We start from the raw sequence: 54,006 nt of genomic DNA, 5'->3' as shown, positions 1-54,006 counted from the left end.
GTCCCGGATCGTGAAATCGGGTCGTCGGCTGAACTCAAGTCCGACAGGCTGCTAGGCGATCTGGCCGGTGGCAGCTTCCAGAGCGTCGCCTATGGCGTAAACAGCGACGGCTCGGTGGTCGTAGGGAGGGGCACCAGCGCCAGCGGCCAAGAGGCTTTCCGCTGGACTCAGGCGGGTGGCATGCAGCGTATCGCCGATTGGCTGGCGGCCGCCGGCGTAACTGTCGCGCCGGGTTACACCATGACTGTTGCAAAGGGTGTATCGGCTGATGGAGCTGTCGTGGTCGGTGAAAGCTCCGGCCCCAGCGGCTCAGAGGCCTTCATCGCCCGTATCTCGGCCATAGGCAGTGGCGCGATCACTATATCGGATGTGCAAGCCAGCCTCGGCGCTGCCGCCACCGGTGGCGGCATGGCGCTCTCGGCCGTCGGCACGGCGCTCAACGGCGCCCACAGCCGGCCGCTGGCACGGCGCGTGGCGGCAGGGAAGAAGGCCTTCTGGGTGGCCGGCGACTGGGGCACGGATGACCACGGCTCGCGTTCCGGCGACCTGGGCCTGGCGGAAGTCGGGCTGGGCCAGAACTTCGGTCCTCTGCAACTCAGCCTGTCGCTCGGTCAGACCTGGGCCAAGCAGGATCTGACCCTGAACGGCCGCGCCAAATCGGACGGCACTTATGTCATGGCCGAGGCGCTGGTGCCCTTGCGCATGGATACCGCCAACTCCGGCCTGATCGCCACCATCGGCGCCTATGTTCATCGCGGCGATGCCGACCTGCGGCGCGGCTACCTGAATGCCGGTGTGCAGGACTTCTCCAGCGGCAAGCCCGGCGCCGACACCTGGGGCCTGCGCGCCCGGCTAGATTGGGAGAACGCCGCGACCCTGGCCGGTGCCGGCCTCACGCCCTACGTCGATCTCGGTTACAACGAAGCCAAGATCGCCGCCTACACCGAAACCGGCGGTGGCTTCCCGGCACAGTTCAACGCGCGCAAGGAGACGGCCACCGAACTGCGCCTCGGATTGAACGCCAGCAAGCCCATCCTTAACAATGCGCGCCTGGTCGGCACGCTGGAAGCAGCGCATCGCTTCGAGGGCAGCGGCGCCCGCACTGTCGGCCAGGTGGTCGGCCTGTTCGGCTTCGACCTCGCCGGCCCGGCGATCAAGCAGGATTGGCTGCGCGCCGGTGTCGGTATCGAAGGCAAATTGGGTGACGGCACGGGGGCGCTGATGCTCAACCTGACGACCCAGGGCGAAGCGCCCAATGCCTGGCTGGCGGCGTCGTGGCAGACCGCGTTCTGAATGCGGCCAGTTTCCAGCGCACGACAGGGGCTGGTGCATTCTTTATCCCATATCCGAATTCTCGATGCCCTATTGTTCGCCGGGCTGATGGTACTCGGGCAATGGCTTTCGATTCACGGCAAGGCGGTTTCGTCGTATTTGTTCAACGGACATGACTCGCTGACGCGACCTGGCCCCAACCCTATAGCCATAAACGCAGTAGTACTGCTGGCGGCAGGCCTGTTTGCGGCCATTCGCTATGTGGACTGGAGCGGACGACGAAAGGTACTGACCGCAGTTTTCATGTGCGTCATGTCACCCATCGCAGTGATTGGCAACGATACGCCATCCAGCCTGGTGTTCTTTCTGCACCTGCTCTTCCTTGCCCTCGTGACTGGCGTTGTCTGGGCGGAAACCTTGATGGACGGGGTGCATGAGGCGCGATATTGGGAGTTGCTGTTCGAGTACGCCGTGAAGGCTGCACAACTGCTGATTGGGGTGTTTACTGCGCTGGCGGCCGTGCTTCAGGTCATCTCGAACATCAATAAAGAAGCCTCGATGGGCTTCATCACGACGCTCGCCTATCCGACCATGGTAATCGGGCTGGCACTGTTTTTCTTCTTCTACTGGGTGATGGAACCAACCTGGCAGCGGATAGGAGAGCACTACCGCAAAAGCTCCCGGCGAAACGGAGCACGCATGCGACCATTAAAGCCGCGGAAACGATAGCCCCGGCGGCTTTTCATTCCCTGTTCCCGAGCCTACAATGGCAAAGTCTGCCATCTCCGCTGGAGCCTCTTATGTCCCTCAATGTTTCCTTACCACCGGAGCTAGAAAGCCGGGTGCGCCGTCATGTCGAATCCGGCCTCTATGGTTCCGCCAGTGAAGTGATTCGCGAAGCCTTGCGCCTGTTCGAGGCATATCAGAACGTGCAAGCGGCGAATCTGGCAGCGCTCAAAGCGGATATCGACCAGGGGGTCGCCGACATCTCAGCCGGACGAATCAAGGAGCTTGATGTCGAGTCGATCAAGCAGCGCGGCCGTGCGACGCTCGCCGCGCGTGAATCGGCGGCTTGATGGCTACCCTGCGCTATACCGATAGCGCCGAGAACGATCTCCTTGAAGCCTGGCTGTTCATCGCCGAAGACAATCCGCAAGCCGCCGACCGGGTGGTCGACACCATCGATCGGGAAGCGCGACATCTGCTTGCTCATCCACTCATGGGGCGCCAGCGTCCGGAACTTGCGGAAGGGCTGCGTAGCTGGCCTACCACGACGCCTTACCTGCTGTTCTATTTCGCCGATACCAAGGGAATCTTGATCGCGCGGGTTTTGCACCACGCGCGGGATATCGCCGCGATGGAAGAATGGCCGCACGATTGACCTTGCCCTGCCGTAAAGCGAAGAGTTGGTGCTGGCGAGACGGCGAGTATTGGTCTTGCTGATCAGGAAATGTCAATGAACCCCGCCGACCACTTCTCGGGCCACGCCGCGGATTACGCCAAGGCGCGACCCTCCTATCCGCCGGAACTGTTCGCCTGGCTCGCGCAGCGATGCGCCGGCCGCGATCTGGCCTGGGATTGCGGCACCGGCAACGGCCAGGCGGCGCAGGCGCTGGCCGGGCATTTCCAACGCGTCCATGCCACCGATCTTTCCGCCACGCAGGTGGCGCAGGCCGAGCCCCACCCGCGCATCGACTATCGCGTCGCAGCGGCCGAAACCAGCGGCCTGAACGACCGCTGCTGCGATCTGGCGACGGTTGCCCAGGCCCTGCACTGGTTCTGCAACGAGACTTTCTATGCCGAAGTGAGGCGCGTGCTCAAGCCGGGCGGACTGTTCGCTGCCTGGACCTACACGCTGCTGCGGGGCGAGCCGGCACTCAACGCCATCGTCGAGGATTTCTACCGCAACACGGTCGGCCCCTGGTGGCCACCGGAGAGACGCTGGGTGGATTTGGCCTACCGCGAGATGCCCTTTCCCTTTGCCGACATCGCCACGCCAAAACTCGAAATCCGCCTGGAATGGACCCGCGACGACCTGCTCGCCTACTTGCGCACCTGGTCGGCGACCCAGCGCTACATCAAGGAACTCGGCAGCGATCCCTGCATCGAACTCGGTGAGCGCCTGCGCGATATCTGGCCGCAAAGCGACAGCCGAAAGTCCATAATCTGGCCCATCGCGCTTCGCTGCGGGAGACTCGAATGAATACTGAACTGGCAACACTGGGCGGCGGCTGCTTCTGGTGCCTCGAAGCCGCTTTCGTGCAACTTGCCGGAGTCGAGTCGGTGGTCTCGGGCTATGCCGGCGGCGGCATGCCCGATCCGGACTACCGCAGCGTATGCGACGGCGACACCGGCCACGCCGAAGTCGTCGAAGTACGCTTCAATCCTGAGGTCATCGACTACGGCACTTTGCTAAAGGCCTTCTTCGCGATTCACGATCCGACCACGCCGAACCGACAGGGCAACGATGTCGGCAGCCAGTACCGCTCGGTGATCTTCACCCACGGCGACCAACAGGAAAAAGTCGCCAGGGAATTGATCGCGGAACTCGCGGCCGCGAAGATCTGGCCCGCGCCCATAGTCACCGCCGTGTCGCCAGCGCCAACTTTCTGGCCGGCCGAGGATTATCACCAGAACTACTACGCCAACAATCCGCAGCAGGGATATTGCCAGGCAGTCGTCGCACCCAAAGCGGCCAAGCTGCGCAAAGTGTTTGCCGGCCGGCTCAAGACCTGATAGGAAGCCTGGCTATTCGGCGTCCGGCTGCAGCGCTGGCACCGATTGCGCAAACGCCGGCAGCGTCAAGCAGTGTTCGTGAATCCGCATCACCGTCGGCACATGATCGAGTTTCGCCTTGAAGCGCTGCGCATTGAATATCTGCGGCACCAGGCAGATGTCGGCCAGGGTCGGGGTATCGCCATGGCAGCAGGCGCTGGTGCGCGTATCGCCCGCAAGCAGGGCCTCGACCGTGGCCAGCCCGGTTTCCACCCAGTGGCAGTACCAGGCGTCGCGCTGCGCTTCGGTGACGCCCAACGTCTTGCGCAGATACGCCAGCACGCGCAGATTGTTGAGCGGATGGATCTCGCAGGCGATCGCCAGCGCCAGCGCCCGCACTCGCGCCCGCCCGACCGCATCGGGCGGCAGCAGCGCGGGCTGCGGCCTGGTCTCATCGAGGTATTCGATGATGGCCAGCGACTGGGTGAGGACCGTGCCATCGTCTTCTTCGAGCACCGGCACCAACGCAGCAGGGTTGATCGCCTTGAACGCCGCCGCAAACTGCTGCCCCCCGCCCTGCAGCAGATGGACCGACACATACTCGTAATCAAGCTGCTTCAGGGCCAGCGCGATGCGCACGCGAAAGCTGGCGGAGCTGCGAAAGTAGTTATGGAGCTTCATGGCCATCCTGCAAAAAATACAATTTAAGGGGTTTGCACTCGCCTGCTCAGGCGAAGCAAGTGTCCGTCGCTGAGCCTAGAATGACAGCACTATAACGCCGCGCAATTCGATGCCCAAGTCCCAGGCCACCACCATCGTCCCTTGTCTCACGCAAACCGGCCGGGTCTGTGCCGTCCTGTCGGTGCTGTTCCTGCTGCCGGCAGCAGTCGCGGCGGTACCCGAGCCGAGCCTGCGCCGCAGCGAACAGATCGACCTGCGCCGTCTGGGCAAGGTGTCGGAGGACGAGCGTTCGGTGCTGCGTATCGAGTGGCGCGTCGGGCTGACCGGCGTCGACGAAGCGAACAGCGTGCAGGAAATGCTCGACAATTTGCGGCGCATCGAGCAAACCATGGTCGCGGTCAGTCTCCTGGTGCGCAACATGCCGACCCACAAGCCGGTCGCGGCGCCTGTCGCGGCAGAGCCCGCGCCAGCGGATAACGGCGGCACGCGTCTGATGGTGGCCAATCTCGCGGCGGCAGGCCTGGTCGCCCTCTGGTGGTTCCGTCGGCGCAAGTCCGCCGCACCGACGGCGAAGGCAGCCGGTGCACGGAAGGACAGCCCCCCCGGCAAGGCTTCACCCGATGCAGCCTCACCGACCGAGGTGCAAGCATCCCCCTTCGCACAGGCAATGCAGGGCCTGAAGACTGCGCCGCGGATCGAGCCCCGCGTGCCGAGCGAAGACGTGCATGCCGCAGCCGTCGAGACTGCCGCCGCGCCGTCGCCGGCCGCAAACACAGCGGCCGCTCCATTGCCGACGGCCACGCCCGTCGAAGTCGACTTTTCGCTGGAACACGCCGATCCCGAATCCGTGACAAGGGCGGCTGCCAGACAGCCTGCTGCATCCGCCAGCGCTCCTGTCCGCGCCGCCTCCGGCCCGCCGGAAACCGGTCTCGAACCCACGCTGCAACTGGCCGAGATCATGTTGTCCATGGGGCTCGAACAGGGTGCCGCGCAAGCCCTGGTCGAATACACCGAAGCCAACCCGCGCCATGCCCTCTACCACTGGCTGAAACTGCTCGGCATCTACCGCAAGCGGGGGCTCAACCGGGAGTTCGCGGAAACTGCCGAGCAACTGCGCAAGAACTTCAACATTCAGGCGGAATTCTCGGCCGGCACCGACACCGGCGAAGCACCGACGCTGGAGAAGTATTCCCGCGTGGCGGAGCATGTGCAGAAAATCTGGGCGCAGCCGCAGGAGTGCATCGATTATCTGCGGCACCTGCTGGAAGACAATCGCGACGGTGCGCGCGCGGGCTTCCAGCAATCGGTGGCGGAGGAAATCATGCTGCTGATCGAAATCCTCAAGGAAGAAACTTCCGACCCCGCTCAGGCAGCCGCGACGTAGCGCTCGACGATCTGGTCGATGGCGCCGAAGATGCTGGCGCCGTCGTCGCCCAGCATCTCGATCCTGACATGGTCGCCAAAATGCATGAAGGGTGTCTTGGGTTTTCCGGTTTCTATGGTCTCGTACATCCTGAGCTCGGCGATACAGCAATAGCCGACACCGCCATTTTCCACCGAGGAACCGAACAGGCCGCCCTGCTTGTTCGACACCGTTCCTGAACCGATCACCGAACCGGCTTCGAGTTCGCGCGTCTTCGCCAGGTGCGCGATCAGTTGGGCAAAATCGAAAGTCATGTCCATGCCGGCGTTCGGTTTGCCGAAAGGCTCGCCGTTCAAGGCGACAGTCAGCGGCAAATGCAGCTTGTTGTCCTTCCATGCCGTCCCCAGTTCATCGGGCGTGACGGCCACCGGCGAAAATGCCGAGGCGGGTTTCGACTGCAGGAAGCCAAAGCCCTTGGCCAGTTCGGCGGGAATCAGATTGCGCAGGCTGACATCATTCACCAGCATCAGCAGGCGAATCTGCTGCGCGCACTGGCGGGGCGAGGCGCCCAGCGGCACGTCGCCGGTCACCACCGCCACCTCGGCCTCGAAGTCGATGCCCCAGGCCTCGTCGCAGGCCAGCACCGGATCGCAGGGACCGACGAAGCTGTCGGAGCCGCCCTGGTACATCAGCGGATCGACCAGTAATTCCGGCGGCAGCTCGGCGCCGCGGGCCTTGCGCACCAGTTCGACATGATTGATGTAGGCCGACCCGTCGGCCCACTGGTAGGCGCGCGGCAGCGGGCTGTGGCACTGCGCCGGGTCGAAGGACATGGCATGGCGGGCGCTTTGTTGCGTGGCGCCGGCGTTGAGCATGTCGGACACCTGCTGCAGCCGCGGCAGCACCTGGTGCCAGTTGTCCAGCGCCTGCTGCAGGGTGCCCGCGATGCCGCCCACGGTCTGGCAATGCGCGAGATCGCGACTGACCACCACCAGCGTGCCGTCGCGACCGCCCTGTTTCAAGGTGGCCAGTTTCACGGTTTGCTTCCCGCCGGCGCATGGCTGCCGTCGTGCATCCAGCGCGCGTGCCGGGGCGCCTTGCGCGTCCGCGCCCATTCATTGAGCATGTCCCACTTGACGTCGTCGAGGCGCTGCATCATTTCCGGCGTTGCGGTATTGAAGGCGAGCTCCAGGCGATGGCCGCTCGGATCGAAGAAATAGATCGACCTGAAAATCGTGTGATCGGTGGGCCCGACGACCTCGATGCCGTCCGCTTCGAGGCGGGCCTTGGCGGCCAGCATTTCCTCCATGCTGCCGACTTCCAGTGCCAGGTGCTGGGTCCAGCTCGGCGTGTTCGGATCGCGCCCCATCTCCGGCTGGGCCGGCAGTTCGAAGAAAGCCAGGATGTTGCCGGCGCCGGCGTCGAGGAAGATGTGCATGTAGGGATCGGGCGCCTTGGTCGACGGCACTTCGTCTTCGGCGATCGCCAGGATGAAACCCATCTTCAGGTACTTGCCATACCACTCGACGGTTTCCTTGGCGTCCTTGCAGCGATAGGCGACGTGATGCACTTTGCGGACCAGACTGGCGGACATGTTCAGACTCCTTCGCGGGCAATGTTCAGGGCTTCGCGCAGCGTGCCGATGTCGCCGACATGGTTGGCGAGCAGCAGGATCAGCCTTGCGTTGAGCAGTTCGGATTGCTCGTCGGACAGGTCGCGGTGCGTGTTGATGAGCATTTCGTAGAAATCGTCGGCGGGCGTATAGGCGTTGAAGTAGCGCTTGCCGGCTTCGGAAAAGTTCGGATTCAGATTGAGTGCCATGGCACCTCCCGCAGAGCCGTCTCAAGGGAGGTGCGCGCCCCCGCGGGGGGCAGCGAGGTGAATTTTCGAGCGTGGGGGTTCATATTGCTTTCTCCTCTCAGGCGTTGCAGGTCGCTTTTGCGACGGCTGATTTAACCTTCGCCACATCGAACGTGCGCCAGCGCGCGGCGACATGCTGGTCGGGGCGCAGCAGGTACAACGTACCCGGCTGCGCGTCGTAGCGTCGGGCGGCGACGCCGTGCGCATCGACCAGATGCGGAATATTGCCGCCGACGCTGCCCGGCCTCGCCGAGATCACCCGTGGCTGTACTGCAATGCCGCCGCCGGAAAGGCTGGACAAAGCCTCTATCGTCGCCGCGTCAAGCTGCTGCGGATCGTCGACAAAGTAAAGCGCGGTGAAGCGGTGGCCGACCTTGTTGTGCAGCCAGCCATCCTCTCCGTTTTCCACAACCGGCGCATCGTCCATCGGCGCTCCGGGCACCATGCGGCCGGCAAATGTGTCGCCCGCGCAGTCCGGCGTATTGAGGCTGGATGCAGTAAGAAAAGCCGGCACCGAAAGCCGCCCGGAATTGACCAGAGCGCGGCCGAAAGCGTGATCCTTCGCCAGGCCCAGCACGGCATTGCGGAAAGTCCGGCTGACCTTGCTCTTGGGCGTGATGAAATCCGTCGAGCGGGTCGAGTTCAGCAGGTTCTCGTCGGCGGCGTAGATGCGTTCCTCGGAATAGCTGTCGAGCAGCGCCGCGGGCGCGAGGCCAGAGATGACCAGCTTCAGCTTCCAGCCCAGATTGTCGGCGTCCTGCAGGCCGGAGTTGGCGCCGCGGGCGCCGAAGGGCGAGACCTGATGCGCGGCATCGCCGATGAAGATCACATTGCCGTGGTTGAAGCGCCCCATGCGGCGGCACTGAAAGGTGTAGACGCTGACCCATTCCAGTTCGAATTCGCGCTCGGGTTTGTCAACTGCGCCATCCAGTGCGCCGAGCAGGGCCTTGATCCGCGGCAGCACGTTCTCCGGTTTCTTAGCCTCTTCCGGATCGGCGTCCCAGCCCAGCTGAAAGTCGATGCGATAGACGCTGTCGGTCTGCCGGTGCAGCAACACCGACTGCCCCGGATGGAAAGGCGGATCGAACCAGAACCAGCGTTCGGAGGGGAATTCGGCCTTCATCACGACGTCGGCGATGAGGAAGCGGTCCATGAAGATCTTGCCTTCGACTTCGAGACCGAGCATGCGACGTATCGGACTGCGCGCACCGTCGGCGGCGATCAGCCAGTCGGTTTCGACGGTGTAGAAGCCGTCCTCGGTTTCCACCTTGAGCGTGACGGTCTGGCCGGCCTGCGCCACCGAGACCACCTTGTTCTTCCAGCGCAGCTCGATGTCCGGCCGCGCCGCGGCGCTCGCCGCCAGGTACTCTTCGAGGTAGTACTGCTGCAGGTTCACCATGCCTGGGCGATGGTGATCCGGCTCGGGAACCAGATTGAAGTTGTACACCTCCTCCTCGCGAAAGAAGGTGCGCCCGACGTTCCAAGACACGCCCTTGGCGCAGACCGCATCGCCGACGCCGTAGCGGTCGAGGATTTCCAGCGCCCGCTTGGCGTAGCAGACGCCGCGCGAACCGATCGAGACGGTGTCGTCTTCGTCCAGCAGCAATACCGGCAGACCTTGCTGTTGCAGGTCGAGTGCGGCGGCCAGGCCGACCGGACCGGCGCCGACCACCACCAGCGGCACTTTCAGCGTCTTGCCGCTGGCGATTTCAGGCGGCCGGCGGTACTCGAACTTCGGGTAGTTGTAGGTCTTCAGCATGGCGCCATTCCATTCCGCCTTGCGGCCTCAGACCGCCTGCAGCGCATGCCACATTTCCTGATCGCGCTCGGCCGTCCAGATACGCGGATCCCTGATGCCAGACGCCTCGTCGTGGGCCCGCGTCACATCGAAGGGCAGGCAATGCTCGTAGATGAACACGCTGGCGAATTTCGGGTCCATGTTCTTGCGCGTATGCGCCATGCATGCCGCCAGATCCATACCTTGGGCCACGGCTTCCTGTGCGCTGCGATACAGCGTGGACACGAAGTCGCGCGTGTAGGCCAAGCCTTGCTGGACGCGCTGCGGATTCATCAGCGCCGGGCCGCGACCGGGAATCATCTTTTCCGGGTGCAGGGCGGCCAGCGCGTCGAGCGTCGCCGGCCAGTCGGCGAGGTAGGCGTCGCCCGTGTAGCAGGCGGCATCGGCCTCGACCAGATCGCCGGAGAACAGGATCTTCTGCTGCGGCAGCCAGACCACCGTGTCGCCCTTGGTGTGGCCGCGACCCATATGCATGATCTGCACTTCGAGATCGCCCATCCACAGGGTCATCGCCTTGTCGAACACCACGGTCGGCCAGGTCAGGCCGGGCACGCTCTCGACCGCGTTGAACAGGCGCGGGAAGCGCCCGATCTCGGAATCCATGTCCTGCTGGCCGCGCTCGACGATCAATTCGCGCGTCTGCCGCGAGGCGATGATGTCCTGCAAGCCTTCGCGCTTGTAGCCCGAGGCGCCCAGCACGCGCACGGCGTGGTAATGGGTCAGCGTGACGTACTTGATCGGCTTGTCGGTGATCTGGCGTACATGGCGGATCACGTCTTGGGCCATGACCGGCGTTGCCGTGGCGTCGATGATCATCACCGCATCGTCGCCGACGATCACGCCGGTGTTGGGATCGCCCTCGGCGGTATAGGCCCAGGCATTGTCCGAGAGTTGCTCGAAACTGACTTTCTTCTGTTCGAGGTCAGCGTGCGAGGCAAATTTTTTGTCGCTCATGGGGGTTCCTTGGCTATGATCAGAGATTTACTTGTTCGTAACTCAGTTCCTCTTATCGTAATCATCAATACTTTAACTGTCAAGCTTTACCGCTGCTGCCGCACTCCCGGAACTCAGCGGGTCGGCTGTGCATTCGCCGGTGCCCCAACTGGGCTGCGCAGGATGGCCGAGGCCTGGCGATAGGCTTGCAGCGCCTCCTTGCGGCGACCGGCGCTTTCCAGCTCGCGGGCGCGGCGCAACCAGTCGTCGGCGCCCGCTCCGGATGCAGGCGCCGTATCGCCAGCACCAACTCCCGGACTGGCGCCGCCCGGGGCTTTCGCCGATTCACCGGGAATCGCCGGCGTGGCGTAGTTCAGCGCCGCCGACTGGGAACCGGGTTTGTCACGGCGAGCGGTGATGACCATCCCGCTCGCGGCGCGGGCCGATGCGGCAACGGGTTTTCTTGCCGCATCGGCCCGGCGAATTACGGCGAGCGCCGCGCGGTAGAGTCGCAGCGCCTCGTCGCGCCGCCCGGCGGCCTCCATGCCGCGGGCCTGTGCCATCAGCGAGTCGGCGCGATCCGGCACGGCCTGCGAACGCACGGCGGTCCCCCAGGATGCGGTCGGCCGCGCTGCAACGGCGGGAAAACCCTCGGCACCGGCGATTTCGCGGGCTATGGTCAGGTTGTTGTGGCGCATCGCCCAGCGCAGCGCATCGTCGCCCCACTCGTTGACGATGTCGCGGCGGGCGCCGACAGCCAGCAAACGCTTCGCGATCGCCTCTTGTCCTTCGCGCGCCGCCATCATCAGCGGCGTCGAACCGTTGGTGGACAGCGCATTGATGTCGGCACCCTGCTCCAGCAGATAGCTCACCACCTCCGCATGGCCGGCGAACACGGCGTAATGCAGGGCCACCCACTCCTTGCCCTGGCGATTCACGCTGGCGCCATGCTCGACCAGCCAGCGCACGGCTGGCAGATGCCCTTTCCAGGCTGCGTGCTGCAGCGCCTGCTCGCCGACGGTATTGACCTTGTTGATGTCGGCGCCGCGCGAGACGAACAGTTCCATCATCGGGACATTGCCTTCCCAGGCCGCGATCATCAGCCCGCTGCCGATCACCCGGCCCTCGAAATCCGGCGCCAGGCCTGCATCCAGCCATTCGCGCGCAGCGGACAGGTCGCCGCTTTCGATGGCAATGGTGAATCGCGCCGCGTCGGGCAGGGTCGCGGCACGCAAGGGCGCGATGGTGATCAGCAGGATCAGCAGGAAGGAAAGAATTTTCATGGCGAGCAGTATAGAGAATGGGAATGACCGGCAAACCCCTAGAATCGTTCCAATGCCGCTCCATGTCGCCCTGCTGCTGAGCCTCGCGCTGCACGCCGCCGTGATCGTCGCACCGATCTGGCTGGCGGTCAGGCCACCCTTGCCGCAGGCCAGCATCGAAGCGCGCCTGATCCCTGCGCCGCCACCGGCCGCCGCGGCGGAAACGGTCAGCACCGAAGCCGCCGACAGCGCCGCAAATCCGCAGCCGCCGCTGGCGCCCCGCACGTTGCAGGGCAGTTCATTGCGCCGCGCGCAAACGGCGCTGTCCGCGCATCTGTTCTATCCGCCCGAAGCCATCGCGCAGGGCCTCGAAGGCGAAGTCATCCTGCTGCTGGTCCTTGCCGACGGCGGCAAGTTGATCTCGGCAACGGTGGCGCGCAGTTCCGGCCACGGCCTGCTCGATCAGGCGGCACTCGACGCCGCACGCCGCATCGGCGCCCTGCCGGGCAACCCGCGGCAAACCCTGTTTCCGGTCAGATTCCGCCTGCAGTGATCATCCGTAGCGGGGCTTCATCATCCGTAGCGGGGCTTCATCATCCGTAGCGGCGAGGTCAGCGTCTTTTGCTGGCCCGCCCGCTACGCATCCACAGCGAAGCGGGCAGGGTCTTGTCCTGCCCCTTCTTGCTGTGCAGGGGTCTCATCAGGGGCTTCATCATCCGTAGCGGCGAGGTCAGCGTCTTTCGCTGGCCCGCCTGCTACGCAGGGGCTTCATCAGACCGGGTTGTCGATATCGACAAACTCACAATCGATGCCGAATTTTTCCGCCAGATGCGCACCCAGCGCCATCACGCCGTAGCGCTCGGTCGCATGGTGGCCGGCGGCGATATAGGCCATGCCGGTTTCGCGCGCCAGATGGACGGTCTGCTCGGAGATCTCGCCCGAGATGAAGACGTCGGCGGCGGCGGCCAGCGCCGCCTCGAAGTAGCCCTGGGCGCCTCCGCTGCACCAGGCAATGCGTGCCACCTTGCGCCCCGGATCGCCGATCAGCAGCGGTGCGCGACCCAGCGCCCGCTCGATCTGCCGCGCCAGCTCGCCGGCAAGAGTTGGCGCTGGCGGCACGCCGATAAAGCCGATGTCCTGCTCGCCGAAGCGGCCGCTGACGGTCCAGCCCAGGCGCGCTGCCAATTGCGCGTTGTTGCCCAGCGTGGCGTGGGCATCGAGCGGCAAATGGAAGGCGAACAGGTTGATGTCGTGCGCCAGCAGCCGCGCCATGCGCTGCCGGCGGAAGCCGGTGACGCGGCCATCCTCGGCTTTCCAGAACCAGCCGTGATGCACCAGCAGCGTATCGGCGCCGCGCTCGATGGCCGCCTCGATCAGCGCCTGGCTGGCGGTAACGCCGCAGACGACTCGCTGCACGCGCTCGCAGCCTTCCACTTGCAGGCCGTTTGGGCAATAATCGCGAAAGCTCGCGGCATCCATCAGACCATCCAGATAGGCGCGAAGATCCTCACGCAACACCGCATCACCCGGCATCATTTACCTCCACAAAATTAAATTATGCGCCGCCTCTGGCTGATTTTTGCCCAAACCATCACAGTTTGCGTAGCTATCCTGTTTGTCGTGAAGACGCTCAAGCCGGAGTGGCTCGCCCAATGGCCCGGCGAGGGCACGCGCGTCGCCGCAGTGGCGACGGTGCTCGAAGCGCCTGCCGGCAGCTCGGCGCTGCGCCAGGGTTCCTATGCCGATGCGGCGAAGAAGGCGCTTCCGGCGGTGGTGCATATTTTTACCAGCCAGGAAGTCAAGGGCGCGCGCCATCCCTTCATCAACGATCCGATCTTCCGGCATTTCTTCGGCGACCGCTTCGGCGAAGAGTCGCAGCGCCGTTCCGGGCTGGGCAGCGGCGTGGTGGTCTCGCCCGAAGGCTACATCCTGACCAATTTCCATGTGGTCGACGGCGCCGACGAAATCGAGGTCGCGCACAACGACGGGCGCAAGTACAAGGCGCGCGTGGTCGGCTCCGACCCCGAATCCGATCTCGCCGTGCTGCGCATTCCCGCCGATCACCAGTTGCCGGTGATCGCCTTCGGCAGCAGCGACACGCTGCGCGTCGGCGATGTGGTGCTGGCCATCGGCAATCCCTTCGGTGTTGGGCAGACCGTCACTTCGGGCATAGTCTCCGCACTCGGTCGCTCGCACCTGGGCATCAACACTTTCGAGAACTTCATCCAGACCGACGCCGCGATCAATCCCGGCAATTCGGGCGGCGCCCTGGTCGATTCCAACGGCCACCTGATCGGCATCAACACGGCGATCTATTCGCAAAGCGGCGGCTCGATGGGCATCGGCTTCGCCATTCCGGTCTCGCTGGCAAGAAGCGTGATGGAACAGATCATCAAGACCGGCGGCGTGACGCGCGGCTGGGTCGGCATCGAAGTGCAGGAGCTGACGCCGGAACTCGCCGAATCCTTCAAGTTGTCGGGCACCGACGGCACGCTGATCGCCGGCGTAATGCGCGGCAGTCCGGCCGACAAGGCCGGCATCAAGCCCGGCGATGTGCTGACGCAGGTCAACGGCAAGCTGGTGAAGGACGCTCAGGTGATGCTGGAACTGATTGCCGCGCTGGTGCCGGGCACCAGCGCACGCTTCGACCTGAAGCGCGAAGGCCGCGACGTCAAGGTCGAAGTCGCCATCGGCAAGCGGCCGAAGCCGCCGAAGGAAGAATAGCCGCAAGCCGTTCGCGGCGCCCGCGGTTTAAAAGCGGCTACCTGAGCGCGGCGTTGAGCGCCTCCAGGGCCTTGCTGCCGGGACAAAGGTAGGCATCGCCGAGCTGGTTGAGCGGCTTCTCCACGGTATTCAGGTGGCGATGCAATTCCTCGGCGCTGCTGTCGACGTAGAGCAGGCCGGTGACGATCTCGCCCAGGGCGTGGCGTTCCTGCAGATGGTTCATCGCCCCGACCCGATCCGAGGGATCGTAATCCGTGTCCAGCTTGCGCAGGTGCAGTATCGAGCCGTCATGCTGCACGATCCGGCGCAATTCGCCGGGAGCGTAGGAGGTATTGATCTGGTCGCGCGGCAGGATCACGTCGAGGCGATTCACGGCATCGTTGTGTTCGCGCACGTAATCGTAGCTCTTGGTCGAGCCGGCATGGTTGTTGAACGTCACGCAGGGGCTGACGACGTCGATGAAAGCCGGACCGCGGTGGCGCAACGCGCCCTTGATCAGCGGTATCAGCTGTTCCTTGTCGCCCGAGAAACTGCGCGCGACATAGCTGGCGCCGAGCTGCAGTGCCAGCGCGACCAGGTCGATCGGCGTGTCGTTGTTCACCACGCCGCGCTTGCTCTTCGAACCCTTGTCTGCCGTGGCCGAAAACTGCCCCTTGGTCAGGCCGTAGACGCCGTTGTTTTCGACGATGTAAGTCATGTTCACGCCGCGGCGCATGGCGTGGGCGAACTGGCCGATGCCGATCGAGGCCGAATCGCCGTCGCCGGAGACGCCCATGTAGATCAGGTCGCGGTTGGCCAGCGCGGCGCCGGTCAGCACCGACGGCATACGGCCGTGGGTGGTGTTGAAGCCGTGCGAGGCGCCGAGGAAATAATCCGGCGTCTTCGACGAGCAGCCGATGCCGGACAGTTTGGCTACCTTGTGCGGCTCGATGTCGAGGTCGAAGCAGGCCTGCACCACTGCGGCGCTGATCGAATCGTGGCCGCAACCGGCGCATAGCGTCGAGATGGCGCCTTCATAATCGCGGCGGGTGTAGCCGAGCGTGTTGCGCGGCGCATCGGCGCGCAGCAGTTTGGGTTTGGCGAGATAGGTCATGAGGCCACCTGTTTGCGAATGGGGGTCACCTTGTGTTCGGACAGCGCGTCGGCGATCCTGCCGGAAATGAAGCGGGCGGTGATCGGCGTACCGTCGTAGTGCAGCACGCGGATCAGGCGTTTCGGATCGATCTCGCCTTCATTGATCAGCAGCATGCGCAACTGGCCGCTTTCGTTCTGCTCGACGACGAAGACGTGGTCATGTTCATCGATGAACTCGATCACCTCGTCGGCAAACGGGAAGCCGCGCACGCGCATGATATCGACGTGAACGCCCTGCGCTTCGAGCAAGGCAAATGCCTCGGCCATGGCCGGACTGGTCGAGCCGTAGTAGATCGCGCCGAAGCGGCTGGGTTGCGACGCGCGCTGCACCACCGGCGCCGGCACCAGTTTCTTGGCCGTCTCGAGCTTGTGCCGCAAGCGCTCCATGTTATAGACGTAGTCGGTCCCCGCCTCGCTGTACTTGGCGTAGGCATTGCGCGTGGTGCCGCGGCTGAAGAAGGCGCCCTTGGTCGGGTGCGTGCCGGGAATCGTGCGCCAGGGAATGCCGTCGCCATCGACATCGAGATAGCGGCCGAAGGTCTTGCCGGCATCCAGCTGCTCGGCGCTCATCACCTTGCCGCGATCGTAGCGGCGCTGGTCGTCCCACTCGAAAGGCCGCGACAGGCGATCGTTCATGCCGATGTCGAGGTCGAGCATGACGAACACCGGGGTTTGCAAACGTTCCGCGAGATCGAAGGCCTGGGCGCCGAGCGTGAAACACTCGTAGGGATCCTCGGGAAACAGCAGCACGTGCTTGGTGTCGCCGTGGGATGCGTAGGCGCAGGAAATCAGGTCGGATTGCTGGGTGCGGGTCGGCATGCCGGTGGAAGGCCCGCCACGCTGCACGTCGAAAACCACCACCGGTACCTCGGCGAAATAGGCCAGCCCGAAGAACTCCTGCATCAGGGAGATGCCGGGGCCCGAGGTCGCCGTAAACGCGCGCGAACCGTTCCAGGCCGCGCCGATCACCATGCCGATCGAGGCCAGCTCGTCCTCGGCCTGGACGATCGCGTAACGGGCCATGCCGTTGTCGGGATCGGTACGGTACTTGCGGCAGTAGTTGCCGAAGGACTCGATCACCGAGGTGGATGGCGTGATCGGGTACCAGGCGGCCACCGTGGCACCGCCATAGACGGCGCCCAGGCCGCAGGCGTCGTTGCCATTGATGAATATCTGGTCGCCGACGCCATTCGACCGCTCGACGCGCAGACCGATGGGGCAGGAAAGATTCGCCTGGGCATGGTCGTAGCCCAGCTTGAGAGCGTTGACGTTGGCGCCGATCAGCTTGTCCTTGCCGCGGTATTGATCGGCAATCAGCTTCTCGACCACGGCGAAGTCCATGCCCAGCAGCGCCGTGAGGGCGCCGACGTACATGATGTTCTTGAACAGCTGGCGCTGGCGCGGATCGCTGTACTCGCGGTTGCAGATCTCGGTCAGCGGGATGCCCAGCACCGTGATGTCCTCGCGAAAGCGCGAACGCGGCAGCGATTTCGTCGAGTCGTAAAACAGATAGCCGCCGGCCTCGATCTCGGCGATGTCGCGGTCCCAGGTCTGCGGATTCATCGCCACCATCAGGTCACAACCGCCGCGGCGGCCGAGCCAGCCGGCGCCCGAGACGCGCATTTCGTACCAGGTGGGCATGCCCTGGATGTTCGACGGAAAAATATTGCGCGGCGCCACCGGCACGCCCATGCGCATGATGGCGCGCGCGAACAGTTCGTTGGCCGAGGCCGAACCGGAACCGTTGACGTTGGCGAACTTTATGACGAAATCGTTGGAGCTCTGGATTGGCTTCGTGGCAGTCATGTCTTTCTCACCTCGGTTCCCGCTTCAGCACATTGCAGGAAGAATTTCTGCATGTCCCAGGCGCCGGTCGGACAGCGCTCGGCGCACATGCCGCAATGCAGGCAAATGTTCTCGTCCTTGACCATCACCCGCCCCGTCTTCAGTGCATCCGAGACATACAGCGCCTGATCCGTGTTCTTCGCCGGCGCCTTGAGGCGTCCGCGCAAGTCGTCCTCTTCGCCGTCGCGGGTGAAGGTGATGCATTCGGTCGGGCAGATATCGACGCAGGCATCGCATTCGATGCAGGTCTTGACCGTGAATACCGTCTCGATGTCGCAGTTGAGGCAGCGCTCGGCTTCGGCGCAGGCCATGAATGGATCGAAACCCAGTTCGAGTTCGAGCTTGATGTCCTTGAGGGTCTTTTCCAGCGCCTTGACCGGCACCTTCTTGCGCTCTTCCTCGGATACCTGGTTGTCGTAGCTCCACTCGTGGATGCCCATCTTCTGGCTGACCAGATTGACCATGGGCGGCGGGCGCTCCTGCAGCTTCTTGCCGCGACAGAACAGATCGATGGAAATCGCCGCCGCGTGGCCCTGTGCCGCGGCGGTGATGATGTTCTTCGGGCCCAGCGCCGCATCGCCGCCGAAAAACACCTTCGGCAGCGACGACTGCAGCGTCTCCGGATCCAGCACCGGCATGCCCCACTTGTCGAATTCGAGGCCGATGCCCTTCTCGATCCAGGGGAAGGCATTTTCCTGGCCGATGGCGACCAGAACCTCGTCGCACTCCATCAACTCGTCCGGCTCGCCGGTGGGAATCAGGCTGCGCCTGCCCTTGGCGTCGTACTCGGCGCGGACCTTTTCGAACAGCACGCCCTTCAGTTTGCCGTTGTCATGGACAAATTCCTTGGGCACCAGCATGTTGAGTATCGGAATGCCCTCGTGCATCGCCTCTTCCTTCTCCCAGGGCGAGGCTTTCATTTCCTCGAAACCGCTGCGCACCACCACCTTGACGTCCTCGCCGCCCAGGCGCCGCGCCGAACGGCAACAGTCCATCGCGGTGTTGCCGCCGCCGAGCACGATCACGCGCTTCGAGATGCTCGTGGTGTGGCCGAAGGCCACATTGGCCAGCCAGTCGATGCCGATCTGGATATGCGCCGCCGCTTCCTTGCGCCCGGGAATGTCGGCGTCGCGCCCGCGCGGTGCGCCGGTGCCGACGAAGACGGCGTCCCAACCCTCGGCAAGCACCTCGCGCAGGCTGTTGACCCAGTGGTTGTAGTGCGTTTCGACACCAAGATCGATGATGTAACTACATTCCTCGTCGATCACGCTGTCGGGCAGGCGGAATTTCGGAATCTGGCTGCGCATCATGCCGCCGGGTGCTGCGCCGCTGTCGAATACCGTAACCTGGTAACCGATCGCTACCAGGTCGCGCGCCACGGTCAGCGAGGCGGGCCCGGCGCCGATGCAGGCGATACGCTTGCCGTTCTTCTTTTCCGGCGCCCGCGGCAGGCGGTCCTGGATGTCGTCCTTGAGGTCGGCGCAGACGCGCTTCAGGCGGCAGATGGCAACCGGTTCCTTGTCCACCCGGCCGCGGCGGCAGGCCGGCTCACAAGGCCTGTCGCAGACCCTTCCAAGAATCCCGGGAAAGACATTCGAGCGCCAGTTGATCATGTAGGCATCCGAGTAATGCCCTGCAGCAATCAGGCGAATGTACTCGGGAACGGGGGTGTGGGCCGGACAGGCCCACTGACAATCCACGACCTTGTGAAAGTAGTCGGGGGCGCCGATGTTCGTCGGTTTCACGTGCGCGCGGTCTCCAGTTACTGTGTGCTGCGTCAAGCATTAGCGAAACGCTGATGCTCATTCGTGCACTTTATCATCGTCTGCCACCTTGAAAAACCGACGCGACTCCTTGCCGGAAAAATATATGCGCGGGCAGGTTTTCTCTAAAGCAAAAAATCGGCTAGGCTTTATACTTTATGCCTTGTCTAAGGGTGACTCGTTATGGCTTTGCGCGCGATCATTTTTGACGTTGACGGAACTCTTGCCAACACCGAGCGCGATGGCCATCGCCCAGCGTTCAATGCGGCCTTCGCCGAAGTCGGTCTGCCCTGGCACTGGGACGAAGCCTTCTACGGCACCCTGCTGGATGTGGCCGGAGGCCGCGAACGGATTCGTCACTATGCGGAAAAGTATGATCCGGCAACGCGGGCACGGCCCGATTTCGACGAGCTGCTGCAACGCATCCATGACATCAAGACGCGAAATTACCAGCGGCTGCTGGCCGCCGGAGCGATTCCCCTGCGTGCCGATATCGGGCAACTGATCTGCGACGCGCGTACCGAAGGCGTGCGGCTGGCGATCGCTTCAAGTTCCAAATTGGAAAACGTGGTGGGTCTGCTGCGGGCGAATCTTGGCCCGAATGCCGATACCTGGTTCGATGCGATCGCGTCCGGCAGCGTGGCGGCAGCCAAGAAGCCGTCGCCGGACATCTATCTGTGGACCCTGAAGCAACTCAACCTCCCGCCGCGCGACTGCCTCGCCGTCGAGGATTCCTCCCATGGACTGGCGGCCTCGCTGGCGGCGGGAATCCCAACCGTCATCACGGTCAGCGACTACACCATCCATGAGAACTTCGAGGGTGCGCGCATGGTCCTACCGGAGGCAGATATGGTTACGCTGGACAAGCTGAGACTCTGGCACGCAACCGCAAGCACCTCCTGAACTCCGCCGGGTGTCATCCTTGCTGTATCAACGCAGAGAGGCGGAGAAATATTCTCACCTAGGCAATATAATTTAGCCGTATGGAACTCCGGGAAATACCTGTCGACCAACTCGTTTTTGGGGCGTACATCTCCAAACTGGATCGACCTTGGACTGAAACTCCCTTCGTATTTCAGGGCTTTGTCCTGAAAAGCGACAAGCAACTCGATGTCCTGAAGAAGTACTGCAAGCACGTCTACATCGACCCGGAAAAGGAGGAGCGGCGGGAGCTTGGCCGCGTCACCGCCGAGGACTTGGCGAAAGTCCGCGGCACTACCGTTTATAAGGAAGTGGCGAGCGTCGAGGCCGAATTGCCCAAGGCGCAAAATGCCTACGCGAACACGACCGTGGTCGTACGGGAACTTGCTCGCGCGGTCGAAATCGGCAATGCGATCGACAGTTCGCGGTCGCATGAGGCGGCTGCACAGATCACCGAAAGCGTCGTGCGCAATCCCGATGCGATGGCACTGCTGATCAAGCTGCAGGAGAAAGGCGGCGAAGCCCTGAGCCGCGCCGTAGGGATTTCGGTCATGATGACCATTTTCGGGCGCTTCCTCCAACTGCCGCCGGACCGAATACAAATGCTCGGCATGCTGGGTTTGCTGCAGGACGTCGGCAAGCTGAAGCTGCCTGCCCAACTTGCCGCGCGCGGCCCCATGAATGCGGAAGAAGTCGAACTGTACAAGACGCATGTGAACCATTCCGTGCGTACGCTCAGCGACACGCCCGGCCTTCCCCCGGAACTGCCGGGACTTGCTTCCCTGCACCACGAATGCTTCGACGGCAGCGGCTATCCGCGCGGACTGCGCGGGGATGCGATTGCCCTGTCGGGCTTGATCGCGGGCATCGTGGATAGCTTCGATACGCTCACGGCGCCGCGACCCTTCGGGGAAAACCTGTCTCCGGCAAACGCGCTGAGCCTCATCTACAAGGAGCGCGGCAAGCGCTTCCACCCGGCGCTGGTCGAACAATTCATCCAGTGCATCGGGGTTTTCCCGGTCGGCAGCGTGGTCGAACTGAACAGCGGCGAAGTCGCCATCGTGATTGCCCAGAACATGGTGCGTCGCATGCAACCGCGCCTGATGGTGGTCAGGGACGCCAAGGGCGACCCGTTGGTGCCCTACAAGATGCTCGACCTGATGAAGGATCCCAAGGTCCGGCCCGGCGAGCCCTACCGGATTCAGCGTTCGCTGGAGTACGGCACCGTCAAGATCGATCCGCGAGAGCTGTTCCTGTGAGCGAGGAAGGCTCCGCAGAGCCCCCAGCGGCGGATAACCACTCGGTTGCCGGGGCAAGCGGGGTTCTGGAGGCGTTGCGCGGGATAGTCGAGAAAAGACAGTCCGACGGCGGGAATCTGGCGGTGCTGGTCATCGACTGCGGCGTGATAAGCCGCATCGATGCCGTGTGGGGTTACCAGATCGGCGATGCCGTGCGCAACCGTGTCGCCGCCTCCCTGCGTATCGACGTGCTGCGACCGGACGATCTGGTTGGCGCATTGGGCCGGGACGATTTTGCCTGCGTCCTGTCGACCGTCGAGGGACCTGCCGTGGCGCTACTGGCGGCGAAGAAACTGCTGCGCGCGCTGGATATGCCGTTCTGGATCGGTGAGGAGGAAATCTACGCCAGCCCGGCGATCGGGATCGCCATGTATCCGGAGCACGGAGACCAGGCGGAAACCCTGTTGCAGAGGGCCAAGAGCGCCTGCACCCGCGCCCGGGAACTGCCGGGCCGCGTCGCCGACCACGCCGACGACTGCGACAACTCGGCGGCAGCGAAGCTCCTTTATGAGAATCGCCTGCGCACGGCTGTTTCGGAAGACGCGCTCGAACTGGTATTTCAGCCCCAGTACGATCTGCGCCGGGGTCAGGTCATGGGTGCCGAAGGCCTGCTGCGCTGGCGCGATCCCACGCTGGGCATGATCGATGCGGAGCAGGCGTTCGCCGCGGCAGACGCGGCGGACAAGGTCGCCGATCTGGTCTCCTCGATCCTGAATCGTGCGCTGCGCAATGTGTCCGAATTCCGCTACAGCGCAGGACTGGACTTGCGCATCGGCGTCAAGCTGCCGGCCCGTGCGCTGCGCCATACGGAACTGCTGGACGTGGTGCAGCGTGCGCTGGGCACCTGGAGCAGGCGGCCGGGTACGCTGATTCTGGGAATCGGGGAGACTTCGATACTGGGCGAAGAAGCGATTACGCGGGAGACGCTCGGTCGCCTGAAGGAACTCGGCGTAAAGCTGTCGATCGACGATCCGGGCATGACCATATCATCGCTGTTCGGACTCTCCAGCATGCCGTTTCAGGAAATCAGGATCGACGTTTCGGCGGCACGCGACCTGGCCGGCGCACCGAAGTCCGAGCACATCCTGCAGTCGATGATCGCCATGGCTCACCTCCTGCGGCTGGACGTGGTGGCCGTCGGCGTCGCCGACGAAGCGGCGGCGGCCCGACTCAAGGAACTCGGCTGCGACTACATGCAGGCCGATTTCAAGGGACCCGCGCTCGAACCGCAGCAATTCGTCGAGCGTTTCGGATTCAACGAAGGCTGAGAGGCTGTGAAGAAATCGTAGCGAGCAGGCCGGAGTGCAAGGCGCGATTGAGCGAACGACGAGACATATCAACTGGATAGGCGAGGAGTGAGCGAATGAGCAACGCAGCAATCCGGTCGCGCAGTAGATTTATTCACGGCCGCTGAGATCGGTCGGTCCCCAGCGCACCACGGTCGCGCCCCAGACGTAGCCGATCCCCGCCGCGATGGCCACCATCAGGTCGCCATCTTTCAGGCGCCCCTGCTGCAGTCCCTCATGCAGCGAAACCATGAAGTCCACCTGCCCGGCATGGCCGTAGTCTTCCAGATACACCGACTGCCCGGGCGCGAGACCAAGCGCTGTCAGCATGTCGCCGTGCATCGAGCGCTTGAAGTGCAGCACGTTGAGGAAATCTATGTCGGCACGCGTCGCCCCGCTCTTTTCCAGTGCCCGGTCGATGCAGGCCAGCCAGTTGGGCATGGAAACTTCGTTGAGGCCAGTCTTCATGTGTTCGACGTCGAACACGCCGAGGCTGCGGTTGCCGCGTGCACGCAGTTGGTTCAGCGTCTCCTCCGGCAGGGACTCGATCGGCTGCACGATGCCGCCGTAGCGCACGCCGGTGTCGCGCGAGAACGAACCGTCGGTGATGATGTGGCTGCCGAGCACGATGTTGCGGCCCAGGCCGCGCCGCAGAATCAGCGCACCGCCCGCCGCCGCCAGGTCGTACATGAAGGACACATCGGGATCGGTGTAGTCGATCAGATCGCCATTGCGATAGCCGCCGACGATCAGCACGGTGGCGATATCCGGATCGGCGATCATCATGTCCTTGGCGATCTTGATCGCCGCCAGCGTGGTGTTGCAGCGCTGCTGCAGATCGATGCCCCAGGCGCGGCGCGCACCGATACGCTCCTGGATGTGGATCGCCGAGGTGGTCAGCGGATACTCCTTCCATTCCTCGCCCATGCACAGGACCAGATCGATTTCCATGGGATCGAGGTCGCAGCGCGCGAGCGCGTCCAGCGCGGCGCGGGCGCCCATCTCCTGGGTGCCGTCCTCGCTGCCGGGAACGGTCTTGCGCACGATGCCCAGCTTGTCGCGCACCGCCGCCGCCGACCAGCGGCCCTGCGTCGCCGCGGCGATGTCGGCGGCGCTCATGTGCTGCGCCGGTAGATACAGACCATAGCCGAGAATGCCGACGTCGTTCATGCGAATCCCTGCCCCGACCTGCTTTCCAACTTGTTTTCCAGCTTGTTTTCCAAATTTTTCACCAGCACCAAGGCCTCGCCGTCGCAGACCACGCGGCCATCCGCGGCGCTGACCCGGGTCGCCAGATTGACCAGTTCCTTATCCGCACGCAGCCGCGTGATGCAGACCGTCGCGGTCAGCGCCTCGCCCGGATATGCGGCCGACGGGTAGCGTAGTTGCTGCTTCATCCAGCCCGTGCCGCGTCCCGGCAGGCGCGTGCCGAGCAGATCGGAGAACATGCCGGCCAGCAGCGGCCAGGGCACGATGCGGGACTTGAAGCCGCGCATCTGCGCTTCGACGTCGTCGCGAAAAATCGGGTTGCGGTCGCCGCTCAGATCGCCGTATTCGTCGAGATCGGCGGCACTGAAGCTGCGGGTGCTGCTGGCGCTTATGCCGGGACGCAGGCCATGGAGTTCGGCATCGCCCAGCTCTACCGGGTGCGGTGCAGGAGCCATCGTGGGCAAGGTGGCTCCCGGCGCGACGACCCGGCAACGACCCGTGGCGGTCGCAAGCGCCGCATCGCCAGCGCCAACTTTCGTGACCTCGGTAAGGATATCGAGCAAGCCACCCCTTTCCACATCGACCTGCAGATCGATGCGAAGCCGGTCACCGACATAGGTCGGATTGGGAAACATCAGTGTCTGCTCCATCTGCACCACGCCCGGGCCGACCTGTTCGGTCAGCGCCTTGCAGATGCAACTGTAGAGCAGCATGCCATGGGCGACGGTCGCGCCGAAATGGCTTTTCGCAGCGAACGCCGGATCGCAGTGGATCGGATTGTCGTCGCCGGTGAGCCTGGCGAAGCGGTCAAAATCGGCCTGCAGCAGGACGCGCTGACAACTGCTCGCAGTCGTCATTGCGCAACATCGCCAAACTGCCGGCGCAGCGTCGGCTTGTCCAGCTTGCCGGCGGCGTTGCGCGCCACGGCAGGGACGAACACCACATGCTTGGGCGCCTTGAAGCCGGCCAGCCTGGCCTTGCAGTGCGCGATCACCTGTTCGGCCGTCACCTGCGCGCCCGGCTTCAGGGCGACGATGGCCTTGCCCACCTCGCCCCACTTGCCGTCATGGACGCCGATCACCGCCGCTTCGGCGACGCCTTCCATCTGGAAGATGACGTTTTCCACCTCGGCCGGATAGACGTTCTCACCGCCCGAGATGTACATGTCCTTGGAGCGATCGACGATGTAGTAGTCGCCCTCCTCGTCGAAGTAGGCGATGTCCCCGGTGCATAGCCAGCCGTCCGCATAGGCCTTGGCCGTCGCCTCCGGATTGCGCCAGTAACCGGGCGTGAGGCCGGGGCCGCGCAGCAGCAGTTCGCCGCGCTGGTTGGCGCCCAGCGGCTCGCGCGTGGCCGAATCCACCACCCGGCCCTCGACGTACATCACCGGCTTGCCCACCGTGCCGACCTTCCTGCGCGCCGTAGCCTCGTCGGTAAGGAACACGGTCGGCCCGGTTTCGGTCATGCCGAAGCCGAAGCAGATGGTGACGCCCTTGGCCAGGTACTGCTCGAGCAGGGTGCGCGGAATCGGCGCGCCGCCGCAGGCCCAGTTGCGCACCCGTGAAAAGTTGGCGCTGGCGAAGCGGCGATGCTGGCTCAGGAACAGGTAGATCGCCGGTACGCCGAACATGATCGTGGCTTCGTTCTCCAGCAGTTCCATGGTCTGGTCCACGTCGAACTGGCGCATGATCAGCGTGGTGCCGCCGACCATGATCATCGGGTTCATGTAGAGATTGAGGCCGCCGGTATGGAAGTAGGGCAGCACCGAGAGCAGCTTGTCCTCGCGCTGCAGGCCGACCGCGAGCATGCCGTTGACCGCGTTGGTGAAGGCCATGCCCCAGGTCTGCAGCACGCCCTTGGGCTTGCCGGTGGTGCCGGCCGTGTACAGCAGGTACCAGACGTCCTCGTGTTTGCGCCAGGGCATCTCGATGCTGGCGCCCGACATCGCGGCCAGCGCGGCCTCATAGCCGGCGACATTACCGCGCGGCACACCGGTGACCATGCGCCGCGCCAGCCCGCAGGCATCCGCCAGCGCGGCACCGGTTGGCTCGAACTCCTCGCCCCAGACGATCGCCGCCGGCTCGGCGTCGGCCACGATGCCGGAAAGCTCGGGCAGCGCCAGACGCCAGTTGAGGCAGACCATGATGGCACCGAGCTTGCCGCAGCCGTAGAGCATCTCGACGTAGTCGGAGGAACTGTGCGCCAGCACCACGACCCGGTCGCCGGGCTGGATCTGCCAGCGCTCGCGCATGAACTCGGCGAAACGGCTGGCGCGTTCGTTGAGCTGCGCGTAGCTGACCGAGCGCTTGCTGTGCAGATCGACCAGGGCGACCTGCTGCGGAAACTGTGCGGCATGCTTTGCCAACCAGTCGGGTATCAACATTTGGCGTCCTCCTTAGAGCCTATTTCAGTAGGAATCATGCCCCGCGCCGCCGGGTGCTGGGATGCGATGCAAGGCGGAGGGAGTGCGGCATGGTCCATCCATGCAAGCGACCGACAACGCTGCAGCGCGCCCAGCACCCGGCGGCCCTTCGGGTTGAGACCAGGATCGGCGTCTGCGGCGTTGCAGCGCTTGCCAATGGAACAACCATTGGCCGCGCACTGCGCCTTGCATCCATCCGATCCTGGTCTCAACGCGGGGCATGATTCCTACTGAAATAGGCTCTTATCCGGTGCATCGGGGTAGCTGGCGAAGTCGCGCAGGAAGGCATCGACGCCGGCCACGGCTTCCGGCGCGGCGATCAGTTCGACGAAGCAGGCGCGCTCAGCCGCGAGGTCTGCCGCGAGCTGTGCGCGATCGCCCCACAGCAGCCCTTTTGCGGCGCGCAGGGTGCCGGCGGGATAGGCCGCGATCTTGCGTGCCGCGGCCGCCGCAGCCTCTTGCAAAGCTTCGGCCGCCACGATCTCGTTGGCCAGGCCCCAGGCCACCGCCTCCTCGGCGCGAATGCTGCGGTTCAGCAGCAGCGCAGCCGCCGCCCGCCGGCGCCCGGCGAGACGGCCGACCAGCGCGGTCCAGCCGCCGTCGGGGCCGAAACCGGCGGTGGCGTAGTGCGCCTTGAACACGACCTGCGGCGCGAGCATGACCAGGTCCGCGGCCAGTACCAGGCCGATCGAACCACCGGTGACGATGCCATGCACCGCGGCCACTACCGGCTGCGGCAGGTCGATCAGGGCCAGGATGGCTTCATTCAACTGCCCGACCAGGGCTTCGCCGTAAGCGCGCAGCTCACCGCGCTCGCGTTCGCGCCGGAAGCGGCGCATGTCGCCGCCGATCGAAAAAGCCGGGCCGTCGGCCGCCAGCACGACGGCGCGGCAGGAGGCATCGTCCTTCAACCCGGCCAGCGCGGCCAGCAGTTCCGCCAGCAGTTCCGGCACCAGGGCATTTTGCATCCCCACCCGACACAGCACCACTCGCGCCACGGCATCGGCACGTTCGACCCGCACCAGGCTCATCGCGGTCTCCGCACGGCCGCCCTGGTCCTCAGCCGGCCGACGATGCCGGTGGGGAAGAAATACACCGAGAGCACAAACAGCACGCCCAGCCACAGCAGCCAGCGATCGGGATGAAACAGGTTGGCCAGCAGCGGCACGGCGGCCATCGCGTCCGACGCTTCCCGCATCAAGACCTGCAGGTAGTTCTGCATCAGGATGAACAGCGCCGAACCGATCACCGCGCCATAGACGGTGCCCATGCCGCCGATCACCACGATCAGCAGGATGTCGGTCATGACCTCGAAGGAAAGCATGGTCTTGGGTCCGACGTAGCGCAGCCAGAGCGCCATCAACACGCCGGCCAGGGTCGCGACAAGCGCGCCGAGGCAGTTGGCCAGGGTGCGGTAAATGACGGTGCGGTAACCGAGCGCTTCGGCGCGGAAATCATTTTCGCGGATCGCCTGCAGCACGCGGCCGAAGGGCGAATTGACGATGCGCAGCATGAACAGGAACAGCGCCAAGGCGGAGCAGAACACCAGGTAGTAGGTGATCAGCTTGCCGTCGATGGCGCGGCCGAGAATTTCGCCCTCGAACAAATGGAAGCCCGGCTGCAGGATTTCCGGCACCCTGAAGGTGCGGCCGTCCTCGCCGCCGGTGAGATCGGACAGCTGCGAGGCCAGCACGGCGAAGGCGGAGGCCACGGCCAGCGTGATCATGGCGTAGAAGATCGCCCGCACGCGCAAGGAGAACAGACCGATCACCAGCGCCAGCACCAGCGACAGAGAGAGCGCTCCGGCCGTGCCGACGAAGATCGCCCACCAGCTCGGGCCCATGCTGTGCAGGGCGAGGCCGACGCCATAGGCGCCGATGCCGTAGAACATGGTGTGGGCGAAGGAGACGATGCCGGTATAGCCCAGCAAGAGGTCGTAAGAGGCGACCAGCACGATGAAGACGCAGATGGTGGCCGCGACATTCAGCGAGCGCGCACCGGGGAACAGGAAGGGCGCCAGGGCGAGGCCGAACAACACCACCAGCAGCAGCGCCGACAGCAGGCGACTGCGCGGCAGGTCACTGGAGAGCAGGGTCTTGATCATGATCTCAGCGCTTGGCCACGGGATAGAGACCCTGCGGCCGCCACAGCAGCACCGTGACCATCAGCAGGATGTCGGATACCAGCGCGACCTTGGGCGCAAGGAAGCCGGCATAGTTTGCGATCAATGCAACCAGCATGGCGCCGATGAAGCAGCCGCCGACCGAACCGAGGCCGCCGATGATGATGACGATGAACACCAGCACGGTGATTTCGCCGCCGATCGCCGCCGTCAGGGTCTCCTTGTAGAGGCCCCACATCACGCCGCCGAGGCCGGCCAGCGCCGAGCCCGCCATGAATACGCCGACGAACAGGCGCCGGATGCGGTAGCCCAGCGCCTCGACCATCTCGCCGTTCTCGACGCCAGCGCGGATCAGCAGGCCGACCTTGGTCCGGTTCAGCACCAGGAACATGGTGACGAACACCGTGAGTCCGACGCCGACGGCGATCAGGCGGTATTTTTCCAGCGCCGCATCGCCGATGATGAAGGCGCCGCGGAAGGTCGTCGGCAGTTGCAACGGAATCTGCTCGGCGCCCCAGATGACGTGGATCAGTTGCTCGGCGACGATCATGCCGCCCATGGTGATCAGGATCTGCTTGAGGTGCAGGCCGTACACGGGGCGGATGATGATGCGCTCGAAGGCCCAGCCGAGAAGGCCGGTGACCAGCATCGCCAGCAAAATGGCGAGACCGAGCACCGACAGGTTCAACAGGATCGAGTCGGCCTCGACCCAGCTTTTCATCGGCAGCAGCACCAGCGTCGCGGTGAAGGCGCCGACCGAAACGAAGGCGCCGTGGCCGAAGTTGAGCACGTCCATCAGGCCGAAGATCAGCGTCAGGCCGCTGGCCATCATGAACACCATCATGCCCATGGCGAGCCCGGCCACGGTCAACGTCACCCAGGTCGGGAAACTGCCGATCAGCGGCAGCATCAGCAACGCCAGCACCGGCACCAGCAGCAGCGGCAGCAGGTCCACGCGAACCTTGGGCAGGGCCGAGTCCTGCGCTGCGACGTTCGATATCGTCGTCATATGTCCGCTCCTATTGGTGAGTGTCCAGCGACAGGCCGAGCAGCTTGTGCTGCAGATCCCGGTCTTCCGTCAGTTCGGCCATCGATCCGGAATGCACGATGCGTCCGCCGTCCATCACCGCCACCGAGTCGCCCAGCGCGCTGACGAAGCTGAAGTTCTGCTCCACCAACAGGATGGTTTCGGTCTGCTTGAGCTCGCGGAAGGCGGCGATCATGCCCTGGATGATGGCCGGCGCCAGACCCTTGGTCGGCTCGTCGATCAGCAACAGCTTCCGCGGCTCGACGATGGCACGGGCGATCGCCACCATCTGCTTCTGGCCGCCGGACAGGGTTCCCGCTGGCTGGTTCCAGAATTTCTTCAGCGCGCCGAAGAAGCCGAAAATCCATTCCAGGCGCGCTTCGTCCATCTGGTCCGCGCTCTTGACGCCGCGCGCCGCAAGAAACAGATTTTCGCGTACCGTCAGGTCGGAAAAGATGCTCATGCTCTCCGGCACGTAGGCAATGCCGGCGCAGGCAATCTCGGGCGTCGGACTCTGCGTGATGTCACCGCCCGCGAAGCGCACGCTGCCGCGCGAGGCATGCCAGAGGCCCATGATGGTGCGCAGCGTAGTGGTCTTGCCGGCACCGTTACGTCCCAGCAGCACGGTGATGCCGCCCTTGGGCACGAGCAGATCGACACCCTGCAGGATGTGATACTGGCCGATGTGAGTATGCACTCCTTCCAGTTGCAGCAAGGGTTCAGACATGGCGCCGCCCGGCAGCCCGAAGGCGCCATGAAGTCAAATAATTGGAAGCCGCTGTCTTGCAAAGACCGTTGCTGAACCGTGATCGCCCCTTTTCCCGGAAAAGGGGATGGGGGAAAAGCTCACACATGGTCGGCCATTCCCGTGCCGAGATAGGCTTCCTGCACGATCGGCGAGGCCATCACTTCGGCCGGATCGCCGTCGGCCACCAGATAGCCGTTGTGCAGCACGATGATGCGGTCGGCCAGCGAGCGCACCACGTCCATCTTGTGCTCCACCAGCAGGATGGTCTTGTCGCCTTGGGCCTTGATGTGGTGGATCAGGTCGAGCACCACCGGCACTTCGTCCACGCTCATGCCCGCCGTGGGTTCGTCGAACATGAAGATGTCGGGCTCCAGGGCCAGCAGGATCGCGATTTCGAGCTTGCGCTTGTCGCCGTGCGACAGGGCGGAGGCGAGCTCATGGCGGCGCTCGGTCAGCGCGGTGACATGCAGGAAATGCTCGGCCTTCTCGATCAGTTCGACATGGCTGGCCCACATCGAGGTCATGTTCAGGCCGAGTCCGGCGCGGCTTTGTACCGCCAGACGCACATTTTCGAGCACGGTCAGGTTGGGAAACAGGTTGGTCAGCTGGAAGGCGCGGCCGATGCCGCGCTTGGTCCGCTGCGGCGCGCCGAGGTGGGTGACGTCTTGGCCATACAGCCGCACCGTGCCGGAGGTCGGCGGCAATTGCCCCGACATCAGGTTGAAGTAGGTCGTCTTGCCGGCGCCATTGGGCCCGACGATCGCGGTCAGGGTTCCCGGCCGAAATTCGCAGTTCACATTGTTGACCGCAACATGGCCGCCGAAGCGGATGCTGAGGCCGTGCGTTGACAGGACGGGATGTTCGTTGTTCATGGAAAAAATGAATTCACCAGGGCGATCATGGCAAGCCTCGGACACGGGCCGGAGCAAATCGACTCCGGCCCTGCGCGCAGCAGCGGGCCAGGCCCGCCCCCAGTGCCGGTCCTTCAGCGCTTGTTCTTGACCGGAACCGGCAGTTCGGCGGCCGGAAACTCGCGCACCAATTCCAGCAGGTCCCACTCGTTGGCCTGAGCCTTCTTGATGCGGAAGTGGAACATCGGCTGCATCGCCTGGTGGTCATCCTTGCGGAAAGTCATCTTGCCCTTGGGAGTATCGAAGGACAGGCCCTCCATGGCGGCGATCAGTTTCTCGGTGTCGCTCGAGCCGGCCTTGGTCAATGCCGTCACCACGGCGCTGGCCGCGGCGAAACCGCCTGCCGTGAAGAAATCCGGCGGCTGCTTGAAGCGCTTCTGGTTTTCGGCGACCAGCCAGTCGTTCATCGCGTTCTTCGGAAAAGCGTAGTAGTAGTAAATGCTGCCTTCCATGCCGGCCAGATTCTTCCAGCCCTTCATGACCGGCAGGATGTTGCCGCCGGCGGACAGTTCGATGCCGTAACGTTCGGGCTTCATGTCGGCGATCTTGGTCAGCGGGTTGGGGCCGGCCCAGTAGATGGAAAGGATCTTGCGGCCCGGCTTGTCTTTCAGCGCATCAAAAATACGTTGCGCCGAGGCAGTGAAATCCGTCGCGTTCTGCGGCGCGTATTCCTCATGCACGACCTTGGCCTTGCTCTTCACGGCCGCCAGCGATTCCTTGAAGGCCTTGATGCCGTCGCGGCCGAAGGCATAGTCCTGCGCCAGGAAGGCGACATTGACGTCGCCCATCAGGGTCGCCGCGGCAGCCAGACCGTCCTGGGTGGAATTGCGGCCGGTGCGGAAGATGTAGCGATTCCATTTGTCGCCGGTGATCGCGTCGGCCACGGCCGGTTCGACGATCAGGACCTTCTTGTACTCCTCGGCCACCGGCAGCATCGCCAGCGCCGCGCCCGACGAGGTGGTACCGACGGCGATATCGACCTTGTCGTCGCCATAGGCTTCGGCCAGGGCAGCCTTGGCCAGGTCCGGCTTGCTCTGGTCGTCCTTGACGATGACCTTGATCTTGCGCCCGTTGAGCGTCATGGTGCCTTTGGTCAAATACTCGAGGCCCATCATGAAACCTGCTTCGGTTTCCTTGGCATAGGCTTCAAGGGCGCCGGTCTTGCCGGCGATGAGGGCAATCTTGAGCTCCTGGGCGCTGACCGGGGCGGTCAGGGTGACCACCATGGTCGCCAGGGATGCAAAAGCCAATTTCTTGAATTTCATGTCCGGTCCTCCGTTATTGAAGTAATGCCCGCGCGAACGGGTTCGGCTTTAGCTTATGCAGGAGATGTGCCAGCCCCATGAAACACTGGCAAGTCATATATATAACCGATATCCAGGCAGCTTGATTGAGCTCTTACTGTCCTGATACCCGGACACGAAAATCGATTAATTAACATAATCGATTGAAATTATTGCATTTTTAAAAGTGTCCGGAAAACAGGACAAGCAATCAGGTGTCTGTTTCCTGGGACAGGATGCCAAGGATGGCAAACTTCTCGTAAAGCTGTGCGCGGCTGATTCCCAGCAGCTTCGCCGCATGCAGCTTGACCCCGCCCGTGGCTTCCAGCGCCCGCATGATTTCCTGGCGCTCGGCCATGGCGACCGCCTCGCGCAAAGGACGCACGCGTGGCTCCAGTGAATTCGCCACAGTCCCGGCCGGGTCGAACGCAACGGTCACCGGGGTTTCCGGCAGCATCGGAAAGTCGGCGCCGGTGAGACGGCGACTGTCGGACTGCGCCATCGCCTGTTCGAGCACGTTGCGCAGTTCGCGCACGTTGCCCGGCCAGTCGTAGGCTATCAAGCGCGCCAGGCCATCGGCGGCCAGCGTGCAGGAGGCTTCGCCGCCCTGCTCGGCAATTTGCTCCAGCAGCGTTTCGCACAGCATCGATATGTCTTCGCGCCGCTCGCGCAAGGGCGGCAAACGAATCGGCAGAACGTTCAGCCGGTAGTACAAGTCGGCGCGAAAACTTCCCGTGTCCACCATGGCCTTGAGATCGCGGCTGGTGGCGGCGATCACGCGGACATTGACGGCGCGCAGCTGGTTGCCGCCCAGGGGTTCGACTTCGCCTTCCTGCAGAACCCGCAGCAACTTCGGCTGCAGGGCCAGCGGCATGTCGCCGACTTCATCGAGAAACAGCGAGCCGCCGTCCGCCAACTGGAACTTGCCGCTGCGCGACTTGGTTCCGGCGCCGGTATAGGCGCCCGGCTCGACGCCGAACAGCTCGGCCTCCAGCAGGGCTTCGGGAATCGCCGCCGCGTTAAGACTTACCAGCGGCCCTTCGGCGCGCCGGCTCGCGGCATGAATGGCATGGGCCAGGAGTTCCTTGCCGGTTCCGGTCTCGCCCAGCAGCAGCACCGCGCCTTCGCGCTCCGCGGCGCGGCGCGCCAGTTCCTTGGTGTCCACCGCCAGGCGACTGGCGCCGATGAACTGGCTGAAGCGATACTTGGCCTGGCGTCCGTCCGCCAGTTGCTTGCGCACCGTGGTGAGATCCGTCTGCATCTGCTGGAACTTGGAGACGATCGGCTTCAGCGCTTGCAGTCGGTCGTACAGGATCACGCCCAGGGCGCCGATCACGTTGCCGGCTTCGCCATGCAGAGGAATGCGCGACACCACCATCTGGCGCCGCCCGAGAGTCAGAACGTCAAGCAGGTCCGCCTGTCCTGTCTCCATCACCTGGCGCAAACGGCTGTTGGGCAGCACTTCCTCGATGGCACGGCCTTCGATCGGCTCGCTGCCATTCCAGCCGATCAGCGCCTTGTACTTGTCGTTGATCCAGGTGATGCGGCCGTCCTGGTCGATGACCACGGCCCCTTCGTAAAGGCTGTCGAACAACTTGACCAGGGACGAGGCGGCGAGCGCCCGAACCTCGGCGTCACTGGAAAGCCGCGCGGGAACCTGCCTCGCCACGGGTCGGTGCTCAGGTCTGCTGGTCGCGCGCCTGCTGCTCTGCGCGATCAAGCTCCTGGTTCATTTCTGCGTCGGAAGGCGGTCGATAATCCGACGCGCCTGCGGCGACCGCAGCCGGACGCACGATGAGATTCGCCAGTATGATGCCGATTTCATAGAGCAGCCACAGCGGCACCGCCATCATGAACTGCGAAATCACGTCGGGCGGCGTGAACACCGCACCGACGATGAAGGCGCCGACGATCACATAGGGCCGCCACTCGCGCAGCTTGACCACATCGACCACGCCGATCTTGACCAGCACGATGACGATCACCGGCACCTCGAAGGTGACGCCGAAGGCGAGGAACATGGTGAGGACGAAGGAAAAGTACTTCTCGATGTCGGTCATCCAGGCCACGCCTTCCGGCGCGAACTGCGCCATGAAGCCGAATACCATCGGGAAAAACGCAAAATAGGCGAAGGCCATGCCGATGAAAAACAATATCACCGAGGCCGCCAAAAGCGGCATCGCCAGCTTCTTCTCATGGGCGTAAAGGCCAGGCGCGACAAAGGCCCATATCTGATACAGCACGTAAGGCAGAACCACCAGGAAGGCCACTGCCAACGCGACCTTCATCGGCACCAGAAAAACGCCGACCACATCGGTGGCGATCATCTGGCCACCGGCGGGCAAGGTTGCCAGCAGCGGCGCGGCAAGCACCGAGTACAGCTCGCGGGCAAAGAAGGCCAGGGGTACGAAAACCACGCCGACCGCGATGACAATGCGGATCAGGCGGTCGCGCAACTCGACCAGATGCGAGAAAAATGTCTCCTGTTCTTCGGCCATCAGGATTTTGTTGTTTCGGCGATGACTGCTGGCGCAGGTTCGGCGGCTGGCGCTGCCCCGGACTCGACTGCCGCCTCAAGAGTTGGCGCTGACGAGACGGCGGCATCCGTGGCCAGAGGCTCGATCGCCTGGTTGACCGAGGATTCGACTTCGCGCATTTCGTGAGTCACCGATGCCTCCAGGTTCGTGACCTGATCGGTCATCTGCTGCTGAAGCTTTTTCAGCTCATCGAGCTGCATCTCGCGATTGATGTCGGCCTTGACGTCGCTGACATAACGCTGCAAACGACCAAGGAGATGCCCGGCCGTGCGCGCAACCTTGGGCAGGCGCTCCGGGCCGATGACGACCAGCGCCACCACGGCAATGACCATCAACTCGGTAAGACCGACGTCGAACATGGCTGCGCTGGGAACTTTAGATTAACGGAATGGAGCGGAGAGTGGCGTCGCCGACTAGCTGCCGAGGGCAGAAGTCGGCAGAACGCAAACGCCCTGAATCAGGATTTGGTCTGCTCCCGCCGCGACTCGACGTCGATCGTCTGGCCGCTAACCTGCTGCGGCTCGGCTGGCTTGTCGGCGGATTTATCGGCCGTGGCTTCCTTCATGCCGTCCTTGAAACCCTTTACCGCGCCGCCGAGATCCGACCCCATGTTGCGCAGCTTCTTGGTGCCGAACACCAGCATGACGATTACCAGAACAATCAGCCAATGCCAGATACTGAATGAACCCATTATGTTTTCTCCTCGCGCCCAGTGAATTCTCAAGGCGCCTTGCGCTTTAGTTACGGCCGCTACGCTTAACGCCAATAAAGCCGGCGTTAGCCTGCACTGAAATTTCGTTTTAGCATGGATCCCAGGGGCTCGGGGCCGCCCAGAATATGAACGTGGAGATGATACACCTCCTGATGCCCGATCCGCCCGGTGTTGATGATGGTGCGGAAGCCTTCGGTGAGCCCCTGGCCCCTGGCCAGTTCGTTGGCCTTGGCCAACATGCGGCCGAGCACCATCTGGTGACTCATGTCGGCCTCCATCAGCGAGGCGATATGCAGCTTGGGCACGATCATGAAATGCACCGGCGCAATCGGGTTGATGTCGTGGAAGGCGAAGATTTCCTCGTCTTCGTAGATCTTCTTCGCAGGAATCTCGCCGCGCGCTATCCTGCAAAAAATGCAGTCGTTCATTATTCCGGTCTCCGGCTGTTCTTCTCGTCGATCCCCGATATCCCCTCGCGCCGGCGAAACTCGACCATCACGTCATCGACGCCGATGCCGAACTGGGTCAGCAGGATCATGCTGTGGAACCAGAGGTCGGTGACCTCGCGCACCAGATGCAGTCGGTCGCCGTCCTTGGCCGCCATGATGGTCTCGGCGGCTTCCTCGGCCACTTTCTTGCAGATCGCGTCGGTGCCCTTGGCGTACAGGCTGGCGACGTAGGAAGAATCCGGCGCGGCGCCCTTGCGTTCGAGCAGCGTCGCCTGAACGCGATGCATGACTTCGAGATCAATCACTTGTATATCTCCTTCGGGTCCTTGAGGACGGGCTCTACATCCTGCCAGCCCGAGGTTTCAAGCCGGTTGAAAAAACAGCTGCGCCGGCCGGTATGGCAGGCGATGCCGCCGCTTTGTTCGATCTTCAACAGCACCACATCCTTGTCGCAATCGACGCGCAACTCCAGCACCCTCTGCGTATGGCCGGACTCCTCGCCCTTGTGCCACAGGCGTCCGCGCGAACGCGACCAATACACGGCGTGGCCGGTTTCTGCGGTCAGGGCCAGCGCCTGGCGATTCATCCAGGCGAACATCAGCACCTCGCCGGTCACCGCGTCCTGCGCGATCGCCGGAACCAGGCCCTGCGCGTCCCACGATACCTCGTCCAGCCATTGGCTGCTGTGCGGCACGCTCACAGCCTGACCTCGATGCCGCGGCTCTTCATGTATTCCTTGGCCTGGCGCACGGTGTATTCGCCATAATGAAAAATGCTCGCCGCCAGTACCGCATCGGCCTTGCCGATCGTGACCCCGTCGGCCAGATGCTGCAGCGTACCGACGCCGCCGCTGGCAATCACCGGAATGCCCACCGCCTCGGCGACCGCCCGGGTGAGCGGCAGGTCGAAGCCGGCTTTGGTGCCGTCGCGGTCCATGCTGGTCAGCAGAATTTCACCGGCACCCAGGCTCTCGACCTTGCATGCCCACTCGATGGCATCGAGCCCGGTGTTCTTGCGCCCGCCGTGGGTGAATACTTCCCAGCGGCCGGGCGAGGTCTGCTTGGCATCGACGGCAACGACGATGCACTGCGCACCGACCTTGGCCGAGGCATCGGCCACCAATTGTGGATTGTTCACCGCCGCAGTGTTCATGCTGACCTTGTCGGCACCGGCATTCAGCAGCCGGCGCACGTCCTCGACCTGGCGCACGCCGCCGCCCACCGTCAGCGGAATGAATACTTGCGAGGCGACCGCCTCGACAATGTGCAGAATGATGTCACGATCATCGGAACTGGCCGTGATGTCGAGAAAGGTCAGTTCGTCGGCACCCTGCTCGTCATAGCGGCGCGCGATCTCGACCGGATCGCCGGCATCGCGCAGTTCGCCGAAATTGACGCCCTTGACCACGCGGCCGGCGTTGACGTCGAGACAGGGAATGATGCGTTTGGCGAGCATTAACTTGAAATAACTCGTTCGGAGCGACCGGTGCTAGTCGAGCGAAGCGAGCCGATCAGTAGCCCCCCGTGAGGGGGCGAGGCGGGGTTTCGCACCGCACGCGGTGCGCCGCCGCAGCCGGCTGGCTGTGCAAAGCCAGCCGTGGGCCGCAAAGCGGTGGGGGGGCGGGCCTTCAATTCGCCTTTCGCGTGTTTCATCATCGGTGTGGCTCTCGCTGCCATGAGCGTTAGCGGCCTGACAGCTTGTCCGCTTCGGCTTGGGCTTTGCGGAAATCGAGCGTGCCTTCGTAGATCGCACGACCGGTGATGGCGCCGGAAATTCCTTCGCCCTGCACGGCACACAGTGCCTTGACGTCCTTCATGCTGGCGATGCCGCCGCTGGCAATCACCGGAATGCGCAGCGCCTGCGCCAGTTTCACCGTCGCCTCGATGTTCACGCCGGAGAGCATACCGTCGCGGCCGATGTCGGTATAGATCACGGCTTCGACGCCATAGTCCTCGAATTTCTTGGCCAGGTCGACGACGTCGTGGCCGGTCATTTTCGACCAGCCATCGACCGCGACCTTGCCGTCCCTGGCATCGAGGCCGACGATGATGTGGCCGGGAAAAGCGCCGCAGGCATCATGCAAAAAACCGGGATTCTTCACGGCAGCGGTGCCGATGATGACGTAGGTCAGGCCGTCGTCGAGGCAACGCTCGATGGTATCCAAATCGCGAATGCCCCCGCCCAGTTGCACGGGAATTTCGGTGCCGACTTCCTTCAGAATGGCCTTGATCGCCGGCTCATTCTTCGGCTTGCCGGCAAAGGCGCCATTCAGGTCGACCAGATGCAGGCGGCGCGCACCCTGTTCTATCCAGTGCCGGGCCATGGCCGCCGGCTCCTCGGAAAACACCGTGGCATCGTCCATCGCGCCCTGCTTCAGGCGGACGCAGTGACCATCCTTGAGATCAATCGCGGGTATCAGCAGCATAGGGAGGTATCGAAAAGAAGAGGTGCCTGGGAGGCGGTCAGATCAGGGATTCCAGCGCATGAAGTTGCCGAGCAGCCGCAACCCGGCCTGGGCGCTTTTTTCCGGGTGGAATTGAACAGCGAAGATGTTAGCGCGAGCAATCGCGCTGGTAAAGGGGATGCCATAGTGTGTCGAGCCGGCAATCACATCGGGATTCTGCGGCTCGACGTAATAGCTGTGCACGAAATAGAAGCGCGCATCATCCTCGATGCCGTCCCAGAGCGCGTGGGCCTCGGCCTGATGCACCTGGTTCCAGCCCATGTGCGGCACCTTGAGCCGCGTGCCGTCGGGCGCCACCATGGCGGCGAGGGGGAAGCGCGGTACGCGGCCCGGCAGGATTTCGAGGCCCATGACGTCGCCTTCCTCGGCATGGCCGAAGAGCATCTGCAGGCCGACGCAAATGCCGAGAAAAGGCTTTTCCGCGGCGGCCCGAATCACCGCCTCGCGCAGGCCGCGCGCCGACAGTTCGCGCATGCAGTCCGGCATTGCGCCCTGGCCGGGCACCACGACGCGGTCCGCCGCGGCGATCTCGCGCGCATCGGAACTGACGCGGACGTCGGCCTGCGGGGCAACGTGTTCGATGGCCTTGGCCACCGAACGCAGGTTACCCATGCCGTAATCGACTACAACGACCGTGCTCATGGAAGAATCAGAGCGAACCTTTGGTCGAAGGAATGGCGCCGGCGGCGCGCGGATCGACTTCCACCGCCATGCGCAAGGCGCGGGCAAAGGCCTTGAACACGGTCTCGGCTTGATGGTGGGAATTGTCGCCGCGCAGGGCGTCGATATGCACCGTGATCGCGGCGTGATTGACCAGGCCCTGGAAGAACTCGCGCACCAGATCGACATCGAATTCGCCGATCGTGGCGCGCGTGAAAGGCACGGTGAAGACCAGGCCCGGCCGGCCCGAAAGATCCACCACCACGCGCGACAGCGCTTCGTCGAGCGGCACATAGGCATGGCCGTAACGGCGCAGGCCCTTCTTGTCGCCCAGCGCCTTGGCGAGCGCCTGGCCGATGGTGATGCCGACATCCTCGATGGTGTGATGCGCATCGATGTGCAGATCGCCCGTCGCCTCGACCGTCAGATCGATCAGGCCGTGGCGCGCGATCTGGTCCAGCATGTGGTCGAAGAAACCGATGCCGGTGGCGAGTTTGGAAACGCCGGTGCCGTCGAGATCGAGGGCGACGCGGATCTTTGTTTCCAGGGTGTTGCGGGTGATTTCGGCTTGCCGCATGGCGGTGATGATCAGGCAAAGGGTCGAGGGCTGCATGATACCATCGGCCTAGCAGGCTGCGCGCCGCAGCCGAACCTCGATCACCACCACCGAACCTGCCATTCCGCCTAGCCATGAGCCGCTTCTGGAGCGATGTCGTCAAGGGGCTCAAGCCCTACGTGCCGGGCGAGCAACCCAAGCTCGCCAACCTGGTGAAACTCAACACCAACGAGAATCCCTACGGCCCCTCGCCGCGCGCGCTCGAAGCGATCCGCGCGGCCACCGGGGAATCGCTGAAGCTCTATCCCGATCCGAACGCCGAGCAACTCAAGCTCGCCATCGGCAAGTATCACGCCGTCGATTCAAGCAATGTCTTCGTCGGCAACGGCTCGGACGAAGTCCTGGCCCATGTCTTTCTCGCCTTGCTGAAGCAGGCGCAGCCGATCCTGTTTCCCGATATCAGCTACAGTTTTTATCCGGTGTATTGCGGGCTGTACCAGATGGACTTCGAAACCATCCCGCTGGCCAAGGATTTTTCGATCCGGGTCGACGACTACGCCAGGCCCCATGGTGAAAAATGCGGCGGCATCATTTTCCCCAATCCGAATGCGCCGACCGGCTGCCTGGTGCCCCTGGCTGAAATTGAACGCCTGTTGCAATCGAACCGGGATTCGGTGGTGGTGATCGACGAAGCCTATGTCGATTTCGGCGGCGAGAGCGCGATCCCGCTGACCGTCAGCTACCCGAACCTGCTGGTGGTGCAGACCCTGTCCAAGTCGCGTTCGCTGGCCGGATTGCGGGTCGGCTTCGCCGTTGGACACATCGATCTGATCGAGGCGCTGGAGCGGGTCAAGAACAGTTTCAACTCCTACCCGCTGGACCGCCTGGCGATCGCCGGCGCCGTGGCAGCCTTCGAAGATCGCGCATATTTTGAGCAGACTTGCCAGGCCGTCATCGCCACGCGCGAAAAACTCAGCGGTGAATTGAAGGCGTTCGGCTTCGAGGTGCTGCCATCGAAGGCCAACTTCATTTTCGTCCGCCATCCGCAGCACGACGCGCAAGAGTTGGCGCTGGCGCTACGGCAACGCAGCATCATCGTGCGCCACTTCAAGCTGCCGCGCATCGAACAGTTCCTGCGTATTACGGTCGGCACCGACGGGCAGTGCGCGGCGCTGACCGCCGCGCTGAAGGAAATCCTCGGCGCTTGATGCGCAGCTTCGCCGACTAAGGTTTTATGCGCAGCTCTGCCGCGCGGGCGTGGGCGGTGAGCCCTTCGCCATGGGCCAGGGTCGCGGCAATCGGCCCCAGGGTTTGCGCGCCGGCCTGCGATACCTCGATCAGGCTCGATCGCTTCTGGAAATCATAGACCCCGAGCGGTGAGGAAAAGCGCGCGCTGCGCGAGGTGGGCAAGACGTGGTTGGGGCCGGCGCAATAGTCGCCGAGCGACTCCGAGGTGTAATGGCCGACGAAGATCGCACCGGCGTGGCGAATCTGGTCCACCAGCGCCGAGGGATCGCTCACGGCAAGTTCCAGGTGTTCCGGCGCAATGCGGTTGGCCAACGTGCAGGCTTCATCGAGATCGGCGACCTGGATCAGCGCGCCACGGCCCTTGAGCGAGGCGGCAATCACCTCGCGGCGCGGCATGGTCGGCAACAGCCGGTCTATGCTGGCCGCCACGCGATCGATGAACCCGGCATCGGGACTCAGCAGGATAGACTGCGCCAGTTCGTCGTGTTCGGCCTGGGCGAACAAGTCGATCGCCACCCAGTCGGGGTTGGCCGAGCCATCGGCGATGATCAGCACTTCCGAGGGCCCGGCCACCATGTCGATGCCGACGGTACCGAAGACACGGCGCTTGGCCGCCGCGACATAGGCATTGCCGGGGCCGACGATCTTGTCCACTTGCGGAATGGTCTGCGTGCCGTAGGCCAGCGCCGCCACCGCTTGGGCGCCGCCCAGCGTGAAGACGCGATCGACGCCGGCAAGGCAGGCGGCAGCCAGCACCAGCGCATTCTTCTCGCCGCGCGGGGTGGGCACCACCATGATCAGCTCATTGACGCCTGCCACCTTGGCCGGCAGCGCATTCATCAGCACCGAACTCGGGTAGGCCGCCTTGCCGCCCGGCACATAGAGGCCGACGCGGTCCAGCGCGGTGATCTTCTGCCCGAGCCGTGTGCCGTCGGCTTCGGTGAAGCTCCACGATTCGAGCTTCTGCCGCTCGTGATAGGAAGTCACCCGCTGCGCCGCCGCTTCGAGCGCGGAACGCTGGGCCACCGGTAGCCGATCGAGCGCCTGGCGCAACTGGCTGCGGGGTAGTTCGAGTTCGGCCATGGTGGCGACATCGAGATGATCGAAGCGGCGCGTGTATTCGAGCACCGCGGCGTCGCCTTCGCTGCGCACGCGCTTGAGAATCTCAGCAACGGTCTGCTCGATGGCATCGTCGGTCGAATTATCGAAATGCAACAGCTCATCGAGCGTGGCGAGAAAGCCGGCATCCCGGGTAGACAAGCGGCGCATCATCGGATCGCCCCTTCGATCGCGGCGATGACCGGTTGCAGCAGGTCGCGCTTGACCTTGAGCGCCGCCTGGTTGACCACCAGGCGCGAGGAGATGCTCATGATCTGCTCGACCTCGACCAGATTGTTGGCCTTCAAGGTGCTGCCGCTGGAAACCAGATCGACGATCGCTTCGGCCAGACCCGCCAGCGGCGCCAGTTCCATCGAGCCGTAAAGCTTGATCAGATCGACATGCACGCCCTTGGCGGCGAAATGCTCGCGCGCCACGGCGATGTATTTGGTGGCAATGCGCAACCGCGCACCGCGGCGCACCGCGGCCGCGTAATCGAAGCCGGCCGGCGCCGCGACGCACATGCGGCATTTGGCGATGTTGAGATCCAGCGGCTGGTACAGCCCGACTCCGCCATGCTCCAGCAGCACGTCCTTGCCGGCGATGCCGAGGTCGGCCGCGCCGTACTGCACATAGGTCGGCACGTCCGAAGCGCGCACGATAACCACGCGCACGTCAGCGCGATTGGTGCCGATGATCAGCTTGCGCGACTTCTCGGGATCCTCGGCCGGCACGATGCCTGCCGCCGCCAGCAGAGGCAGGGTTTCCTCGAAGATGCGACCCTTGGACAGGGCGATGGTTATTCCGCTCATGCGGCTATTTTACCCGGCGAATGTTGGCGCCCAAAGCCGCCAGCTTTTGCTCCAGCCCTTCGTAGCCACGGTCGAGGTGATAAATGCGCTCGATCAGGGTTTCGCCCTGCGCCACCAGACCGGCGATGACCAGGCTGGCCGAGGCGCGCAGATCGGTGGCCATCACCGTCGCGCCATCGAGTTTGGGAACCCCCTTGACGAAGGCGGTATTGCCGTCGATCTTGATGTCGGCGCCGAGCCGGATCAGTTCCACGGCATGCATGAAGCGGTTCTCGAAAATCGTTTCGCGCATCACGGCCGTGCCGTCGGCCACCGCGTTGATGGCCATGAACTGGGCCTGCATGTCGGTCGGGAAAGCCGGATAGGGCGCGGTGCGGATGCTGACGGCGGTCAGCCGCCGCGGCGCCTTGAGGCGGATTGCATCGCGCTCGGCAATGATTTCGCAACCGGTGTCCATCAACTTGTCGATCACGGCATCGAGCGAGGTGGCCGAGGCGCCGGTCAGGCGTATCTCGCCACCCGTGGCGGCGGCCGCGCACAGATAGGTGCCGGTCTCGATGCGGTCGGGCATGATGCGATGCGTCGCCCCGTGCAAGGCATCGACACCCTGGATGCGGATCACGTCGCCGCCGGCGCCGGAAATCCGCGCCCCCATGGCGACCAGGCAATTCGCCAGGTCCACCACCTCGGGCTCGCGCGCCGCGTTCTCGATCACGGTCTCGCCCTCGGCCAGGCAGGCGGCCATCATCAGGTTCTCGGTGCCGGTCACGGTGACCATGTCGGTGAACAGCCGGGCGCCCTTCAGCCGGGTGGCGCGCGCATGGACATAGCCGTGTTCCACCGCAATCTCGGCGCCCATCGCGGTGAGGCCCTTGATGTGCTGATCCACCGGCCGCGCACCGATCGCGCAGCCGCCGGGCAGCGAAACCTTGGCCTCGCCCGTGCGCGCGACCAGAGGCCCCAGCACCAGGATCGAGGCACGCATGGTTTTCACCATTTCGTAGGGCGCGACGGCGTTGTCGAGGCCCGAAGCATCCAGCGTCACCGTATCGCCAGCGCCAACTCTTGCCGCTTCGCGCGCAACCTTGACGCCCATCTGCGCCAGCAGCTTCAACATCGTGCCGATATCGTTCAGGTGCGGCACGTTGGTGAAGGTCACCGCTTCCCTGGTCAGCAGCGCCGCGCACAGCAGCGGCAGGGCGGCATTCTTCGCGCCGGAAATGGCCACCTCTCCCGAGAGCGGAACGCCTCCCGCGATCAGCAGTTTATCCATTGGCTTTCCACTCTTCCGGGGTCAGGGTCTGCATCGACAGGGCGTGCAGTTCGCCGGAATCGAAACGCGCCTTCAAGATCGCGTTGATGCGCTGCTGGCGCTTGACGCGGTTCAAGCCGGCAAACTCGCCACTGACAATGACGGCAGCGAAATGATGGCCGTCGCCGTCGACGGAGAGATGCTCGCAGGGCAGGCCGGCGGCAATCCAGGTTTCGATTTGTTTGGGGTCTAGCATATGGTGCTCCTCAGGCGCGCAGCTTGTAGCCGCGCTTCAGCAGATTCAGGGTAAATACGGTCAGCACCGCCAGGCAGCTGCCGACCACGGCGAGGCTCAGCCACGGCGAAGCGTCGGAGACGCCGAAGAAGCCGTGGCGAAAGCCGTCGATCATGTAGAAAACCGGGTTCCAGTGCGACACCTGCTGCCAGAAAGGCGGCAGCGAGTGAACAGAGTAAAACACACCGGACAGAAAGGTGAGCGGCATGATCAGAAAGTTCTGGAAGGCGGCGAGCTGATCGAATTTATCGGCCCAGATGCCGGCGATCACGCCGAGGCTGCCGAGAATCGCGCCACCCATCAGGGCAAAGACCAGAATCCACCAGGGTTCGGCAAAGTCCAGCGGTGCGAACCAGAAGGTGGCCAGCAGGACCCCCGCCCCGACCACCAGGCCCCGCACCACGGAAGCCAGCACATAGGCCAGGTAGAACTCCAGATAGGAGATCGGCGGCAACAGGACGAAAACAATATTTCCCGTGACCTTGGACTGGATCAGCGACGACGAGGAGTTGGCGAAGGCATTCTGCAGCACCGACATCATGACCAGCCCGGGAATCAGGAAGGCGGTATAGATGACGCCATGCACCTGCACATGCCCCGCCAGCACATGGGAAAAAATCAGCAGATAGAGCAGCGCCGTGAGTACCGGCGCCCCGACGGTTTGCGAGGCTACTTTCCAGAAGCGCAGCACCTCCTTGTAGAACAGGGTCGAAAAGCCGTGGCCCATCTCAGCTCACCTGACTTTCGTGTTGCCCCTGCATGACGCGGACGAAGACTTCTTCGAGATCAGGCTTGCCGATTTCGAGGTCGTCTATCCTGCAGCCCGCCGCGCGTATCTTCGCCAGCATCGGCTCGACTTGATCGAAGGCGTCGAAGGGCAAGGACCACCAGCCGCCATTTTGTGCCGCGTCACGGGCGAGTTCGGCCGGTATCGCACCGTCCGTGCGCAGGCGCAGGCAGTGCGTGGAAAAGCGGCGCAACAGCTGCGCCGTGGTGTCGAGGGCGACGACGCGGCCGGCCTTCAGCATGGCGATGCGATTGCACAGGTTTTCGGCCTCCTCGAGATAATGCGTGGTCAGGACGATGGTATGGCCGGCCTCGTTCAACCGCCTGATGAATGCCCACAAGGTCTGCCGCAGTTCGACGTCGACGCCCGCCGTCGGCTCGTCCAGCACGATGACCGGCGGCCGATGCACTAGGGCCTGGGCAACCAGCACGCGCCGCTTCATGCCGCCGGACAGCATGCGCATATTGGCATTGGCCTTGGACGTCAGACCGAGGTTTTCGAGTATCTCGTCGATCCAGTTGTCGTTGTCGCGAATGCCAAAGTACCCGGACTGTATTTTCAGCGACTCCCGTACCGTAAAAAACGGATCGAAGACCAGTTCCTGAGGCACCACCCCCAGCAGGCGTCGAGCAGCACGATAGTCCAGTTGCACGTCGTGACCCATCACGTTCAGGCTGCCGCTATCGGCACGTACCAGCCCGGCCAGCGCCGAGATCAGCGTGGTCTTGCCCGCACCATTGGGGCCCAGCAGGCCAAAAAATTCTCCCCGCTGAACCTCAAGGTCGACGTGGTCAAGCGCCCGGACGCTGCCAAAGCACTTGGAGACCTGTGTGATGCGGATTGCGGCGGACATTACGCGAGACCAAGCCGAAGGCTAAGGTCAGAGCTCTCAGTGCTGCGGTAGAAGGTCGGCAACGTCGTAGACGGCAGCGAGACTCAGCAGGCTCTGGGGCGGATTCAGAAGGCACAAGGACTTTCCGGCGGCTTTGGCGGCACGCATCCAGGCAAACACAACCGCCAGGCAGGACGAATCCATTTCCGTGACCGCGGCGAGATCGAACACCGAAGCGTCGGATGCAATTGCCGCCTCGCCTTCGGCAAGCAATGCTGTGGCGCCCCGCAGGGTCATGGGACCCGACACTTCGACGCGATCACCGGAAATGCGGATCATGGCCTGCCGCCGGGCAGCCCCAAGGCAGGCCCTTCAGGAACCTGCGAGCGAAGCGAACCAAAGTCACCCCTTTGCTTGGAAAAGGGGAAGGGGGGAAAGTCGTTCATTTCTTTACGGACGTCGCCTCGCCCGACTTGTTCTTGGCCTGCAGGGACTTGATCAGGCCGTCGATGCCGGTCTTGCCTACTTCGGTGGCAAAGGATTCACGGTAATTGGTGACCAGGCTGACACCTCCGACTTCGATGTCGTAGACCTTCCAGCCGTTGCCTTGCCTTTCAAGGTAGTAATCGAGTTCGATGTTCTTGCCCGCACCCGCCTGCTTGATTTCCGTGCGCACGCGAACATCGGTCTCGCCGGGCTTGAGCGCGAAAGGCTTGTAGTTGATGGTCTGGTTCTTGTATTCGGTCAGGGCCTTGGAATAAGTCCGCACCATCAGCAGGCGGAACTCGTTGGTCAGAACCTGTTGCTGCGCCGAGTTCGCCTGGCGCCAGTTACGGGCCACGGCAAGTTGCGTCATGCGCGTGAAATTGAAGTGCGGCAGTACCTTGGCTTCCACCAGATCGATGGCTTTCCTGGTGTTGCCGGACTGGATGTCCTTGTCCTTGCGGACGATGTCGAGCACCTCTTCCGACACCGTCTTGATCAGGACATCGGGAGCGATATCCTGGGCCATTGCGGTCGCTGCGATCAGCACGCCGCTGAAGAATGCAAATAGGGATTTCATTGGAATTTCCTGTGATTATCTGGGACCGGGGCAGCAAGCCCTGCAGCGGCCACTATTTCGCTTCTGTCGTGTCCGTGCGCGCAGCCAACACCGCCGGCACCGGCTGCCCCGAGACAACCTCGGCCCGTGGCTCCGGAGTTCCCGCTTGCGCTGTCGGCGGAAGATCCGTTGGATCCGCGCTCGCCTCGCGCTCGCGCGGCGGGTTGCCATCATGGATCAGGTTGCGGCGACGCTGCAGATAGGCATCGCGTATGTAGGAATACTTGTCCAGCGCCGCTTCCTCGACGACCTTGTCGGCCGGCAGCAGGTTGGCCCGATCATTAACCAGACGCAGAACCAGTGCCAGATCGCGGACTCGTGCCGGTTCGTGATTCGCCACCGGATCGGCCGCCACGTCGAGCACCAGACCCACGGTGTCACGCGCGGTGCGCGGTCCGAATACCGGAATCACCACATAGGCGCCATTGCCAACGCCCCAGCGGCCGAAAGTCTGACCGAAGTCCTCGTCGTGTTTTTCCAGACCCGCATCGGACGCAAAATCGATCACCCCAAGCAAGCCGATCGTGGTGTTGATCACGACCCGGCCCAGATCGCTGACCGCTTCCGGCACCTTGCCCTGCAGCAGGTTATTCACACCGATGAAGACGTCTTCGATATTGCTGAAAAAATTGGTGACGCCCGTCCGCACCGGAGAGGGCAACACGGCCTCGTAACCCGTAGCGACCGGTTTGATGATGGCCGAATCGAGCCCTTCGTTGAAGGCGAACATGGCGCGATTGAAGCCCTCGATCGGATCCTTCGGATTTCCCGAACTCGCGCAGCCGGACAACAGGCTGGCTGCGACAAGGGCCACGGCAACGGATTTGATGCCGACAGGCTGCGTTGTTTTCATTTTTTCAGTCACCTGTGTACTACTTGTTGTTGCCGCCGTCCTCGGCAGCCTTGTTGAACATGAACTGGCTGATCAGTTTCTCCAGTACCACGGCCGACTGGGTCTTCTTGATCGTGTCGCCCGCCTTCAGCATCGCCGTATCGCCGCCCACTTCGAATCCGATGTACTGCTCGCCCAGCAAACCCGAAGTGTTGATCGTCGCGAAGGTATCGCGCGGAAACTTGTAGCGGGCGTCCACATTGATCGTCACCACCGCAAGATAAGCCTCGGGATCAAAGCGAATCTCCGTTACGCGCCCCACCACGACGCCTGCGCTCTTCACCGCGCCGCGTACCTTCAGACCACCGATGTTATCAAATTTGGCATGGATTGCATAAGTATCGCCACTATTGGACGATGCCATATTGCCCACCTTCAGGGCAAGGAACAGCAATGCCCCTAATCCGACGGCGACGAAAAATCCGACCCAAAGGTCAAGTGTAGTACGGCTCATGTCATGTCCCTGTAAACATGAAGGCGGTGAGAATGAAGTCGGCGGCCAGAATGGCCAGCGAGGATGTTACAACGGTCCGCGTGGTCGCCCCGGACACGCCTTCGGCGGTTGGCTCGGCATCGTAGCCCTCGAATACGGCGACCCAGCTGACGATGATGCCGAAGACAAAGCTCTTGATCACGCCATTAAGGATATCCTCACGGAAATCCACGGATGCCTGCATTTGCGACCAGAACGAGCCTTCGTCGACGCCGATCAGTTGCACGCCGACCAGATAGCCACCAAAGATGCCCATTGCGGAAAACAATGCAGCCAGTAGTGGCATCGAAATGACGCCGCCCCAGAAACGCGGCGCGACGACGCGGGCGATCGGGTCGACCGCCATCATCTCCATGGCGGACAGCTGCTCGGTGGCCTTCATCATGCCGATTTCGGCCGTGATTGCCGAGCCGGCGCGACTGGCAAACAGCAGCGCCGCCACGACGGGCCCCAATTCGCGCACCAGCGACAACGACACCAGAACGCCGAGCGCCTCGGTCGAACCGTAGCGCTGGAGAGTGTCATAGCCCTGCAAGCCGAGCACCATGCCGACGAACAGGCCTGAGACCAGGATGATGATCAGGCTCAACACGCCGGTGAAATAGATTTCCCGGATCGTCAGGTGCAGGCGCCGCAGCGCGGTGCCCGAATGCAGCAGAATGGCCAGAAAGAAACGGCTGGCATAGCCGAGTCGCCAGATGCGCGACGTCACCCGCTGGCCCAGTCCGCGCAACACCCGCGCAATTCCGTTAGCCACGGCGCACCGCGCTTTCCAACAGTTCTTCGCCATACGGCCGGGCGGGGTACTGGAAAGGTACCGGACCGTCGGCCTCGCCCCAGACAAACTGATGCACATAGGGAACCGTCGAGTGCTTCATCTCCTCGGCGGTACCTTCGGCAACGATCTTTCCTGCGGAAACAAAATAAACGTAGTCGACAATCTTCAAGGACTCCTGCACGTCATGCGTCACGACGATGGAACTGGCACCCAGGGCATCGTTCAGTTTGCGGATCAATTCGCCGACGATAGACAGCGAAATCGGATCGAGGCCGGCGAAGGGCTCGTCGTACATGATCAGCATCGGATCCAGCGCTATCGCCCGCGCCAAGGCTACCCGGCGCGCCATGCCGCCGGACAGTTCGGCCGGCATCAGGCTGTGGGCACCGCGCAATCCCACCGCATGCAGCTTCATCAATACCAGATCACGGATCAGCGCTTCCGGTAAATCGGTGTGCTCACGCATCTGGAAGGCAATGTTGTCGTAAACCGACATGTCGGTAAACAGGGCGCCGAACTGGAACAGCATCCCCATGCGCCGACGCAGACCGTACAAACCTGCAGCGTCGAGTTCGTGCACCACCTGCCCGCCGACTTTCACGGTGCCGGATGTCGGCTTCAACTGGCCGCCGATCAGACGCAGCGTCGTGGTTTTGCCGCAGCCCGAACTTCCCATGACAGCGACCACCTTGCCGCGCGGAATCGTCATGTTGATTCCGGTGAGTACCGGCCGTTCGTCGTACGTGAAGTTCAGATCGCGGATCTCGACTAGGGATTCCTGGGACATATTGACACCGGGAACCCCGGTCATTTTCACAGCCGGCGATTCTAGCAGAATTGATTGATCCCTCAATCGACCGCAGCCGGCGAAGAGCGGGGTAAACCCTGTCCAGAACCGAAATTGGCCAACCCTGGTTTCCGCTATGATATTGAAATCAAATCGACCCTGTTCCCCTCTTGACTGCGTCCAACGGCAAAACCGAGCTGCTGATTGTCGACGATGATCCGTTGATCGCCGACGCACTGGGCTATTTCCTGGGCCGCGACTACCTGGTAAGTACCGCCTCGACGCGCGCGGAAGCGGTCGCTTTGTTGCGCTCCCGGAAAAATCCCCCGGCCCTGGCATTGATCGATCTCGGTCTGCCGCCGACGCCGCATCAGCCGGATGAAGGTTTTGCCCTGATTGCGGACATCCTGGCACACGCACCGGACACTCGCATCGTGGTCCTTTCCGGCCAGAGCGATGAGCTCAACGCGCGCCACGCGCGCGCGCTGGGCGCGACTGAATTTGTGGGCAAGCCGGCCGATCCGGAATACCTGCGCAAACTCATACACCGGGTGTTGTCATTTAGAGACACATCGACGGAGGTGGATGACGGTCTGGTCGGTGAAAGTGCACCGCTGCAAAAATTGCGCGCCCAACTCAGGCAGTTCGCGCACTCGCCATTTCCGGTCCTGATCGAAGGCGAATCGGGCAGCGGCAAGGAATTGGCCGCCGCGGCATTGCACCGGCTGTCCGAGCGTGCCTCAAAGCCCTATCTGGCGCTCAACTGCGCCGCGATTTCGCCAAATCTGGTCGAGGCGACCCTGTTCGGTCACAGCAAAGGGGCATTTACCGGTGCCAACGGCCCGCGCGCGGGCTATTTCGAGGACGCATCCGACGGCACGCTGTTTCTCGATGAAATCGGTGAATTGCCCCTCGATCTGCAGCCGAAACTCCTGCGTGTGCTCGAAAACGGCGAGTTCCAGCGCATTGGCGAGACCGCGGCACGACATTCATCGGCGCGTATCGTCACCGCTACCAATCGCGACCTCAAGAAGGAAGTCCGCGAGGGGCGCTTCCGCGCCGACCTCTACCACCGGCTTTCGGTGTTCACGGTGGCCATCCCGCCGCTGCGCGATCTCGGCGACGACGCCGTGCGCCTGCTGGAACATTTTCGTGCCATCTACACGGCACAGGCGGATTTGCCGCCGTTCCGGCTTACCGAAGCGGCGAAGAAGCGTTTATTGATTTACCCCTTCCCCGGCAACGTCCGCGAACTGCGCAACATCGCGATTCGCCTGACGACCAAATGTGCCGGCAAGCAGGTCGATGTCAGCGACCTCGAAGCCGAACTCGATCTGGGCAATCAATCGCCGGCCGCCGGCGTACCACCGGCGCCGACTCCGGCAAGCCTGGCGGAACTGGTGTCGATTGCCCTCAATGACATTCAAAGCCGTCACGACTTCAATCTCGATGCGACGCTCCATCTCTGGGAGCAGGCTTACATAGAAGCCGCGCAGCAGCTCGCCCATGACAACATGAGCCAGGCAGCCCGACTGCTCGGCGTAAACCGCACCACACTCTACAATCGCATCGACACGCTGGCCCGCGAAAACGAAGGTTCAGTGAAGGCTAACGCCGGCCTCATCGGCGTTAAACGCAGTGGCCATAACTAAAATGCAACGAAGCGAAATTTCAGTGAGGGCTAACGCCGGCCTTAACGACGTTAAACGCAGTGGCCGCAACTAATGCGCGCCACTTCGCAATAAACCAAGGGATCGCCTGACCGACACGATGTATCTCGACCATTTCGGACTTAACGAACCGCCCTTCCGCATTACGCCCCATACCGACTTCTTTTTCGACGGGGCCAATCGCGGTGCGACGCTGGATGCGCTGATCTACGCCATCACCCACGACGAAGGCATCGTCAAGGTCAGTGGCGAAGTCGGCAGCGGCAAGACCATGCTATGCCGCGTGTTGATGGAACGCCTGCCGGAAAACGTCACCATCATCTATCTGGCGAATCCGTCCCTCTCGCGCGACGACATTCTCTACGCCATCGCCGACGAACTGCGTCTTGAAGTACCCGACAACGCCCGCTCGTCGGTGGTCATGCGCGCCTTGCAGGATCACCTGATTCAATCCTTTGGCGAAGGACGGCAGGTAGTGGTGCTGATCGACGAAGCCCACGCCATGCCGGTGGAAACCCTCGAGGAAATCCGCCTGCTCTCGAATCTCGAGACGAACCGCAGCAAACTGCTGCAACTGGTGCTGTTCGGCCAGCCCGAACTGAATGACGTACTGGCCCGTTCGGACATGCGCCAGTTGAAGGAGCGCATCACCCACAACTTCGGCCTGGAACCGCTGGTGCGTGACGACATCACCCACTACCTGGATTTCCGCATGCGCGCCGCAGGTTATCGTGGGCCCAGCGTATTCTCGCCGACGGCGCTGAAATTGATTACCCAGAGCTCGCTCGGGCTCACCCGCCGCATCAACATTCTCGCCGACAAGGCCTTGCTCGCGGCCTTCTCCTCGGGAAGCCACCAGATAGGGTCGAAAGAAGTCCACGCCGCCATCCGCGACTGCGAGTTCAGCGATGCGACCTATGGCGGCAGGATGGCGCGTAAAACCAGCACCACTGCGATCGCTGCCGTGCTGATCATTGCTGCTCTGGCAAGCGTCCTCTGGCTGGCGCCAATGCGCAACGACGATGCTCCGCAAACTTCGATCGCCGCCCCCGCGCCCATCCTCGGCAGTCCAATCGCTGTCGCCAGCCAGCCAGCCGAACCGGTCGCAGTCCAGCCGGCCGCAGCCACTGTGCCGACAGGCTCGCCGCCGGTGGCAGCGGCCGCAGCCACCGTGTCACCCGAACCAGCTGTTGCAGCCAGCGCGCCTCCTGCAGCAGCCTCCCCGGCAGTCGCCGCGTCACCCGCGCCGCCTGCTGCACTCAGCGCGCCTCCGGTTGCCGCCGAGACGCCGCCGCCACAGCCGCTGCCACCAGGCATCGGACCACTGACCCGTGACCGGCTCGAAGCGGGACGCAACTGGCTGCAACAGCAGCCGGACAATCGCTGGTTCATTCAGATTTTTGACACTGCCGCCAGCCAGCATGGCGACGTCGAAACCCTATTGCGCCGGCTCTCACCCGACAGCGCCGAAATGAGTAATATCCATGTCTATTACTCCGACCTCAGCGGCGCGCCGCGCTATGGAGTCACCTACGGAGACTATTCAACTTGGACAGCAGCGGTCGCCGCGATGCGCGGCCTACCCAAACTCCTGCGGGCCGGCAAGCCCTACCCGCGGCAGGTCGTACGTTTGCGCTAGGGCGCTGGGCGATGGCAAGAACTGATGGGGGCAGACCAATTAAATCATTGGGTTGCGTCGCAAATATAACGTGTTATGCTAAGTCGCAGTTACATTGACATATCTGATCGGGGATTCGTTTGCGTCCACTCGTGATTCCGCCGTTCCCTGTTGCGCTGGCCGCCGGTCTGATGCTTTCGGCATGCAGCAGCATTCAGCCGCAGCCGCCGTCCCCCGGACACATAGGCGCTGAAGCCCAGGTATCGCCAAATCCCGACATTCCGCTGCCGGTGGGTTCGACCGTCATGCTCGCCCGTCCCAAGGCGGCCGCAAAGGCCGATTATGTAGATGCCTTGATTATGTTGAGCTTTCAGCGACGTGGCTTGC

At 63.3% G+C, this 54,006-nt stretch carries 59 protein-coding genes; 16 read left to right on the top strand and 43 right to left on the bottom strand.

The window, feature by feature from the left end:
* The 6 genes from RMO95_RS18255 to msrA form a co-directional block, all read left to right on the top strand.
* The coding region (locus RMO95_RS18255; RefSeq protein ID WP_310452092.1) for an autotransporter domain-containing protein at positions 1-1,293 on the top strand (1,293 nt) is incomplete at its 5' end.
* Positions 1,294-2,001: a hypothetical protein gene (locus tag RMO95_RS18250; RefSeq protein ID WP_310452091.1), complete on the top strand. Its 708-nt coding sequence runs from the start codon at positions 1,294-1,296 to the stop codon at positions 1,999-2,001. It begins immediately after the preceding gene.
* Positions 2,002-2,072: 71 nt separating this feature from the next.
* Positions 2,073-2,348, top strand: a complete 276-nt coding sequence (locus RMO95_RS18245; protein WP_310452090.1) for a type II toxin-antitoxin system ParD family antitoxin — start codon at positions 2,073-2,075, stop codon at positions 2,346-2,348.
* Positions 2,348-2,653, top strand: a complete 306-nt coding sequence (locus tag RMO95_RS18240; RefSeq protein ID WP_310452089.1) for a type II toxin-antitoxin system RelE/ParE family toxin — start codon at positions 2,348-2,350, stop codon at positions 2,651-2,653. The genes RMO95_RS18245 and RMO95_RS18240 overlap by 1 nt, the downstream gene beginning before the upstream one ends.
* Positions 2,654-2,728: 75 nt before the next feature.
* Positions 2,729-3,475, top strand: a complete 747-nt coding sequence (locus RMO95_RS18235; protein ID WP_310452088.1) for a class I SAM-dependent methyltransferase — start codon at positions 2,729-2,731, stop codon at positions 3,473-3,475.
* Complete coding sequence (gene msrA, locus RMO95_RS18230) at positions 3,472-4,008, top strand: peptide-methionine (S)-S-oxide reductase MsrA (protein ID WP_310452087.1); 537 nt, start codon at positions 3,472-3,474, stop codon at positions 4,006-4,008. The genes RMO95_RS18235 and msrA overlap by 4 nt, the downstream gene beginning before the upstream one ends.
* A gap of 12 nt (positions 4,009-4,020) precedes the next feature.
* On the opposite strand, the gene maiA is transcribed toward msrA, so the two are convergent.
* A complete protein-coding gene (maiA, locus tag RMO95_RS18225) occupies positions 4,021-4,668 on the bottom strand; it encodes a maleylacetoacetate isomerase (RefSeq protein WP_310452086.1) in 648 nt (215 codons plus the stop codon).
* Positions 4,669-4,777: 109 nt separating this feature from the next.
* Here maiA and RMO95_RS18220 point away from each other — a divergent pair, with 109 nt between their 5' ends.
* Positions 4,778-6,052: a hypothetical protein gene (locus RMO95_RS18220; RefSeq protein WP_310452085.1), complete on the top strand. Its 1,275-nt coding sequence runs from the start codon at positions 4,778-4,780 to the stop codon at positions 6,050-6,052.
* On the opposite strand, the gene RMO95_RS18215 is transcribed toward RMO95_RS18220, so the two are convergent.
* The 6 genes from RMO95_RS18215 to RMO95_RS18190 form a co-directional block, all read right to left on the bottom strand.
* Positions 6,034-7,068 carry a fumarylacetoacetate hydrolase family protein gene (locus tag RMO95_RS18215; protein WP_310452084.1) on the bottom strand — a complete coding sequence of 345 codons (1,035 nt, stop codon included), beginning with the start codon at positions 7,066-7,068 and terminating at the stop codon, positions 6,034-6,036. The genes RMO95_RS18220 and RMO95_RS18215 overlap by 19 nt on opposite strands.
* The gene (locus tag RMO95_RS18210; protein ID WP_310452083.1) at positions 7,065-7,625 is read right to left on the bottom strand and encodes a VOC family protein; all 561 of its coding nucleotides are present in this window, start codon (positions 7,623-7,625) and stop codon (positions 7,065-7,067) included. The genes RMO95_RS18215 and RMO95_RS18210 overlap by 4 nt, the downstream gene beginning before the upstream one ends.
* A gap of 2 nt (positions 7,626-7,627) precedes the next feature.
* Positions 7,628-7,852 (bottom strand): DUF2783 domain-containing protein, encoded by a 225-nt coding sequence (locus tag RMO95_RS18205; RefSeq protein ID WP_310452082.1) that lies wholly within the window; start codon positions 7,850-7,852, stop codon positions 7,628-7,630.
* Positions 7,853-7,949: 97 nt separating this feature from the next.
* Positions 7,950-9,650 (bottom strand): FAD-dependent oxidoreductase, encoded by a 1,701-nt coding sequence (locus RMO95_RS18200; protein WP_310452081.1) that lies wholly within the window; start codon positions 9,648-9,650, stop codon positions 7,950-7,952.
* 27 nt (positions 9,651-9,677) lie between these two features.
* Complete coding sequence (locus RMO95_RS18195; protein ID WP_310452080.1) at positions 9,678-10,643, bottom strand: MBL fold metallo-hydrolase; 966 nt, start codon at positions 10,641-10,643, stop codon at positions 9,678-9,680.
* A gap of 113 nt (positions 10,644-10,756) precedes the next feature.
* Complete coding sequence (locus RMO95_RS18190) at positions 10,757-11,905, bottom strand: ankyrin repeat domain-containing protein (protein ID WP_310452079.1); 1,149 nt, start codon at positions 11,903-11,905, stop codon at positions 10,757-10,759.
* A 52-nt stretch (positions 11,906-11,957) separates the two neighbouring features.
* Here RMO95_RS18190 and RMO95_RS18185 point away from each other — a divergent pair, with 52 nt between their 5' ends.
* A complete protein-coding gene (locus RMO95_RS18185) occupies positions 11,958-12,437 on the top strand; it encodes an energy transducer TonB (RefSeq protein ID WP_310452078.1) in 480 nt (159 codons plus the stop codon).
* Positions 12,438-12,655: 218 nt separating this feature from the next.
* Here the strand turns inward: RMO95_RS18185 and RMO95_RS18180 are convergent, their stop codons facing one another.
* On the bottom strand, positions 12,656-13,420 hold the full coding sequence (locus RMO95_RS18180) for a Nif3-like dinuclear metal center hexameric protein (protein WP_310452077.1): 765 nt from the start codon (positions 13,418-13,420) through the stop codon (positions 12,656-12,658).
* Positions 13,421-13,441: 21 nt separating this feature from the next.
* On the opposite strand from RMO95_RS18180, the gene RMO95_RS18175 reads away from it, so the two are divergent.
* The gene (locus RMO95_RS18175) at positions 13,442-14,608 is read left to right on the top strand and encodes a Do family serine endopeptidase (protein ID WP_310452076.1); all 1,167 of its coding nucleotides are present in this window, start codon (positions 13,442-13,444) and stop codon (positions 14,606-14,608) included.
* A gap of 37 nt (positions 14,609-14,645) precedes the next feature.
* Here the strand turns inward: RMO95_RS18175 and RMO95_RS18170 are convergent, their stop codons facing one another.
* The 3 genes from RMO95_RS18170 to RMO95_RS18160 are packed head-to-tail and all read right to left on the bottom strand — an operon-like array spanning position 14,646 to position 19,332.
* The gene (locus tag RMO95_RS18170; RefSeq protein WP_310452075.1) at positions 14,646-15,701 is read right to left on the bottom strand and encodes a 2-oxoacid:ferredoxin oxidoreductase subunit beta; all 1,056 of its coding nucleotides are present in this window, start codon (positions 15,699-15,701) and stop codon (positions 14,646-14,648) included.
* A complete protein-coding gene (locus RMO95_RS18165) occupies positions 15,698-17,548 on the bottom strand; it encodes a 2-oxoacid:acceptor oxidoreductase subunit alpha (RefSeq protein WP_310452074.1) in 1,851 nt (616 codons plus the stop codon). The genes RMO95_RS18170 and RMO95_RS18165 overlap by 4 nt, the downstream gene beginning before the upstream one ends.
* Positions 17,545-19,332: an FAD-dependent oxidoreductase gene (locus tag RMO95_RS18160; RefSeq protein WP_310452073.1), complete on the bottom strand. Its 1,788-nt coding sequence runs from the start codon at positions 19,330-19,332 to the stop codon at positions 17,545-17,547. Before RMO95_RS18160 ends, RMO95_RS18165 begins: the two co-directional genes overlap by 4 nt.
* Before the next feature lie 201 nt (positions 19,333-19,533).
* Between RMO95_RS18160 and RMO95_RS18155 the strand changes: the two genes are divergently transcribed.
* The 3 genes from RMO95_RS18155 (at position 19,534) to RMO95_RS18145 (ending at position 22,837) form a co-directional block, all read left to right on the top strand.
* Entirely contained in the window at positions 19,534-20,253 is a 720-nt protein-coding gene (locus RMO95_RS18155; RefSeq protein ID WP_310452072.1) for an HAD-IA family hydrolase, read from the top strand.
* 80 nt (positions 20,254-20,333) lie between these two features.
* Positions 20,334-21,530: an HD-GYP domain-containing protein gene (locus tag RMO95_RS18150; RefSeq protein WP_310452071.1), complete on the top strand. Its 1,197-nt coding sequence runs from the start codon at positions 20,334-20,336 to the stop codon at positions 21,528-21,530.
* Positions 21,527-22,837: a phosphodiesterase gene (locus RMO95_RS18145; protein ID WP_310452070.1), complete on the top strand. Its 1,311-nt coding sequence runs from the start codon at positions 21,527-21,529 to the stop codon at positions 22,835-22,837. Before RMO95_RS18150 ends, RMO95_RS18145 begins: the two co-directional genes overlap by 4 nt.
* Positions 22,838-22,966: 129 nt before the next feature.
* Here RMO95_RS18145 and RMO95_RS18140 read toward each other — a convergent pair whose 3' ends face one another.
* From RMO95_RS18140 to hisB, 20 genes are all read right to left on the bottom strand, one after another.
* Entirely contained in the window at positions 22,967-24,025 is a 1,059-nt protein-coding gene (locus RMO95_RS18140) for a 3-oxoacyl-ACP synthase (RefSeq protein WP_310452069.1), read from the bottom strand.
* Entirely contained in the window at positions 24,022-24,921 is a 900-nt protein-coding gene (locus RMO95_RS18135) for a MaoC/PaaZ C-terminal domain-containing protein (RefSeq protein ID WP_310452068.1), read from the bottom strand. Before RMO95_RS18135 ends, RMO95_RS18140 begins: the two co-directional genes overlap by 4 nt.
* Positions 24,918-26,447, bottom strand: coding sequence for an AMP-binding protein (locus tag RMO95_RS18130; protein ID WP_310452067.1), 1,530 nt, complete (start codon positions 26,445-26,447; stop codon positions 24,918-24,920). Before RMO95_RS18130 ends, RMO95_RS18135 begins: the two co-directional genes overlap by 4 nt.
* A gap of 266 nt (positions 26,448-26,713) precedes the next feature.
* Entirely contained in the window at positions 26,714-27,517 is an 804-nt protein-coding gene (locus RMO95_RS18125) for an enoyl-CoA hydratase/isomerase family protein (RefSeq protein WP_310452066.1), read from the bottom strand.
* A complete protein-coding gene (locus tag RMO95_RS18120) occupies positions 27,514-28,590 on the bottom strand; it encodes a branched-chain amino acid ABC transporter permease (RefSeq protein ID WP_310452065.1) in 1,077 nt (358 codons plus the stop codon). Before RMO95_RS18120 ends, RMO95_RS18125 begins: the two co-directional genes overlap by 4 nt.
* A 4-nt stretch (positions 28,591-28,594) precedes the next feature.
* Positions 28,595-29,617: a branched-chain amino acid ABC transporter permease gene (locus tag RMO95_RS18115; protein WP_310452064.1), complete on the bottom strand. Its 1,023-nt coding sequence runs from the start codon at positions 29,615-29,617 to the stop codon at positions 28,595-28,597.
* Between the two features lie 10 nt (positions 29,618-29,627).
* Positions 29,628-30,362, bottom strand: coding sequence for an ABC transporter ATP-binding protein (locus RMO95_RS18110; RefSeq protein WP_310452063.1), 735 nt, complete (start codon positions 30,360-30,362; stop codon positions 29,628-29,630).
* Positions 30,363-30,481: 119 nt separating this feature from the next.
* On the bottom strand, positions 30,482-31,255 hold the full coding sequence (locus tag RMO95_RS18105; protein ID WP_310452062.1) for an ABC transporter ATP-binding protein: 774 nt from the start codon (positions 31,253-31,255) through the stop codon (positions 30,482-30,484).
* A gap of 113 nt (positions 31,256-31,368) precedes the next feature.
* Positions 31,369-32,559, bottom strand: coding sequence for a substrate-binding domain-containing protein (locus tag RMO95_RS18100; protein ID WP_310452061.1), 1,191 nt, complete (start codon positions 32,557-32,559; stop codon positions 31,369-31,371).
* Between the two features lie 229 nt (positions 32,560-32,788).
* Positions 32,789-34,246 carry a sigma 54-interacting transcriptional regulator gene (locus tag RMO95_RS18095; RefSeq protein ID WP_310452060.1) on the bottom strand — a complete coding sequence of 486 codons (1,458 nt, stop codon included), beginning with the start codon at positions 34,244-34,246 and terminating at the stop codon, positions 32,789-32,791.
* A 10-nt stretch (positions 34,247-34,256) separates the two neighbouring features.
* A complete protein-coding gene (tatC, locus tag RMO95_RS18090) occupies positions 34,257-35,075 on the bottom strand; it encodes a twin-arginine translocase subunit TatC (RefSeq protein WP_310452059.1) in 819 nt (272 codons plus the stop codon).
* Complete coding sequence (gene tatB, locus RMO95_RS18085) at positions 35,075-35,473, bottom strand: Sec-independent protein translocase protein TatB (protein WP_310452058.1); 399 nt, start codon at positions 35,471-35,473, stop codon at positions 35,075-35,077. Before tatB ends, tatC begins: the two co-directional genes overlap by 1 nt.
* Before the next feature lie 98 nt (positions 35,474-35,571).
* Positions 35,572-35,805: a Sec-independent protein translocase subunit TatA gene (gene tatA / locus RMO95_RS18080; protein WP_310452057.1), complete on the bottom strand. Its 234-nt coding sequence runs from the start codon at positions 35,803-35,805 to the stop codon at positions 35,572-35,574.
* 86 nt (positions 35,806-35,891) lie between these two features.
* Positions 35,892-36,254 carry a histidine triad nucleotide-binding protein gene (locus tag RMO95_RS18075; protein ID WP_310452056.1) on the bottom strand — a complete coding sequence of 121 codons (363 nt, stop codon included), beginning with the start codon at positions 36,252-36,254 and terminating at the stop codon, positions 35,892-35,894.
* Positions 36,254-36,580 carry a phosphoribosyl-ATP diphosphatase gene (locus RMO95_RS18070; protein WP_310452055.1) on the bottom strand — a complete coding sequence of 109 codons (327 nt, stop codon included), beginning with the start codon at positions 36,578-36,580 and terminating at the stop codon, positions 36,254-36,256. Before RMO95_RS18070 ends, RMO95_RS18075 begins: the two co-directional genes overlap by 1 nt.
* The gene (gene hisI / locus RMO95_RS18065) at positions 36,577-36,969 is read right to left on the bottom strand and encodes a phosphoribosyl-AMP cyclohydrolase (protein WP_409574973.1); all 393 of its coding nucleotides are present in this window, start codon (positions 36,967-36,969) and stop codon (positions 36,577-36,579) included. Before hisI ends, RMO95_RS18070 begins: the two co-directional genes overlap by 4 nt.
* Positions 36,970-36,971: 2 nt before the next feature.
* Positions 36,972-37,730 carry an imidazole glycerol phosphate synthase subunit HisF gene (hisF, locus tag RMO95_RS18060; RefSeq protein WP_310452053.1) on the bottom strand — a complete coding sequence of 253 codons (759 nt, stop codon included), beginning with the start codon at positions 37,728-37,730 and terminating at the stop codon, positions 36,972-36,974.
* A gap of 226 nt (positions 37,731-37,956) precedes the next feature.
* Positions 37,957-38,700, bottom strand: coding sequence for a 1-(5-phosphoribosyl)-5-[(5-phosphoribosylamino)methylideneamino]imidazole-4-carboxamide isomerase (hisA, locus tag RMO95_RS18055; protein ID WP_310452052.1), 744 nt, complete (start codon positions 38,698-38,700; stop codon positions 37,957-37,959).
* Positions 38,701-38,742: 42 nt separating this feature from the next.
* Positions 38,743-39,381: an imidazole glycerol phosphate synthase subunit HisH gene (hisH, locus tag RMO95_RS18050; RefSeq protein ID WP_310452051.1), complete on the bottom strand. Its 639-nt coding sequence runs from the start codon at positions 39,379-39,381 to the stop codon at positions 38,743-38,745.
* A 7-nt stretch (positions 39,382-39,388) separates the two neighbouring features.
* Positions 39,389-39,976, bottom strand: coding sequence for an imidazoleglycerol-phosphate dehydratase HisB (gene hisB / locus RMO95_RS18045; RefSeq protein WP_310452093.1), 588 nt, complete (start codon positions 39,974-39,976; stop codon positions 39,389-39,391).
* A 113-nt stretch (positions 39,977-40,089) separates the two neighbouring features.
* Between hisB and hisC the strand changes: the two genes are divergently transcribed.
* Positions 40,090-41,163 carry a histidinol-phosphate transaminase gene (gene hisC / locus RMO95_RS18040; RefSeq protein WP_310452050.1) on the top strand — a complete coding sequence of 358 codons (1,074 nt, stop codon included), beginning with the start codon at positions 40,090-40,092 and terminating at the stop codon, positions 41,161-41,163.
* A 16-nt stretch (positions 41,164-41,179) separates the two neighbouring features.
* On the opposite strand, the gene hisD is transcribed toward hisC, so the two are convergent.
* The 12 genes from hisD to RMO95_RS17980 all read right to left on the bottom strand — a co-directional run bounded on the left by hisD (position 41,180) and on the right by RMO95_RS17980 (position 50,331).
* The gene (gene hisD / locus RMO95_RS18035; RefSeq protein WP_310452049.1) at positions 41,180-42,475 is read right to left on the bottom strand and encodes a histidinol dehydrogenase; all 1,296 of its coding nucleotides are present in this window, start codon (positions 42,473-42,475) and stop codon (positions 41,180-41,182) included.
* Positions 42,472-43,113, bottom strand: a complete 642-nt coding sequence (gene hisG / locus RMO95_RS18030) for an ATP phosphoribosyltransferase (protein WP_310452048.1) — start codon at positions 43,111-43,113, stop codon at positions 42,472-42,474. The genes hisD and hisG overlap by 4 nt, the downstream gene beginning before the upstream one ends.
* 4 nt (positions 43,114-43,117) lie before the next feature.
* Positions 43,118-44,386 (bottom strand): UDP-N-acetylglucosamine 1-carboxyvinyltransferase, encoded by a 1,269-nt coding sequence (gene murA, locus RMO95_RS18025; protein ID WP_310452047.1) that lies wholly within the window; start codon positions 44,384-44,386, stop codon positions 43,118-43,120.
* Positions 44,379-44,621, bottom strand: a complete 243-nt coding sequence (locus tag RMO95_RS18020; protein ID WP_310452046.1) for a BolA family protein — start codon at positions 44,619-44,621, stop codon at positions 44,379-44,381. The genes murA and RMO95_RS18020 overlap by 8 nt, the downstream gene beginning before the upstream one ends.
* A 10-nt stretch (positions 44,622-44,631) precedes the next feature.
* Positions 44,632-45,387 carry an ABC transporter permease gene (locus RMO95_RS18015; RefSeq protein ID WP_310452045.1) on the bottom strand — a complete coding sequence of 252 codons (756 nt, stop codon included), beginning with the start codon at positions 45,385-45,387 and terminating at the stop codon, positions 44,632-44,634.
* Position 45,388: 1 nt separating this feature from the next.
* Complete coding sequence (locus RMO95_RS18010; protein ID WP_310452044.1) at positions 45,389-46,300, bottom strand: ABC transporter ATP-binding protein; 912 nt, start codon at positions 46,298-46,300, stop codon at positions 45,389-45,391.
* A gap of 36 nt (positions 46,301-46,336) precedes the next feature.
* On the bottom strand, positions 46,337-46,618 hold the full coding sequence (locus RMO95_RS18005) for an STAS domain-containing protein (RefSeq protein ID WP_310452043.1): 282 nt from the start codon (positions 46,616-46,618) through the stop codon (positions 46,337-46,339).
* 103 nt (positions 46,619-46,721) lie between these two features.
* Positions 46,722-47,342 carry an ABC transporter substrate-binding protein gene (locus RMO95_RS18000; protein ID WP_310452042.1) on the bottom strand — a complete coding sequence of 207 codons (621 nt, stop codon included), beginning with the start codon at positions 47,340-47,342 and terminating at the stop codon, positions 46,722-46,724.
* Between the two features lie 52 nt (positions 47,343-47,394).
* Entirely contained in the window at positions 47,395-48,234 is an 840-nt protein-coding gene (locus RMO95_RS17995; protein WP_310452041.1) for a VacJ family lipoprotein, read from the bottom strand.
* 19 nt (positions 48,235-48,253) lie between these two features.
* Complete coding sequence (gene mlaD, locus RMO95_RS17990) at positions 48,254-48,727, bottom strand: outer membrane lipid asymmetry maintenance protein MlaD (RefSeq protein WP_310452040.1); 474 nt, start codon at positions 48,725-48,727, stop codon at positions 48,254-48,256.
* Position 48,728: 1 nt separating this feature from the next.
* Positions 48,729-49,523: a lipid asymmetry maintenance ABC transporter permease subunit MlaE gene (mlaE, locus tag RMO95_RS17985; RefSeq protein WP_310452039.1), complete on the bottom strand. Its 795-nt coding sequence runs from the start codon at positions 49,521-49,523 to the stop codon at positions 48,729-48,731.
* Entirely contained in the window at positions 49,516-50,331 is an 816-nt protein-coding gene (locus RMO95_RS17980) for an ABC transporter ATP-binding protein (protein ID WP_310452038.1), read from the bottom strand. Before RMO95_RS17980 ends, mlaE begins: the two co-directional genes overlap by 8 nt.
* 170 nt (positions 50,332-50,501) lie before the next feature.
* Between RMO95_RS17980 and RMO95_RS17975 the strand changes: the two genes are divergently transcribed.
* The 3 genes from RMO95_RS17975 to RMO95_RS17965 form a co-directional block, all read left to right on the top strand.
* Entirely contained in the window at positions 50,502-51,983 is a 1,482-nt protein-coding gene (locus RMO95_RS17975) for a sigma-54 dependent transcriptional regulator (RefSeq protein WP_310452037.1), read from the top strand.
* 118 nt (positions 51,984-52,101) lie between these two features.
* A complete protein-coding gene (locus tag RMO95_RS17970; protein ID WP_310452036.1) occupies positions 52,102-53,640 on the top strand; it encodes an ExeA family protein in 1,539 nt (512 codons plus the stop codon).
* A 131-nt stretch (positions 53,641-53,771) separates the two neighbouring features.
* Positions 53,772-54,006, top strand: a 235-nt coding sequence (locus tag RMO95_RS17965) for a hypothetical protein (protein ID WP_310452035.1), incomplete at its 3' end; no start/stop codon positions are given.

The organism is Sulfuritalea sp., assembly GCF_031426875.1.
Taxonomy (GTDB): Bacteria; Pseudomonadota; Gammaproteobacteria; order Burkholderiales; family Rhodocyclaceae; genus Sulfuritalea.
This window is presented reverse-complemented; position numbering and strand designations above follow the sequence as displayed.

Bases quoted from the DNA above. Each gene is read 5' to 3' on its own strand.
- RMO95_RS18110 (WP_310452063.1), bottom strand. From the start codon at position 30,362: ATGTCTGAACCCTTGCTGCAACTGGAAGGAGTGCATACTCACATCGGC.
- RMO95_RS18235 (WP_310452088.1), top strand. From the start codon at position 2,729: ATGAACCCCGCCGACCACTTCTCGGGCCACGCCGCGGATTACGCCAAG.
- RMO95_RS17970 (WP_310452036.1), top strand. From the start codon at position 52,102: ATGTATCTCGACCATTTCGGACTTAACGAACCGCCCTTCCGCATTACG.
- RMO95_RS18120 (WP_310452065.1), bottom strand. From the start codon at position 28,590: ATGATCAAGACCCTGCTCTCCAGTGACCTGCCGCGCAGTCGCCTGCTG.
- hisA (WP_310452052.1), bottom strand. From the start codon at position 38,700: ATGCTGCTGATACCCGCGATTGATCTCAAGGATGGTCACTGCGTCCGC.
- RMO95_RS18015 (WP_310452045.1), bottom strand. From the start codon at position 45,387: ATGGGCCACGGCTTTTCGACCCTGTTCTACAAGGAGGTGCTGCGCTTC.
- RMO95_RS18075 (WP_310452056.1), bottom strand. From the start codon at position 36,254: ATGAACGACTGCATTTTTTGCAGGATAGCGCGCGGCGAGATTCCTGCG.
- RMO95_RS18125 (WP_310452066.1), bottom strand. From the start codon at position 27,517: ATGAGCCTGGTGCGGGTCGAACGTGCCGATGCCGTGGCGCGAGTGGTG.
- RMO95_RS18005 (WP_310452043.1), bottom strand. From the start codon at position 46,618: ATGATCCGCATTTCCGGTGATCGCGTCGAAGTGTCGGGTCCCATGACC.
- RMO95_RS18200 (WP_310452081.1), bottom strand. From the start codon at position 9,650: ATGCTGAAGACCTACAACTACCCGAAGTTCGAGTACCGCCGGCCGCCT.
- murA (WP_310452047.1), bottom strand. From the start codon at position 44,386: ATGGATAAACTGCTGATCGCGGGAGGCGTTCCGCTCTCGGGAGAGGTG.
- RMO95_RS18185 (WP_310452078.1), top strand. From the start codon at position 11,958: ATGCCGCTCCATGTCGCCCTGCTGCTGAGCCTCGCGCTGCACGCCGCC.
- RMO95_RS18170 (WP_310452075.1), bottom strand. From the start codon at position 15,701: ATGACCTATCTCGCCAAACCCAAACTGCTGCGCGCCGATGCGCCGCGC.
- hisH (WP_310452051.1), bottom strand. From the start codon at position 39,381: ATGAGCACGGTCGTTGTAGTCGATTACGGCATGGGTAACCTGCGTTCG.
- hisF (WP_310452053.1), bottom strand. From the start codon at position 37,730: ATGCTCGCCAAACGCATCATTCCCTGTCTCGACGTCAACGCCGGCCGC.
- RMO95_RS18105 (WP_310452062.1), bottom strand. From the start codon at position 31,255: ATGAACAACGAACATCCCGTCCTGTCAACGCACGGCCTCAGCATCCGC.
- RMO95_RS18150 (WP_310452071.1), top strand. From the start codon at position 20,334: ATGGAACTCCGGGAAATACCTGTCGACCAACTCGTTTTTGGGGCGTAC.
- RMO95_RS17980 (WP_310452038.1), bottom strand. From the start codon at position 50,331: ATGTCCCAGGAATCCCTAGTCGAGATCCGCGATCTGAACTTCACGTAC.
- RMO95_RS18130 (WP_310452067.1), bottom strand. From the start codon at position 26,447: ATGTTGATACCCGACTGGTTGGCAAAGCATGCCGCACAGTTTCCGCAG.
- RMO95_RS18240 (WP_310452089.1), top strand. From the start codon at position 2,348: ATGGCTACCCTGCGCTATACCGATAGCGCCGAGAACGATCTCCTTGAA.
- RMO95_RS18155 (WP_310452072.1), top strand. From the start codon at position 19,534: ATGGCTTTGCGCGCGATCATTTTTGACGTTGACGGAACTCTTGCCAAC.
- RMO95_RS18020 (WP_310452046.1), bottom strand. From the start codon at position 44,621: ATGCTAGACCCCAAACAAATCGAAACCTGGATTGCCGCCGGCCTGCCC.
- RMO95_RS17995 (WP_310452041.1), bottom strand. From the start codon at position 48,234: ATGAAAACAACGCAGCCTGTCGGCATCAAATCCGTTGCCGTGGCCCTT.
- hisB (WP_310452093.1), bottom strand. From the start codon at position 39,976: ATGCGGCAAGCCGAAATCACCCGCAACACCCTGGAAACAAAGATCCGC.
- RMO95_RS18250 (WP_310452091.1), top strand. From the start codon at position 1,294: ATGCGGCCAGTTTCCAGCGCACGACAGGGGCTGGTGCATTCTTTATCC.
- RMO95_RS18135 (WP_310452068.1), bottom strand. From the start codon at position 24,921: ATGACGACTGCGAGCAGTTGTCAGCGCGTCCTGCTGCAGGCCGATTTT.
- RMO95_RS18115 (WP_310452064.1), bottom strand. From the start codon at position 29,617: ATGACGACGATATCGAACGTCGCAGCGCAGGACTCGGCCCTGCCCAAG.
- RMO95_RS18175 (WP_310452076.1), top strand. From the start codon at position 13,442: ATGCGCCGCCTCTGGCTGATTTTTGCCCAAACCATCACAGTTTGCGTA.
- tatB (WP_310452058.1), bottom strand. From the start codon at position 35,473: ATGTTCGACGTCGGTCTTACCGAGTTGATGGTCATTGCCGTGGTGGCG.
- RMO95_RS18010 (WP_310452044.1), bottom strand. From the start codon at position 46,300: ATGTCCGCCGCAATCCGCATCACACAGGTCTCCAAGTGCTTTGGCAGC.
- maiA (WP_310452086.1), bottom strand. From the start codon at position 4,668: ATGAAGCTCCATAACTACTTTCGCAGCTCCGCCAGCTTTCGCGTGCGC.
- tatA (WP_310452057.1), bottom strand. From the start codon at position 35,805: ATGGGTTCATTCAGTATCTGGCATTGGCTGATTGTTCTGGTAATCGTC.
- RMO95_RS18180 (WP_310452077.1), bottom strand. From the start codon at position 13,420: ATGATGCCGGGTGATGCGGTGTTGCGTGAGGATCTTCGCGCCTATCTG.
- tatC (WP_310452059.1), bottom strand. From the start codon at position 35,075: ATGGCCGAAGAACAGGAGACATTTTTCTCGCATCTGGTCGAGTTGCGC.
- RMO95_RS18100 (WP_310452061.1), bottom strand. From the start codon at position 32,559: ATGAAATTCAAGAAATTGGCTTTTGCATCCCTGGCGACCATGGTGGTC.
- RMO95_RS18245 (WP_310452090.1), top strand. From the start codon at position 2,073: ATGTCCCTCAATGTTTCCTTACCACCGGAGCTAGAAAGCCGGGTGCGC.
- RMO95_RS18000 (WP_310452042.1), bottom strand. From the start codon at position 47,342: ATGAAATCCCTATTTGCATTCTTCAGCGGCGTGCTGATCGCAGCGACC.
- hisC (WP_310452050.1), top strand. From the start codon at position 40,090: ATGAGCCGCTTCTGGAGCGATGTCGTCAAGGGGCTCAAGCCCTACGTG.
- RMO95_RS18205 (WP_310452082.1), bottom strand. From the start codon at position 7,852: ATGGCACTCAATCTGAATCCGAACTTTTCCGAAGCCGGCAAGCGCTAC.
- hisG (WP_310452048.1), bottom strand. From the start codon at position 43,113: ATGAGCGGAATAACCATCGCCCTGTCCAAGGGTCGCATCTTCGAGGAA.
- RMO95_RS18140 (WP_310452069.1), bottom strand. From the start codon at position 24,025: ATGAACGACGTCGGCATTCTCGGCTATGGTCTGTATCTACCGGCGCAG.
- RMO95_RS18190 (WP_310452079.1), bottom strand. From the start codon at position 11,905: ATGAAAATTCTTTCCTTCCTGCTGATCCTGCTGATCACCATCGCGCCC.
- msrA (WP_310452087.1), top strand. From the start codon at position 3,472: ATGAATACTGAACTGGCAACACTGGGCGGCGGCTGCTTCTGGTGCCTC.
- RMO95_RS18165 (WP_310452074.1), bottom strand. From the start codon at position 17,548: ATGACTGCCACGAAGCCAATCCAGAGCTCCAACGATTTCGTCATAAAG.
- RMO95_RS18210 (WP_310452083.1), bottom strand. From the start codon at position 7,625: ATGTCCGCCAGTCTGGTCCGCAAAGTGCATCACGTCGCCTATCGCTGC.
- RMO95_RS18195 (WP_310452080.1), bottom strand. From the start codon at position 10,643: ATGAGCGACAAAAAATTTGCCTCGCACGCTGACCTCGAACAGAAGAAA.
- mlaD (WP_310452040.1), bottom strand. From the start codon at position 48,727: ATGAGCCGTACTACACTTGACCTTTGGGTCGGATTTTTCGTCGCCGTC.
- RMO95_RS18220 (WP_310452085.1), top strand. From the start codon at position 4,778: ATGCCCAAGTCCCAGGCCACCACCATCGTCCCTTGTCTCACGCAAACC.
- hisD (WP_310452049.1), bottom strand. From the start codon at position 42,475: ATGATGCGCCGCTTGTCTACCCGGGATGCCGGCTTTCTCGCCACGCTC.